The 57,671-nt window shown below is 66.9% G+C and carries 51 protein-coding genes (1 of these 51 running past the window's edge); 36 read left to right on the top strand and 15 right to left on the bottom strand.

What is annotated here, in order from left to right; genetic code table 11:
* Positions 1-127: 127 nt before the first annotated feature.
* On the bottom strand, positions 128-1,963 hold the full coding sequence (locus ACQCVD_RS00005; protein ID WP_426821633.1) for a choice-of-anchor I family protein: 1,836 nt from the start codon (positions 1,961-1,963) through the stop codon (positions 128-130).
* 187 nt (positions 1,964-2,150) lie between these two features.
* Between ACQCVD_RS00005 and ilvA the strand changes: the two genes are divergently transcribed.
* Positions 2,151-3,455: a threonine ammonia-lyase IlvA gene (gene ilvA / locus ACQCVD_RS00010; protein WP_426821634.1), complete on the top strand. Its 1,305-nt coding sequence runs from the start codon at positions 2,151-2,153 to the stop codon at positions 3,453-3,455.
* On the opposite strand, the gene ACQCVD_RS00015 is transcribed toward ilvA, so the two are convergent.
* Both ACQCVD_RS00015 and treZ read right to left on the bottom strand, forming a co-directional pair.
* Positions 3,452-3,604, bottom strand: a complete 153-nt coding sequence (locus tag ACQCVD_RS00015; RefSeq protein ID WP_426821635.1) for a hypothetical protein — start codon at positions 3,602-3,604, stop codon at positions 3,452-3,454. The two genes, ilvA and ACQCVD_RS00015, sit on opposite strands and share 4 nt — an antisense overlap.
* Positions 3,605-3,698: 94 nt before the next feature.
* A complete protein-coding gene (gene treZ, locus ACQCVD_RS00020) occupies positions 3,699-5,471 on the bottom strand; it encodes a malto-oligosyltrehalose trehalohydrolase (protein WP_426821636.1) in 1,773 nt (590 codons plus the stop codon).
* Positions 5,472-5,524: 53 nt separating this feature from the next.
* On the opposite strand from treZ, the gene ACQCVD_RS00025 reads away from it, so the two are divergent.
* Genes ACQCVD_RS00025 through ACQCVD_RS00035 form a run of 3 tightly spaced genes read left to right on the top strand, consistent with a single transcriptional unit; the run spans position 5,525 to position 6,786 of the window.
* Positions 5,525-6,157: an IMPACT family protein gene (locus ACQCVD_RS00025; RefSeq protein WP_426821637.1), complete on the top strand. Its 633-nt coding sequence runs from the start codon at positions 5,525-5,527 to the stop codon at positions 6,155-6,157.
* Between the two features lie 14 nt (positions 6,158-6,171).
* Positions 6,172-6,405: a hypothetical protein gene (locus ACQCVD_RS00030; protein WP_426821638.1), complete on the top strand. Its 234-nt coding sequence runs from the start codon at positions 6,172-6,174 to the stop codon at positions 6,403-6,405.
* Complete coding sequence (locus tag ACQCVD_RS00035) at positions 6,406-6,786, top strand: RNA-binding S4 domain-containing protein (RefSeq protein ID WP_426821639.1); 381 nt, start codon at positions 6,406-6,408, stop codon at positions 6,784-6,786.
* 13 nt (positions 6,787-6,799) lie between these two features.
* On the opposite strand, the gene ACQCVD_RS00040 is transcribed toward ACQCVD_RS00035, so the two are convergent.
* The 6 genes from ACQCVD_RS00040 to ACQCVD_RS00065 form a co-directional block, all read right to left on the bottom strand.
* Positions 6,800-6,931 (bottom strand): hypothetical protein, encoded by a 132-nt coding sequence (locus ACQCVD_RS00040; protein ID WP_426821641.1) that lies wholly within the window; start codon positions 6,929-6,931, stop codon positions 6,800-6,802.
* 46 nt (positions 6,932-6,977) lie between these two features.
* Positions 6,978-7,985 (bottom strand): GTP pyrophosphokinase, encoded by a 1,008-nt coding sequence (locus ACQCVD_RS00045; protein WP_426821642.1) that lies wholly within the window; start codon positions 7,983-7,985, stop codon positions 6,978-6,980.
* Between the two features lie 13 nt (positions 7,986-7,998).
* Positions 7,999-10,542 carry a malto-oligosyltrehalose synthase gene (gene treY, locus ACQCVD_RS00050; RefSeq protein ID WP_426821643.1) on the bottom strand — a complete coding sequence of 848 codons (2,544 nt, stop codon included), beginning with the start codon at positions 10,540-10,542 and terminating at the stop codon, positions 7,999-8,001.
* 68 nt (positions 10,543-10,610) lie between these two features.
* Positions 10,611-11,045: a hypothetical protein gene (locus ACQCVD_RS00055; protein WP_426821644.1), complete on the bottom strand. Its 435-nt coding sequence runs from the start codon at positions 11,043-11,045 to the stop codon at positions 10,611-10,613.
* Positions 11,046-11,359: 314 nt separating this feature from the next.
* A complete protein-coding gene (locus tag ACQCVD_RS00060) occupies positions 11,360-12,772 on the bottom strand; it encodes an exonuclease domain-containing protein (RefSeq protein ID WP_426821645.1) in 1,413 nt (470 codons plus the stop codon).
* A gap of 151 nt (positions 12,773-12,923) precedes the next feature.
* A complete protein-coding gene (locus tag ACQCVD_RS00065; protein WP_426821646.1) occupies positions 12,924-13,547 on the bottom strand; it encodes an NAD(P)-dependent oxidoreductase in 624 nt (207 codons plus the stop codon).
* Between the two features lie 101 nt (positions 13,548-13,648).
* Here ACQCVD_RS00065 and ACQCVD_RS00070 point away from each other — a divergent pair, with 101 nt between their 5' ends.
* Both ACQCVD_RS00070 and ACQCVD_RS00075 read left to right on the top strand, forming a co-directional pair.
* Entirely contained in the window at positions 13,649-14,065 is a 417-nt protein-coding gene (locus ACQCVD_RS00070) for a winged helix-turn-helix transcriptional regulator (protein WP_426821647.1), read from the top strand.
* Between the two features lie 113 nt (positions 14,066-14,178).
* Positions 14,179-14,385, top strand: coding sequence for a hypothetical protein (locus tag ACQCVD_RS00075; protein WP_426821648.1), 207 nt, complete (start codon positions 14,179-14,181; stop codon positions 14,383-14,385).
* Positions 14,386-14,467: 82 nt separating this feature from the next.
* Here the strand turns inward: ACQCVD_RS00075 and glgX are convergent, their stop codons facing one another.
* A complete protein-coding gene (glgX, locus tag ACQCVD_RS00080; RefSeq protein ID WP_426821649.1) occupies positions 14,468-16,834 on the bottom strand; it encodes a glycogen debranching protein GlgX in 2,367 nt (788 codons plus the stop codon).
* Positions 16,835-17,127: 293 nt separating this feature from the next.
* Here glgX and nadC point away from each other — a divergent pair, with 293 nt between their 5' ends.
* Positions 17,128-17,994 carry a carboxylating nicotinate-nucleotide diphosphorylase gene (gene nadC / locus ACQCVD_RS00085; RefSeq protein ID WP_426821650.1) on the top strand — a complete coding sequence of 289 codons (867 nt, stop codon included), beginning with the start codon at positions 17,128-17,130 and terminating at the stop codon, positions 17,992-17,994.
* Between the two features lie 27 nt (positions 17,995-18,021).
* Here the strand turns inward: nadC and ACQCVD_RS00090 are convergent, their stop codons facing one another.
* On the bottom strand, positions 18,022-18,645 hold the full coding sequence (locus tag ACQCVD_RS00090) for a TetR/AcrR family transcriptional regulator (protein ID WP_426821651.1): 624 nt from the start codon (positions 18,643-18,645) through the stop codon (positions 18,022-18,024).
* A gap of 197 nt (positions 18,646-18,842) precedes the next feature.
* On the opposite strand from ACQCVD_RS00090, the gene ACQCVD_RS00095 reads away from it, so the two are divergent.
* Both ACQCVD_RS00095 and ACQCVD_RS00100 read left to right on the top strand, forming a co-directional pair.
* Positions 18,843-19,532 (top strand): hypothetical protein, encoded by a 690-nt coding sequence (locus ACQCVD_RS00095; protein WP_426821652.1) that lies wholly within the window; start codon positions 18,843-18,845, stop codon positions 19,530-19,532.
* Between the two features lie 26 nt (positions 19,533-19,558).
* Positions 19,559-20,122 carry a hypothetical protein gene (locus ACQCVD_RS00100; protein WP_426821653.1) on the top strand — a complete coding sequence of 188 codons (564 nt, stop codon included), beginning with the start codon at positions 19,559-19,561 and terminating at the stop codon, positions 20,120-20,122.
* Between the two features lie 37 nt (positions 20,123-20,159).
* Here ACQCVD_RS00100 and ACQCVD_RS00105 read toward each other — a convergent pair whose 3' ends face one another.
* Positions 20,160-21,377 carry a YbjN domain-containing protein gene (locus ACQCVD_RS00105; RefSeq protein WP_426821654.1) on the bottom strand — a complete coding sequence of 406 codons (1,218 nt, stop codon included), beginning with the start codon at positions 21,375-21,377 and terminating at the stop codon, positions 20,160-20,162.
* A 355-nt stretch (positions 21,378-21,732) separates the two neighbouring features.
* Between ACQCVD_RS00105 and hisD the strand changes: the two genes are divergently transcribed.
* The 15 genes from hisD to glgP all read left to right on the top strand — a co-directional run bounded on the left by hisD (position 21,733) and on the right by glgP (position 36,939).
* On the top strand, positions 21,733-23,061 hold the full coding sequence (gene hisD / locus ACQCVD_RS00110) for a histidinol dehydrogenase (protein WP_426821655.1): 1,329 nt from the start codon (positions 21,733-21,735) through the stop codon (positions 23,059-23,061).
* A gap of 3 nt (positions 23,062-23,064) precedes the next feature.
* Positions 23,065-24,186, top strand: a complete 1,122-nt coding sequence (locus ACQCVD_RS00115) for a histidinol-phosphate transaminase (RefSeq protein WP_426821656.1) — start codon at positions 23,065-23,067, stop codon at positions 24,184-24,186.
* Between the two features lie 11 nt (positions 24,187-24,197).
* On the top strand, positions 24,198-24,809 hold the full coding sequence (gene hisB / locus ACQCVD_RS00120; RefSeq protein WP_426821657.1) for an imidazoleglycerol-phosphate dehydratase HisB: 612 nt from the start codon (positions 24,198-24,200) through the stop codon (positions 24,807-24,809).
* A 3-nt stretch (positions 24,810-24,812) separates the two neighbouring features.
* Positions 24,813-25,022, top strand: coding sequence for a hypothetical protein (locus ACQCVD_RS00125; protein WP_426821658.1), 210 nt, complete (start codon positions 24,813-24,815; stop codon positions 25,020-25,022).
* On the top strand, positions 25,023-26,477 hold the full coding sequence (locus tag ACQCVD_RS00130) for an MFS transporter (protein WP_426821659.1): 1,455 nt from the start codon (positions 25,023-25,025) through the stop codon (positions 26,475-26,477).
* Positions 26,478-26,487: 10 nt separating this feature from the next.
* Positions 26,488-27,123 carry an imidazole glycerol phosphate synthase subunit HisH gene (hisH, locus tag ACQCVD_RS00135; protein WP_426821660.1) on the top strand — a complete coding sequence of 212 codons (636 nt, stop codon included), beginning with the start codon at positions 26,488-26,490 and terminating at the stop codon, positions 27,121-27,123.
* Positions 27,124-27,176: 53 nt separating this feature from the next.
* On the top strand, positions 27,177-27,917 hold the full coding sequence (gene priA, locus ACQCVD_RS00140) for a bifunctional 1-(5-phosphoribosyl)-5-((5-phosphoribosylamino)methylideneamino)imidazole-4-carboxamide isomerase/phosphoribosylanthranilate isomerase PriA (RefSeq protein WP_426821661.1): 741 nt from the start codon (positions 27,177-27,179) through the stop codon (positions 27,915-27,917).
* 52 nt (positions 27,918-27,969) lie between these two features.
* Positions 27,970-28,758 carry an inositol monophosphatase family protein gene (locus ACQCVD_RS00145; protein ID WP_426822067.1) on the top strand — a complete coding sequence of 263 codons (789 nt, stop codon included), beginning with the start codon at positions 27,970-27,972 and terminating at the stop codon, positions 28,756-28,758.
* 53 nt (positions 28,759-28,811) lie between these two features.
* Positions 28,812-29,588 (top strand): imidazole glycerol phosphate synthase subunit HisF, encoded by a 777-nt coding sequence (hisF, locus tag ACQCVD_RS00150; RefSeq protein ID WP_426821662.1) that lies wholly within the window; start codon positions 28,812-28,814, stop codon positions 29,586-29,588.
* On the top strand, positions 29,585-29,950 hold the full coding sequence (gene hisI / locus ACQCVD_RS00155; RefSeq protein ID WP_426821663.1) for a phosphoribosyl-AMP cyclohydrolase: 366 nt from the start codon (positions 29,585-29,587) through the stop codon (positions 29,948-29,950). The genes hisF and hisI overlap by 4 nt, the downstream gene beginning before the upstream one ends.
* Before the next feature lie 29 nt (positions 29,951-29,979).
* Positions 29,980-30,678 (top strand): TIGR02234 family membrane protein, encoded by a 699-nt coding sequence (locus ACQCVD_RS00160; RefSeq protein ID WP_426821664.1) that lies wholly within the window; start codon positions 29,980-29,982, stop codon positions 30,676-30,678.
* Between the two features lie 102 nt (positions 30,679-30,780).
* The gene (locus ACQCVD_RS00165; protein WP_426821665.1) at positions 30,781-31,605 is read left to right on the top strand and encodes an indole-3-glycerol phosphate synthase TrpC; all 825 of its coding nucleotides are present in this window, start codon (positions 30,781-30,783) and stop codon (positions 31,603-31,605) included.
* Positions 31,606-31,667: 62 nt separating this feature from the next.
* The gene (gene lgt, locus ACQCVD_RS00170) at positions 31,668-32,654 is read left to right on the top strand and encodes a prolipoprotein diacylglyceryl transferase (RefSeq protein WP_426822068.1); all 987 of its coding nucleotides are present in this window, start codon (positions 31,668-31,670) and stop codon (positions 32,652-32,654) included.
* Between the two features lie 145 nt (positions 32,655-32,799).
* Positions 32,800-34,227 carry a pyruvate kinase gene (pyk, locus tag ACQCVD_RS00175; RefSeq protein ID WP_426821666.1) on the top strand — a complete coding sequence of 476 codons (1,428 nt, stop codon included), beginning with the start codon at positions 32,800-32,802 and terminating at the stop codon, positions 34,225-34,227.
* 162 nt (positions 34,228-34,389) lie between these two features.
* Positions 34,390-36,939 (top strand): alpha-glucan family phosphorylase, encoded by a 2,550-nt coding sequence (gene glgP / locus ACQCVD_RS00180; protein ID WP_426821667.1) that lies wholly within the window; start codon positions 34,390-34,392, stop codon positions 36,937-36,939.
* Between the two features lie 57 nt (positions 36,940-36,996).
* Here the strand turns inward: glgP and ACQCVD_RS00185 are convergent, their stop codons facing one another.
* Positions 36,997-38,388, bottom strand: coding sequence for an amidohydrolase (locus ACQCVD_RS00185; RefSeq protein WP_426821668.1), 1,392 nt, complete (start codon positions 38,386-38,388; stop codon positions 36,997-36,999).
* An 81-nt stretch (positions 38,389-38,469) separates the two neighbouring features.
* Positions 38,470-39,795 (bottom strand): DUF4921 family protein, encoded by a 1,326-nt coding sequence (locus ACQCVD_RS00190; protein ID WP_426821669.1) that lies wholly within the window; start codon positions 39,793-39,795, stop codon positions 38,470-38,472.
* A 30-nt stretch (positions 39,796-39,825) separates the two neighbouring features.
* Between ACQCVD_RS00190 and ACQCVD_RS00195 the strand changes: the two genes are divergently transcribed.
* A complete protein-coding gene (locus ACQCVD_RS00195; RefSeq protein WP_426821671.1) occupies positions 39,826-40,224 on the top strand; it encodes a hypothetical protein in 399 nt (132 codons plus the stop codon).
* On the opposite strand, the gene ACQCVD_RS00200 is transcribed toward ACQCVD_RS00195, so the two are convergent.
* Complete coding sequence (locus ACQCVD_RS00200) at positions 40,194-41,321, bottom strand: glycerate kinase (RefSeq protein ID WP_426821672.1); 1,128 nt, start codon at positions 41,319-41,321, stop codon at positions 40,194-40,196. The genes ACQCVD_RS00195 and ACQCVD_RS00200 overlap by 31 nt on opposite strands.
* Before the next feature lie 551 nt (positions 41,322-41,872).
* Between ACQCVD_RS00200 and gdhA the strand changes: the two genes are divergently transcribed.
* The 11 genes from gdhA to ftsY form a co-directional block, all read left to right on the top strand.
* Positions 41,873-43,216 (top strand): NADP-specific glutamate dehydrogenase, encoded by a 1,344-nt coding sequence (gene gdhA, locus ACQCVD_RS00205; protein WP_426821673.1) that lies wholly within the window; start codon positions 41,873-41,875, stop codon positions 43,214-43,216.
* A gap of 226 nt (positions 43,217-43,442) precedes the next feature.
* A complete protein-coding gene (locus ACQCVD_RS00210) occupies positions 43,443-44,228 on the top strand; it encodes a DivIVA domain-containing protein (RefSeq protein WP_426821674.1) in 786 nt (261 codons plus the stop codon).
* 50 nt (positions 44,229-44,278) lie between these two features.
* Complete coding sequence (locus ACQCVD_RS00215) at positions 44,279-44,800, top strand: YceD family protein (RefSeq protein ID WP_426821675.1); 522 nt, start codon at positions 44,279-44,281, stop codon at positions 44,798-44,800.
* Entirely contained in the window at positions 44,797-45,540 is a 744-nt protein-coding gene (gene rnc, locus ACQCVD_RS00220) for a ribonuclease III (protein ID WP_426821676.1), read from the top strand. Before ACQCVD_RS00215 ends, rnc begins: the two co-directional genes overlap by 4 nt.
* Before the next feature lies 1 nt (position 45,541).
* On the top strand, positions 45,542-46,402 hold the full coding sequence (mutM, locus tag ACQCVD_RS00225) for a bifunctional DNA-formamidopyrimidine glycosylase/DNA-(apurinic or apyrimidinic site) lyase (RefSeq protein WP_426821677.1): 861 nt from the start codon (positions 45,542-45,544) through the stop codon (positions 46,400-46,402).
* 89 nt (positions 46,403-46,491) lie between these two features.
* Complete coding sequence (locus ACQCVD_RS00230) at positions 46,492-47,982, top strand: alanine/glycine:cation symporter family protein (protein ID WP_426821678.1); 1,491 nt, start codon at positions 46,492-46,494, stop codon at positions 47,980-47,982.
* Positions 47,975-48,262, top strand: coding sequence for an acylphosphatase (locus ACQCVD_RS00235; protein ID WP_426821679.1), 288 nt, complete (start codon positions 47,975-47,977; stop codon positions 48,260-48,262). The genes ACQCVD_RS00230 and ACQCVD_RS00235 overlap by 8 nt, the downstream gene beginning before the upstream one ends.
* Positions 48,249-48,815 carry an NUDIX domain-containing protein gene (locus tag ACQCVD_RS00240; RefSeq protein ID WP_426821680.1) on the top strand — a complete coding sequence of 189 codons (567 nt, stop codon included), beginning with the start codon at positions 48,249-48,251 and terminating at the stop codon, positions 48,813-48,815. The genes ACQCVD_RS00235 and ACQCVD_RS00240 overlap by 14 nt, the downstream gene beginning before the upstream one ends.
* 88 nt (positions 48,816-48,903) lie before the next feature.
* On the top strand, positions 48,904-52,497 hold the full coding sequence (smc, locus tag ACQCVD_RS00245; RefSeq protein WP_426821681.1) for a chromosome segregation protein SMC: 3,594 nt from the start codon (positions 48,904-48,906) through the stop codon (positions 52,495-52,497).
* A gap of 227 nt (positions 52,498-52,724) precedes the next feature.
* On the top strand, positions 52,725-56,321 hold the full coding sequence (locus ACQCVD_RS00250; protein ID WP_426821682.1) for a hypothetical protein: 3,597 nt from the start codon (positions 52,725-52,727) through the stop codon (positions 56,319-56,321).
* Between the two features lie 247 nt (positions 56,322-56,568).
* Positions 56,569-57,671, top strand: partial view of a signal recognition particle-docking protein FtsY gene (gene ftsY / locus ACQCVD_RS00255; protein ID WP_426821683.1) — the 5' portion only. It continues 1,072 nt past the right edge of the window; only the first 1,103 of its 2,175 coding nucleotides appear in the window; its start codon is at positions 56,569-56,571; its stop codon lies off the right edge, out of view.

Below are 57,671 nucleotides of genomic sequence, written 5' to 3' on the forward strand. Positions count from 1 at the left end.
GGTCAGGGAGGCGAAAACCTCGGTGATGAAGTCCGCGAGGTCATCATGAGTGGCGGTGGTATTGTTCCTGCTCATGATATGAATTTACGCCTCAGCTCACCTGCCCACAAGAGCTAACAAAGCACTACTAGCGGGTGAACAATTTCTGAATTTGGGGGAGGAAGTTTCCCAGCGCCGCCATTCCGGCACCGAGTGCGGCGATCAGTCCGGCCAGGACACCCCCGGTTGCGGAGCCGGAGGACGTCTGCGGCCGCTCGGCCCGGGCGTCGATCTGGAAGATGGTGGTGGAACCGGAGACCTCGTTGCCGACGGCCAGGAGGTCCCTGCCGTTCGGGGAGTCGGCGGCCGGGATGAAGACCAGCCCTTCGGCGCCCAGATCGCCGCCCTCGGCCCAGGCCGGGTTGACCTCCTCGGTCTCCTCGTCGATGGCGCTGACCGAGAAGTCGCGGTTGTTGACGTAGGTGGCGTACTCCGCGTTGGCCGGATCGGTCACGTCGTAGACGAACGCCCCGCCGATGCGCTCCAGGCCGATGAAGGCATAGGTGCGGCCGCTGATTTCGCCCAGGGCGACGCCCTCCGGCTCCGGGCCCTTGTTGTCCGAGCGGTTGTCGAACCAGGCCTCGTCGTGGCTGGCGTTGAAGATCAGCTCGCCGGCCTCATGCAGCTCCGCGAGCTTTCGCTCGAACTCGGCGCCCGAGGTGAAGACCTGGTTGCCCTCGGTGTCGAAGATGGAGAAGCCCCGGGCACCGAAGGAGTAGAGCTCGGTGAACTCGCCCTGCTCCTCGTCGAATCCCAGGGACGTGGTGATCCGCAGACGGCCGAGATTCTCGTCCTCCTGCAGCTCCTCGACGCTCATCCCGGCCTGCGCCGCGACGTTCTCCGCGACGGGCATGTCACCCAGGTCCTCCTCCGGGTCGCCGAGGTCCTTCACACGCACCTCCTCGGAGTAACCTTCCCAGTCGCGGGAGTCGCCCTCATTCGCCATGACCAGATAGTTCTGCCCGTTCGACTCATAGGCTTCGATGGCGTCCGGCAGCGGGACACCCTTGACCGGCCAGTGGGCGATGTTCACCGCTTCGTCCCGGTCCGAGGCGTCCAACGGGACCTCCAGGTGGTCGACGAAGCCCAGCGGCCAGATCTCCTCCACCGTGGCGGTGGCCAGGTCGATCACGGCCACCGCGTTGTTCTCCTGCAACGTCGCGTAGGCCTTGCCGTCTGCCTCGGTGATGTACTCCGGCTCCAGGTTCTGGGCGATGGTGGTGGAGTCGCCGACCTGGCCGAAGATGCGGACATCCGCATGCAGCTCGCGGTCGCCGTCCTCGTTCCAGGCCCGGAAGCCGGCGACGCGGACGTCGGACTGTGCCGGAGCCGCGACGGTGCCGGGCTCCGGCAGGGTGACCACGGAGACCGAGCCCTCCGGGTCGTAGGAGTAGTCCTCGGCGGGCTCGCCTTCGTTGGCGGAGTAGGCGTAGCGGCCATCGGCGCTGATGCCGACCATGTCCGGTAGCGACCCTCCCAGGTTGACCCGGCCCAGTTCCTCCCCGTTGGCTGCGTCGAAGAAGAGCATGCTGCCCTCGGCGGTCTTGTCCGCGGGCTCGACGTTGGCCACAGCCAGGCCGTCGGACCGCACGGTGACGGAGTTGATGCTGTTGCCGGCGCCCGATTCAATGATGCCGGCTGGGGCCGGGTTCGCCGGATCACTGATGTCGAGCAGGTCGATGTTACCGGATTCCGCGTTCACCACCAGCAGTTGCTCAGTCCCCGGGTGGTAGGCCACGATCTCCGCCGCGGACTCGTCGAACTGGCCCGTGTCGTGGGAACCGATCGGGATCAACGAGATTGCCGCATCCGGGGCGGTATCACTGACGGGATTGTCGACGACGAGGGCGTGGGCGGGGGCAACCAGGCTGAGGCTGGTGACAAGGGCGGCGCACAGGGCGGTGGCGCTGCGACGGATGGTCACGGGCGGGATCTCCTTTGAAACTGGCACCGGGGACGTGCCGGGTGGGTGGTTCACGTCAGCAACCATGACCGGGAAAGGTGATGCAGGGGCTACTCTCAGGAGCGTTTCAGGTGTCGGGCCGATGAATAGTGCGTAAACGGGGTCGTGGGTGTTCTCGTGTCCGGGACAGGGGCTAAACTTCTTCAGCATGAGCGATACCCGTACCCACGACGTTGCCCAGTCCTCGGCGAAGGTCGAGCCGATCCGTGCCGCTGATGTCCAGCTGGCGCAGGCACGAATTTCGTCGGTCATCGCGCCCACTCCGCTGCAGTACTGCCCACGTCTGTCGGAGGAACACGGGGTGGAGGTCTACCTCAAACGGGAGGATCTGCAGGATGTGCGTTCCTACAAGATCCGGGGCGCCTACAACTCAGTCAGTCAGCTGACCCCGGAGGAACGGGCCGCCGGTGTGGTCGCGGCGTCGGCGGGCAACCACGCCCAGGGGGTGGCCTACGCCTGCAAGCAGCTCGACATTCAGGGCCGGATCTACGTGCCCTCCAAAACCCCGAAGCAGAAGCGCGACCGCATCAAGGTTCACGGTGGTGACAATGTCGAACTGATGGTCATCGGCGCGAACTTCGACGAGGCAGCCGCCGCCGCGCGCGCCGACGCCGCCGAATCCGGCGCCACCGTTGTCGAACCCTTCGACAACCGCAACACGATCATCGGTCAGGGCACCGTGGCCGCGGAGATCCTCAGCCAGTTGACGTCGCTGGGCAAGTCCGCGGACTCTGTGGTGGTGCCGGTCGGCGGTGGCGGGCTGCTCGCCGGTGTCACCAGTTATTTCGCGGACATGGCGCCGCGGACCGCCATCATCGGGGTCGAACCCTCCGGCGCAGCCTCCCTGCAGGCGGCTCTGGCCAATGACGGGCCGATCACCCTGGATGACGTGGACCCCTTCGTGGACGGCGCCGCAGTCAAGCGGCTGGGCGCGCTGCCCTACGAGATCATCGAGAAGAACCTCGGGCGACTCCATATCCTGGACGTGTCTGAGGGAGCCGTGTGCACCGAGATGCTCGAGCTCTACCAGAACGAGGGCATCATCGCCGAGCCCGCCGGCGCGCTGTCGGTGGCCGGGCTCCACGACCTGAACTTCGCGGCCGGGGAGGTGGTGGTCTGCATCATCTCCGGCGGCAACAATGATGTCCTGCGCTACGGCGAGGTCATGGAGCGTTCCCTGGTGCACCGCGGACTCAAGCACTACTTCCTGGTCAACTTCCCGCAGGAGCCCGGTCAGCTGCGCCACTTCCTGGAGAAGATCCTCGGCCCAGACGATGACATCACCCGCTTCGAATACCTCAAGCGCAACAACCGGGAGACCGGGGCCGCGCTGGTGGGCCTGGAGCTGGGCACCGCCGCCGACCTGGACCCGCTGCTGGAACGCATGGCAAACTCCCGCATCGATTGCCAGCAGCTGCACCCGGGAACCCCGGAGTACTCCTTCCTGATCTAGGACCGGTCGATCAGGAGCTGTCCCATCGCGCCGACCGGATCCTCCTGACCGAAGATGTGCTCCGCGAGGGTTTCCGCCGTCCAGTGCGGTTCGATCGACCGGAGTTCATCTCCTTCAAGGATGCCCAGCCGGACCCGGGGATCCGCCATGATGGCGCTGAGGACGATGCGCAGATCCCTCCGGGCCTACTCCATTGGCCTGAACCGCGTCGATCACGGAATCCCAGTCATTGATCTCGGGCGGCTAGGCGCTCAACCCGGGGTGGCCGAAGACGGGGCTCTTCACGACCGCGAACCCCCAGGCATCGAGCTGGATCTGTGCTCCGCTGATGCTCGGGGTGGTGAAGCTGTAGATGATCTCCTCCCCGCCGACGGGGACCAGCAGCGGACGGTCCGAGAAATTGGCCACCAGCACCACATCCTCGTGGCCCATGATCAGCCACGGCTCTTCTGTGGAGCCGTGCTCCACTGTCAGCTGGTCCAGCCGGGGCCGGGCCAGGCCCAACTCGCCGCGCAACCGCAACAGGGTGCGGTAGGCGTCGAAGATCTGGCGGGCGTCGTCGGACAGTTCCCAGTCCAGCTTGGCGGACTCGAAGGTCTCTGGCGCAGCCGGATCCGGCACCTCATCCGCGGACCAGCCCGAGCGGGCGAACTCTCGCATCCGCCCTTCCCGGGTCAGCCGGTTCGGCTCCTCATCGGTGTGGGAGACGAAAAAGGGGAAGGGCGTCCGGGCACCGAACTCCTCGCCCATGAACAGCATCGGCGTGTAAGGGGAACAGTAGATCACCGCGGCCTTGAGGACCTGCTGCGCCGGGGTGAGGTTCATTGAGGGGCGATCACCTGCGGCCCGGTTGCCCACCTGGTCATGGGTGGTGGTGTAGGTGACGAACCGGTTCGCCGGGATCAGTTCCCGGTCGATGGGCCGACCGTGGTTGCGGCCGCGGTAACTGGAGTAGCCGCCGGTGAAGAAGTACGCTTCCCGCAGCGTCTTCGCCAACGCGGTCAGGGAGCCGTAGTCGGCGTAGTAGGCGTGGTTTTCCCCGGACACCAGGGTGTGCAGGCTGTGGTGGAGATCATCCAGCCATTGCGCAGCCAGGCCGAAACCGCCGGCCTCCGGGGCAGTGATCACCTTCGGGTCATTCAGATCGGATTCGGCGATCAGACTGCGGGGAATGCCGGTCGTGGCCGCCACTTCGTCGGCGACCTCCTGCATCTGGGCCAGGATTGAGCGGGCGCCCCGGTCATCGAGGGAATGCACGGCATCCAGTCGCAGGCCGTCGATGTGGAACTCCTCGAACCATTGCCGGACGGAGTCCAGGATGAACCGGCGGACCTCATCGGAGTTTTCCCCGTTGATGTTGATCACCTCACCCCAGCCTGTGGAACCGCCGGAGGTGTACGGGCCGAAGAATCCGTTGTAGTTGCCGTCGGGGCCGAAGTGGTTGTAGACCACGTCGAGGTAGACCGCGATGCCCTCATTGTGCGCGGCGTCGACCAGCGCCTTGAGTCCCTGCCGGCCCCCGTAGGATTCCTGGACCGCGTGCCAGGCCACCCCGTCGTAGCCCCAGTTGCGTTCGCCGCCAAAGGGCTGAACGGGCATCAGCTCGATGGCGGTGACCCCGAGCTCGCGGAGGTAGCCGAGCTTGTCGACGACCCCGGCGAAGGTCCCCGCCGCGGAGAAGGTGCCGACGTGCAGTTCATAGAGGACGGAACCGGGCAGGATGCGCCCCGTCCAGTCCTCGTCGGTCCAGGGGTGGTCGCGCGTGTCGACGCGGCTGAGACCGTGCACGCCGTCGGGCAACGACGTGGAACGGGGGTCAGGCAGGGTGGGGGAGAACCCGTCACCCGCATCGACCTGGAAGCCGTAGCGCAGCCCCGGAGTGGCGGTGACGTCGCTGGTCCACCAGTCTCCGTTGGCCCGACGCATCGGGTGGACCTGTTCCCCGCCTTCGTCACGGGTGACAACACGGAGATCGCGCGCGTACGGCGCCCAGACACTCAAAGGCTGACTGTTCATACGGCCAGACTAGGTAAGGTCGCCGGGTGCCGCCATCGCTAGACTCGCAGAACATGTACGAATTACCCGCCCCCGGTGTCACCACGGTCCACGAGTGGGAGGTCAAACGCTCCCGGTTCATCACGCTGATCCGGCGGGCCCGCTCCGAAACTGAGGCGCGGGAGTTCATCGCCGAGGTTCGCGGGCAATATCCGGACGCCCGCCACCACTGCAGCGCCTACCTGCTGCACGTCGACGGCGCGAACCCCGTCGAACGTTCCAGCGATGACGGGGAGCCCGCCGGAACGGCCGGAAAACCCATGCTCGATATGCTGCGTGGATCGGGGATGCTGGATATCGCGGCGGTGGTGGTGCGCTACTTCGGCGGGATCAAACTCGGTGCCGGAGGCCTGGTCCACGCCTACTCCAATTCCGTCGGTGACGCTCTTCCCGGGGTCTCGCGGGTGACCCGCAGTCGTCGGGAACTCTACGCCGTGGAGTTCCCCCACTCGGAGGCCGGACGCTGGGAAGCGGATCTGCGCGCCCGGGGCGTCGACGTCACAGATGTCGAGTACGGCCAGGTGGTGACCTATACCCTCGCCACGGCCCCGGGGAAGTTGGCGGAGCTGGAGTCCCAGTTGGCCGCCGTCACCTCGGGCCGGGTGATGCCGGTGGAAGCAGGTTCCGCATGGGTGGAGTCACGTTGACTAGACTCTAGAACATGAGCATGGAGAAATACCCGCGCAACCCCATTGAGCAACGCAAGGCGGCCGTCCGCAAGCACACCCGCAACGGCGTCATCTGGGTGGGCGGCGGTGTCGTGGGCGGCCTGGCGCTGACCCTGCTGTCCGGCGGCTGGATCTGGATCATCCTCGGTCTGGTCATCGCCGTCGCCGGCGGCCTCAGCTCCTACCGCAAGGTCAACCGCATCATCAACCACAAGGACAACTATTAGATGACTGACACCGCCGGCACTCCGGTGCGGGTGGACGCCTGGATCTGGGCCGTCCGACTGATCAAGACCCGCTCACAGGCAGCCGACGCCTGCCGCGCCGGACACGTCAAGATCAACGGCTCCTCGGTCAAACCGGCGCAGCAGGTCGTACCGGGGGATCGGGTACGGCTGTGGAAGGACCACCGCGAATATGACGTGGAGGTGCTCGACACCCCACGCAAACGTCTCGGCGCTCCCGCAGCCCGGCGCTGCTATGTCGACCACACGCCACCCCCGCCGCCGAAGGAAATGATGCCGTCCGTGCCGAAGCGGGACCGTGGGGCAGGTCGACCAACGAAAAAGGAACGCCGGCAGCTGGATCAGCTGCGCCAACGTCCCTGATTCTGGCTGGTCCCTAGAACAGGCCCCACTCCGGCGGCGGGAAGTTGATGCCGAAATCACGGAAGAAGTCCGCGGTGGACAGTGCCCAGACGTGAATGAAATCGGCGAGGACGGGGAAATCTTCGCGGATGGAAAAACTGCTCATATCGCGTGGTGCTCCTTAGGTTCTGGGCGCTTGTACTACGGGCAGGTTACCCGGAATCCTCCGTGATGTGTGCGCGACGCATCAGTTTCAGGCGATTCTGTAGTCGTTTCGGACGCTGCGACGCCCGATTGCCGGTGTCGCCCGTTCGGTCGATATGGCTCTGACCGAACTGCCGCAGCAGCAGATCGTCGATCAGGCGCACCTGTCCGGGGCGGAAGCGGTAGTCCACGGCACGGGTAACCGCGTCAATGTCCTCCTCGCGCAGTAACTGACGCAGCTCTCGGACGGTGGTCACGCCATTGGCGGCGAGCAGTTCCTCCAGCCATCGGAAATGCTCGGAACGTGGCCGCGGAAACCGGTTTCCCAATACCACCGCCAGCACGCCGGGGAGAGTCTCCGCACTGAGTTCGACGTCGTCGTCCGTGGTGGTCTCCGCATTCTGGATGGAGGCGATCAGGTCGAACTGCTGATCCGCCAGTTCAATCAGGCCCGCAGCCAGGGTGAAGGCCCGGTCCACGGCCGGATCAGGATCCTCTGGTCCCCGCTTGTACCGGATGTCGTGTTCAAACTCTGCCCAGGCGTGCTGCAGCACCGTCCGGATCTGAACCTCGAAGATCAGGCCACGATACTCGGCGAGCTCCTCGATGGAGTCATCGACCTCCAGGATCAGGTGGTGGGAACCGTACCCAAAGGTGCCCGACACCCGCGTCTCAGTGGTCTTGTCCACGTTGCGGCGGACCTTGAAGGAATCGCGCAGCACCGCCAGCGCGGCCGGAATCTCCGTGGAGTGGTAAGTGGTCACCCGGACACCGACGATGTCGTGGATGTCCTGCCACGGATCCGGGTACTGCGGCGACCCGTCAGGATTGAGCTTGCGGGCCTTCGCTTTCAGGGACGGCCAGTCCTTTACCCGTGCCCATACCCGGTCGTACGTGACACCGCCGTCACTGAGCAGGTCCTCCAACGTCTCGGAGAACTCCGCGGCGGCGAAAGGATGGGCGCGCACCCACTCATGGTAGTAACTGCCCAGACGGGCGATGACCTTGTTGTTCATGACGCCCCGTAGTCTACTCCCCGGATTCTTCCGGCAACTTCCGGAGCAGGGCCGTAGGCAGCACCCGGAGCACCTCGGCGACGGGCACCATGCCGGTGAACGTGCGCCCCGACAGTTCCTCCCGCCAGGTTCCCGCCGGCAGCGTCAGGGTGGTTCCGCGCCATCCGCCCTCACGCTGCAGGACCAGGGGACTCCGGGTGGCCACGGCGATCACCTCGAGCCCGTCAGCTCCGGGCTCGAGACCGCGGGCGAGACCGACCAGGTGAGCCTCCGCCGGCCCCTCGGCGAAGACCGCCTGATGATCGCCGCTGGTGAACAGCTCCGGATGGGCCCGTCGCAGCTGCAATGCCGTATGGATGAGCATCTGCTTGGCCCGGTCAGCGTGCGTCCACAGATGCGGGTAGGGGGTGGCGGCATCCAATGCGACAGCGGGCAGATCCCCGACACCGGTGTCACCCTGCGCCACAGTGTCCGCGGCCTGCTTCGCCAGCTCCACCCAGTCCAGACCCGACTGCACCACCGCCAGCGACTGCTCCCGGGCGGTGTAGTCCACGAAGCGGCGGTTGTCCGGATCCACCAACGAGTCCGTGAAGAACTCCGTGCCCTGATAGGTGTCCGGGATGCCGGCACCGATCAGCTGCAGCAGCTTCCGGCCCAGGGAGATCTGCACCGCGCCGCGGTGCAGCGGGGCCACGAAGGTAGTGATGAGATTGGAGACGGGGCCGTCGAAAAGCGCGTCCACCCAGTCGCCGACGGCCTTTTCGAAGGCGGTGTCCGGATCGAACCAGTTGGTGTGCACCCCTGCCTCACGGATGGACTTTTCCGTGTACGCGTGGAAACGCTCCTTCAGCGATTCGGGGACCACGCCGTCCACCGGCCAGACTCCGAGGAGATTCTGCAGGAGAAAATGGCCGGTACCCTCATCGGGCGCGGGGATCACAGCAGTCAGTCGGCGGACGAATTCAGCGAACTCGTCGGGTACCTCGGTCAGCTCCAGGATTCTCGCCCGCACGTCCTCGCCGCGTTTGGCGTCATGGGTGGACAGCGTGGTCATGGTCCGCGGCCACAGGCGGGCACGTTCCTGCTGGAGGAGATGGAACTCCGCGACCGACACCCCGAAGCGGCCGGGGGCGCCACCGACCTCCTGCAGTGCGATCAACCGGGAAGCCCGGTAGAAGGTGGTGTCCTCCACGCCCTTGGCCATCACGGCGCCACACACCTGGGCGAACCGGACCTTCGCCTCGGAATCAGCGAGGAGCCCGGCAGCGAACAGATCCAGGGCGTCGCGGCGGGAGGGGAAACGCCGGCTCATCTCCGCCACGAGGGCGGCGACCATCCGAGACAGGGAGAGATAGTCCGCACGGTAGACCGGCATCGCGGCCACCAGTTCCACGATCGTGGTAGTCAGTTGCTCCTCGGAGACAGAGCTGCCGGCCGTGGAGAAGTTGTCCCGGCGCAGCGCCCGTGCCAGTCGCCGAACTTCGGCGGCCAACTCGTGCCGGGCGACCTCCCGTTTGAGTTCCTGTTCGGCGGCGGTGACCGCGGATTCGTCCCAGGTGGAACCAGACTGCTGGAGCGCCAGCATCGACAGGTGGTCCTCGGCGTCCCGGTTGACGAAGACACCATCGAGTTCCCGGAGGGCGTCATAACCGGTGGTGCCGTCCACCGCGAGGCGGGGATCCAGGGGCTCCTCCACGCCGAGGATCTTCTCGATGATCAACCACCGGTCCGGGCCGATCAGGTCGCGCAGCAGAGACAGGTACTCAAAGGGGTCGGACAGGCCGTCCGGGTGGTCGACGCGGATACCGTCAATGAGGTCCTCCGCGATCAGCTGCCGCAGAATCCGGTGACTGTGCTCGAAGACCCGGGGATCCTCCTGCCGGATCCCGGCGAGACCGTTGACCGAGAAGAACCGGCGATAGCTGATGACACCGTCGCGCCAGAACATCAACCGGTAGCACTGGCGGTCGTAGACCTCCTGCGGATCATCCTCCAGACTGGTACTGGTGCCGGGGCGGACCGGGAAGACGTTGTCGTAATAGGTCAGGACCGGCTGACCGTCGTGCTCCCGCAGCTCCAGTTTGTCTTCGTCGCCGGGGGCGCCGAGGATCGGCAGCCCGAGCTTGCCGCCGGCCCCGTTGTCCTCGTGCCAGTCGATGTCGAAATAGTACTCGTAGTCGGAGTCTCTGCCGTAGGTGAGGACGTCCCACCACCAGGCGTTATCCTCTGGATCATCGATGCCGACGTGGTTGGGGACGATGTCCATGATGAGGCCGAGACCGAGCTCATGGGCCGCGTCGGCGAGTTGCCGCAGACCCTCTATCCCGCCTAATTCAGGATTCACTTCGGTGGGGTCCGTCACATCATAGTTGTGGTTGGATTCCGGAGGGGCCGTCAAGACCGGAGAAAGGTAGAGGTGACTGATCCCCAACTGCGCCAGGTACGGGACGGTTTCCGCGGCCTCGGCGAAGGTGAAGGCACGGCCGGCCCCTTGGGGGTCAGCCTCGGGACCGCGCAGCTGCAGGCGGTAGGTCGCGGTGATCGGGCGGGCAGACATCATGTTCCTCCGGAGGATCGGGACGGGACATCACTTGGGAAATCAATGACGGTTCCACCCTAATGAGATCAGCCTGCCACCGCCGGAAAGCCGCGGACATAGTGGACGATGGCGGACAACAGTGACGCGCCGGGAAGCCGGGGCGTGTGCGTGGTGGTGAGCCGATTCTGCAACGCCGGCAGTTCCGGAGCTCCGGCCGAAGCAGCGATGAGCACATCGGTGGTGGGGGCGAGATAGGCCACCTCCGCCCCGAGCAGGCCGCGGAGGTGGCGGTGCAGGATGGTGAAGGTGTGCGGATGCGCGAGCCAGGCGGTGGCCCGGGCTCCCGGAGTAGCCACCTGGACGGCCGGAACGGGGTGGGGGAGCAGGTCGGTGACCGGCCGGGTGAAGAAGGTCAGTCCCTCCGGGCCGCTGGCACGGTGCAGCAGGTTCTCCGCTGACAAGTCCCAGGCCCGGTGCGTGGACAGGTCCAGTTCTCCGAGACCACGCTGACTGACGGTCACACTCCGTTGCCCACCCACACAGTGCAGTCCCGCGCACAGGTGGCGGGACAGCGCGATACTGGCGAAGCTGTCACAGAAACCGTCATCACTGAGTCCGGGCTGTTTCGCCCATCCCGCGGGATGGAGACCGGGTAACAGATGACTCCGGTGCAACGGCGACTCCGTCACCTGAGAAAGCCCGGGCGGGGCAACGGGGAGAGGGGACAGGGTAGTGGTCACGGTGATTGGCTCCTGGTCGGGCGGGCAGAGGTCCTTTCACCATCGATAGACTCCGCCTGCGCCCTTCCGGTTCCCGGGAGGGGTGTATTTCCCTGCTAGAACGGTGGTTCTTCATCCAGGCCGAGAACCGAGTAGAGCTCCTCGGCTGACCAGATCTTGATGTCCTGACCTTTAGCGATCAGTTCCTCCGCGCGTTTCTGCTTGGAGGTTTTGGTGGCCCAGGTGCCGGCTACCAGGATGGTGGTCTTCTTGGTGACGTTCTTGCCCACGGTGGCCCCGTGGTGGGCGATCCCGGCCCAGAGCTGGCCTTTGTCATAAGGTTCGAAATCACCGGAGAGCGTGACGTTCTGGCCGAAGAGGACCCCCGCGGGGTCGGCGGCCTCATTCGGCTCGGGGATGGTGTCCGGGGTGGCCACCGCCGCCCACGGGGCCGGGCCACGGCGGCCGGCCCCCTTCGGTTTCGACTCCGCCGCGATCTGCTCCTCCGGCACCAGATCGGCGTCGGCGACTTCGGGCCGGTCGGTGGGGTCACCACCGGTGGCGGGCGTGCCCTCCACCAGGGCTCCGGCGGAACTGCCTGCCGCCAACTTGCGTTGTTGGATGGCGATGGACGCACCGGAGCGGTCCCGCAGGACGGGAAACACCCGGCCGTCAGCGAGCGAACCGAGGGTCAACCCCCGGTCATGCGTGAATTCCATGAGGTTGCCCTGGAACCGGTGTCGGCGGGCGAGCGCCACGGTGATGCCGGCACAGGCGCGCGCGTCCTCGGTGGCATCGTGGTGGCGGCGTAGTTCCACCCCGAGATGCTCCGCCACATACGGCAGCGAATGGCTCTTGATCTCGAGTCTTTCTCCCCGGGCAAGAGTCAGACTGCAGCTGAAGAACAGTGCCGGGGCGGGGACGTCGGCCGCCTGGCACGCACGGTGCAGGGCGGTGGCGTCAAACTGGGCATAGTGGGCGACGAAGGGCAGGTCCCCGATGAACTCCACCAGTTGCGGCAGGCGTTCGGCGAAGGTCGGCTGGTCCCTGACGTCCTCAGGAGTGATTCCGTGAATGGCGATATTCGCGGGATCAAAGGTGTCGATCCCGGGTGGTGGCACACAGAGCCAGGATTCGGCGGCCACCTCCACGCCGTCGATGTAGCGGACGACCCCCAGCTGGCAGATCGACCCCCAGTCACCGTTCGCGGTCTCAACGTCAAACCCCACGAAATCCAGGCCGGGAATCAGCGTTGGTTCGGCGGCCTCCCCCCGGCGGGCAGCCTCCACGGCGGCGAGGAAGTCGGCTGCATCGTTCTGCTGGTTCGGGGCGAAGACGACGTCGACGCCGATTCCGTCGAGCCGGACCACTCCGGAGGTGAGCGCGGTGGGCGGGATGGACTCGACCCCGGTGACCTCCTTGACGGCCACCTCGACATCGGAGCTGTAGATGGCGGAGAGGAGATCCGAATAGTGGATCTGGATCGAGTCATTGCTCACTGTCAGTTGCGCACCTTGGGCGGGGATCACGGTACGGGTCCTTCCTGCTGTGGCTCCCGGGGACAGCTGTGGGCACCCGGGTCGGTATTCCTCGGCAAGCTTACCCCCGGGGCAGGACACTACCGTCGACCCCGTCCCACCTCGGGCGGGGCGGGGTCGCTGCGGAGCGTGGGGGCCGGATTCAGGCGTCGGCGACGGTGAAGCGGGTGCGACGGTGGGCAGGCTTCTCGATCTCGTCGAGGACGGCTGCGGCGAACGTGCCGGTGGTCACCTTGTCGCCGGCGGGGCGGTCATCGGAAAGCCGGTAGGAGCCTGCCTTTTCGCCGGGGACGATCTCCGGGGAAGGGGCCAGCATGACCCAGTCGACATCGGCGTCGGCGGCGCGGTAGAGCTCCAGGACCTTGACGAAGCTGCGCGGCTCAGCCGCGTACTCCTGGGGGATCAGGCCAGCGTCCACGAGGGTGGTGCCGTCCTCGGTCTCGAGGCCACCCGCGCCGCCGACGATGAACAGCCGGGCGTCCGGCTTGGCCTCGATGAGCTCCCGGTGGGCCTCGATGACCGGACCGTAGTCGCCGTTCTCGCGGCCCCCGGAGACGGAGATCACCACGACGTCTGATTCCTCGGCGAGGTCAGTGACCGCGGCGGTGTCGGTGAGGTCGCCGGCGCGGTACTCCACGCCCTCCACCGGGGAGGTGGCCTTGCCCGAGCGGTTGACACCGGTGACCTCGTGGCCGCGGGCGGCCGCCTCCCGGGTGATGTCGGTGCCGACGAAGCCAGTGGCGCCGATGACGGTGATATGGATCATGGAAAAATCCTTTCGGTGGTGGAGTGGTTCTACAACTAAGACGATAGCCTTGATACTTACCGAAAGAAAGGGGAATTTTCCGGCGGTGCTATCGTGAACACATGAATGATCGACGTGTGCCCCCGGAGGGTGTGGAATCCGTGCCGTGGAACCCCTTCAGCCGTCACTGTGCCAGCCGGGGACTGCTCGATGCCATCGGTGACAAGTGGTCGATTCTGATCGTGGTGACTCTCGCGGACGGGGAGCTGCGCTACGGGCAGATAGAGAAAGCTGTGGACGGCATCTCCCAGAAGATGCTCTCGCAGCGACTGCACAGCCTGGTCGACGATGGACTGGTCACCCGCACCGCCCACCAGGAGATCCCGCCGAAGGTGGTCTACGGCCTGACCGACCTGGGACAGTCAGCGGTGCCGGTCCTCCGCGGTCTGGTGGACTGGACCGTCGAACACATGAGCCGGGTGCAGGACCACCGTGAGGGGAGCGGCGTCGTGGATCTGGGTGAGACTACCGTGGGCTGACTCCGGGGTGGAAGGCCTTCTCGGTGACAGTGACGGTTTCGTGTTGTCTCGGTAGGAGTTGAATGTGGCGGTATTGCAGCTGCTGGTCGTGCCTGCCCTGTGTTGTCTCGGTAGTGAGGATCGGCGCGGTGATGCAGGAGCGGAGACATTTCCGGGTGATCTACGCGGCGCTGGGGTTGGGCGTGGTCGGTCTCATCGCCGCCAGCCTGATCTGGGGGTTGTTGAGTGACTGGGCCGTCCTCGCAGGTGTGGTCCTGTTGCTGCTGGGAATGATTCCCCTGACGAGTAGGGCCGTCGCTGCAGGGCACCGACATGACTGAACAATAGGCCACACACCCCCTCACCACCGGGGTCAACCGCTGGTGGTGAGGGGGGTGTCAGCGAGGGCCGGAGCAGTCCGGCCTACTCGGTTTCCTGATCGTCGCTGTATTCATCGATCACCGGCTGGTCCTCGGTCCCGGGCTGCCCCTGACCGGTGCCGGCGTCTGCTTCGTCGGTTTCCTCCGGCTCCACCGTCTCGGGGAGGATGTCTTCGGCCAGCTCCGCCTCCGGCTGCGCGGCGGCTGCCATGGCCTCAAAATCCGCGTTGAGCTCAGAAGCGGGACGGTAATTGTCGTAGATCGGCGGTTCGATCTGCTTGAGCACCATGCTTGACCGGGCAGGAACCTCGATGGCACCACCGGCATCGATGACTTCAGCTTCCAACGGGTAGCCGCTGTCCTCGGTGGTATCGACGATCAACTGCCACTTCTGGCCGAAATAGGTCGGCGGTAGGGTGAAGGTGATCGGCTCGTAGTGGGCGTTGAACATCATGATGAAGGAGTCATCCTTGATTTTCTCGCCCCGGGCGTCCGGTTCGGTGATGGCGTCACCGTTGAGGTAGACCATCAGTGCCTTGCCGAAGGCGAAGTCCCAGTCGTCCTGGGTCATCAGCTTTCCGGAAGGCACCAGCCAGGCGATGTCACGTTCCCTCACATCAGCACCCAGAGGGCCGCCGGCAAGGAAACGTCGCCGGCGGAAGACGGGGTGGCGCTTACGGATATTGAGCAGGCGCTTGGTGAAGCCGTGGAGTTCGGCGTTGGTGTCCAGCTGTTCCCAGTCGATCCAGGACAGCTCGTTGTCCTGGCAGTAGACGTTGTTGTTGCCGTTCTGGGTGCGGCCCAGCTCATCACCGTGCGAGATCATGGGGGTGCCCAGGCTCAGCAACAAGGTGGTGAGGAAGTTCCGGACCTGGCGCTTGCGCAGCGCCAGGATCTCCGGGTCCTCCGTCGGTCCCTCCACCCCGTGATTCCAGGAGCGGTTGTGGCTCTCGCCGTCGTTGTTGTCCTCACCGTTGGCCATGTTGTGCTTGTCGTTGTAACTGACCAGGTCATTGAGGGTGAAGCCGTCGTGGGCCGTGATGAAGTTGATCGAGGCCGTCGGACGCCGGTCATTGTTGGCGTAGAGGTCCGAGGAACCGGTCAACCGGGAGGCGAACTCGCCCAGGGTGGCCGGCTCTCCCCGCCAGAAATCACGGACCGTGTCGCGGTACTTACCGTTCCACTCGGTCCACAGCGGCGGAAAGTTGCCCACCTGATAACCGTTCTCGCCGACGTCCCAGGGTTCAGCGATGAGCTTGACCTGGGAGACCACCGGGTCCTGCTGGACCAGGTCGAAGAAGGTGGCCAGCCGGTCCACGTCATTGAACTCGCGGGCCAGGGTGGAAGCCAGATCGAAGCGGAAGCCGTCGATGCGCATCTCGGTGACCCAGTAGCGCAGCGAATCCATGATCAGCTGCAGGGAATGGGGGTCACGTACGTTCAGGGAGTTTCCGGTGCCGGTGTAGTCCATGTAATGGAACGGATCCTCATCCACCAGGCGGTAGTAGGCCTCATTGTCAATGCCCCGGAAGGCGATCGTGGGCCCCATGTGGTTGCCCTCTGCGGTGTGGTTGTAGACCACATCCAAAATGACCTCCATGCCCGCCTCGTGGTAGGCCCGCACCATGCCCTTGAACTCACTGACGGCACTGCCCGGTTTCCGGGCCGCCGCATAATCCTGGTGCGGAGCGAAGAAGCCGAAGGTGTTGTACCCCCAGTAGTTGCGCAGCCCCAGTTCCCGCAAGCGGTCGTCCTGGAGGAACTGGTGGACGGGCATCAGTTCGATGGCGGTGACGCCGAGTTCCTTCAGGTACCCGATGACGGAAGGGTGGGCGAGACCTGCGTAGGTGCCGCGGAGATTCTCCGGCACATCGGGGTGTGTCATCGTCATCCCCCGGACATGGGTCTCGTAGATGACCGTCTCGTTGTAGGGGGTGCGCGGCGCGCGGTCCGAACCCCAGTCGAAGAAGGGGTTGATCACGACAGACTTCATCGTGTGTCCGAGGCTGTCCTCGGTGTTGCGCCCCTCCGGATTGTCTGGGTCGGTGATGTCGTAGCTGAAGAGGGAGGGGTGACCGTCGAACTCGCCGTCGAAGGCCCGGGCGTAGGGATCCACCAGCAGTTTGTTGGGGTCGCACCGTTTGCCGTTCGCCGGGTCGTAGGGGCCGTGCACCCGGTAGCCATAACGCTGGCCGGGTTGGACGCCGGGCAGGTAACAGTGCCAGATATGCGCGTCCACCTCCTCCAGGTTGACGCGTACCTCGTTCTCATCGCGGTCGATCAGGCACAACTCGACCTTCTCGGCGACATCCGAGAAGATTGCGAAGTTCGTGCCCGCACCGTCGTACGTCGAGCCCAACGGGTACGCGTCGCCCGGCCAGACCGGGAAGGGGACTGCAGATGATGTCATGTTTTCCAAGCATACTGACGCACGGGGTCTAATACCCGACGGGCGGCGGCGCGGCGGGAATCGCCACCGGGCTTTGCATGTGACCGCAAGTTGCGGGATCCGCGGGTGAGGGCGCCGGGGTGCGCAGAATCTCGGCGAATCCCCTTCGGCGCCCGCGCCTGGCGGATAAGGTGGGGCCACGCCATCTCCGCAGCCGGGGTACGTCTCTCGCGGGCCCGGGCGGGACCGCGGCGCCGCCTCACCGGGCGTCGATGAGCGCGACCGTACCGGCAGCTTGCAATGGGGAGACCTGTATGACACCGAAGTTGGCCCAGATGAGCCTGGACCTGGAGGTTGCGGACCGGATTATCGCGGCCGCGCTCCAGGAGGACCTGGCCTACGGCCCTGACCTGGCCGCCCGGGCGACCGTCGCGCCGGGACAGCTCTCCACCGCGGCGATCCGGGCTCATCGGCCAGGCACCGTCGCGGGACTTGACCTGGTCGCCAGGGTGCTCACGCAGGTAGCAACCGGCGAGTTCCGGGTGAACGCGCTGCTCCGCGACGGCGATCGCGCCAGCGTGGGCCAGGAGATCCTGCGGATTGATGCGATGACCCGTGACATCCTCACCGCCGAGCAGACGATCCTGAACCTCCTCACCCACATGTCCGGTATCGCGACTGGGACGGCGGCGTGGGTGGATGCGCTTGCCGGGACGAGCACCAGGGTCCGCGACTCCCGGCGTACCCTGCCCGGACTCCGCATGCTGCAGAAGTACTCGGTGCGGGTCGGCGGCGGAGTCAACCACCGGCTGGGGCTGGGTGACCGCATCATGATCAAGGGGAACCATGCGGTTGCCGCCGGGGGAGTGGTTCCGGCGCTGCGCGCGGTGCGGGAACGCCACCCAGACATGTGGTGCGAGGTCGAGGTCAGTTCGCTGTCCCAGCTCGACGAGGTGCTCGCAGAGCGCCCTGAGGAGATCAAGCTGAAGAACCTGGAGCCTTGGGCCACCCAGATTGCGGTGCAACGCCGGGCGAAGCTCTCCCCGGAAACTCGTCTGGAATCGGCCGGTCAGCTCACGATGGAACTGGCGCTCGCCCACGCCCGTTGCGGTGTGGACTTCCTCTCGGTGGGCGCCCTGACCCACTCAGTGGTGCCGTTGCACCTCTCCCTGGATTTCTGAGTACACCGCGGGGAGGGTCTTTTCGGGTCAGTTCCCGCTGGTGCCGGCGCCGGACAGTCCCGTCAGAATGATCTCGATACCACGATCGAATTCCGTGGTCGCGGGAGAGGGTTGACCAGTCTCACCCACGGTATCCGCGGGTGTGGTGCCAGTGGCGGCTGCCGCCTGCCGGGCCGACTGCTCCAGCACAGTGGAACCGAGCACGAAGTGGAGGAGCGTGGCTGCTCCCACGCTCCGGTCGGTGTCCGCGGCGAGGCGTGTTTCCAGTTCGGTCAGCAGCTCGCCGTGCAGGGAAGTCATCGCCACCGCCGCCCCGACAAGTTCCGCCCCGTCCCGGCGTCGCAGCAGCGCGGCACGCAGCCGGGTGCACCAGTGGGCCGCGCTCTCCGGGGCGCCGGGGGTGGCCTCCCGGTCGCCGTGGGAGGCTTCCGGCCAGTCCCGGGTAGAGGAATCCCCCTCCGGAAGCATAGGATCGAGGATGCGGCGGGCAATCGACTCGATCAGTGTCTGTTTGTTGGCGAAGTGCCAGTAGAGGGCTCCCGGTGCCACCCCCAATCGGGTTGCCAGGCGGCGCATGGTCAGGTCTGCCAAGCCGTAGGAATCGAGAATCTCAAGGCCAGCATCCAGTATCTTTGTCCTGCTCAATTGCACCCCTTCAGCTTAGCCCGTGTGAAGGTCACGGGTTGCGCTACAATTCTCAGGAAAAGGTAAGTTAAAACTTTGTTTGTCTTGCTAACCTCGGGTCTTACGTGCGCATTAAGCGCTTGGGAGATTCTGGTTCCGCCGGGAAATCCCCCGTGCTCCCGGTTCGGACAGTGACCCACCACAGATTTCAGGAGACCATTTCAGTGCCGACTCTTTCCCCGCTCAAGAAGACCCTGCTCGCCTCTGCGTTCATCGCTCCGCTCGTTCTCGGTGCCTGCAGCTCCGGATCTGAGGAGAGCACTGAGGCCCAGGATGTCGCAGCGACCGCCACCACTGAGGTCGTTGCCGCGAAGCAGGGTGACACCGTGGACGGTGACAAGGCGGACTCCAAGGACGTCGAGGTTGAGGGCGGCGCTGCGGTAGAGGGCGACGTGACCCCGACCGATGCCACCGACGGCGAGGACATTGACCCCGCCGCCGGCGTGGTGGATCCGCTCAGCGGCAACCAGCTGACCTTCGAGAAGCTCGCGCCGGTGGAGGGTGGCCAGCCGGCTGACGAAGCTGACCGCGCTGAGATCGAGTCCTTGATCACCGGCATGTACGACGCCGAGACCCTGCACGACATCCTGGGCTACCTGCCCGCGAACACCTGTCATGAGGTCATCCAGGAGGCCGGTGGACCCGCGGCCTTCGATCTGGCGAATGTTCCGGATCTGCCGCTGAGTGCGGTTCCGGAGTACGCCAACTCCAATCCCGGCGTCGATGCCGTGGAGGACGTCCAGGTTGACGGTGGCACGGCCTCCGCCAGCGTCACCGTGACGTCGGACGGCCAGTCCCAGACTGAGGTGCAGCGCTTCCGCCACGAGGACGGCGTCTGGAAGTTCTGTAACTAGTACGCGCAGGGGTAGCCTGGGAAGCTATGACCGGAGCTACCGCCACTGCAACCTACCCGCGGAAGAACCGTCGGCGCCCCAGCCGGGGTATCGGTTCCACCGCGGGTTTTCTCGCACTCAGCCTCAGTGTCTACGCCGTTGTGGGAGTGCTCTGGGGATTGCTGCGTCCGGGGTACGAGGCCACCGTTGATGACGCCGGGGCTGTCAGCCTCGTGCCCGCGTTCAATGTCGAATTCACTGCCTTCATCACGTTTGTCGTGGCCACCGGGCTGTTGGGTGCTCTCCTGGCGCTGGTGATGTTTGTCAGTTCCCCACATACCCGCGGCTCGCTCATGCTGCTCTGGGTGACGGTGTGCACCTTCTTCGGGGCCGTGGTCTTCTTCTCGGCGGGCAATGTGGTCACCCACCTGATCCATCCGGTCCCGGACCTGGAGAATGTGGAACCGGGCAGCAGCATGACGCTCGTGCCCGGCATCACCGCGGGCATCGGATTGGCGGCAGCGCCTTTCATGGCTTCCCTGGCCTACTGGTGCGCGGTGCTGGTGTCTCCGCCGGAGACTGGTACCGATCAGTCGCCCGCCATGTTCTGACGCGGCCAGGGGAGGTGGCCGGCCCCAGCCGGTCGGGTCAGTTGTCGTCCCGCGGTGGCCAGTGCACCACGGATTCACCGGTGGCATCGGCACTGATCGAATCCAGGGCGTGCAGCACCTGGTTGATGGCTACCGCCGTGTTGTGGCCGAGCTGCGCGTCATTGAGACCTTCGCCCACCGGGGCGGTGAACTCCACCCGGACCTGTAGACCGTCGGCGTCGGCATGGCAGAAGGCCTTGGTGTTGACCGAGCCCTCGTTCCAGTCGTTGCACAGCAGGAACACCCGCATGAAGTCCCGGTCCGGATCAAGGTTGGGGTCCCAGTGGCCCTTGACCAGGTAGCTCGGCCCGTTGTCCAGGAAGAAGCCGAAGAGCACGTCGTTGACCCAGGCGACGATGACCTCGTCATCACCTCTGGTGCGGGACACACCGAGGTCCGTCAGGGCCGCCCGAACCCGGTCCAGGGTGACGGGATAAGGGAACTCGCCGGTGTTGTCGTCGGAGTTCTCCGGCTCGGGCTCACGGTGTCGGGGGCTCACGGTGGGTTGTTCACCTCCGGGATGGGGAAAAAGCGGGGGAGTACCGGTGTCGTCGTCCGGCTGGTCGAGATACTCGAACAGATCACGGAATTCGGCGAGCCGGCCGGTGTCAGCCTCCTCGGCACCCGGTTCCGCATCGACCGCGGGGCGGGGCGAGGAGCCGGTCCCGGCATCCGGGATGGCGCCGGGGAGCGGAGTCTTCAGAGCTGCCTGGTCGGCCCGGAACCGGGGATCGGAGGTGTCTTCGTCCGCTGCCGCGATCCCGTCCCCGGAGTGGTATTCAGGCACCAACTCCTCCGGATAGCCGAGCTGGGGAAAGTCATCCACCAGCGTCATCACCGCGAGACGGGTGGTCTCCATGGCCTGGTTCACCGCATCAGCGAGTTGTTCTTCACTCAGTCCGACACGGATCTGCACCGAGGAACGGGCCCGCACGGAAATCCTGCCCTCATCGGTCAACCGGAAGGAAAGCACCGGTCCGAGCCGCTCCTGGTTCCAGGTGTTGAGCGTGACGGCGAGCTCATTGGCCTGGGCCAGGTCGAGGTCACGGCGGAGCTCACCCTCCAGGACAAGCGTGGCAGGGGTGTCTGCAAGTACCCCGTATCCGCCGAGGACGTAGGCGGTCACCCGGTGGTCCTGCCAGGGAAACACCAGCCGGTCGGGGGCGGGATAGCAGCCGTAGCCGAAGCTCTCCCCGGCGATCCGGACGGCAGCCAAGGTGACATCGACAGGAAGACGTGGTGAAACCCTGTCTTGACCGCCCGTGTGTTCACTCAAGGTGATGGCATTCCTTCTTGCGTGTTGTGGGGACTGTTCTCCATGGTTTTCAGTCGCCGCCACGACGGCGGCGTGTCGTCCCAGTGTATCTGCTTTGCGGGGGCAAAGGGTGGGTTTCGGCGACCTGAACGGCTAGGCCTACAATGGTCGGTACGTGGCCTGAGCTTCGTTTTCCACGGTCTCAACCCCGGACCCCGCGGAGCCGGGAGCCGGGGTGGGGCTTCCCGGAGCATCACCGGAGTCTCCGGCCAACGCCCCGCCCACCGCTTCGAGACACCTCAGAAAGCTGCCACCCATGCTGAACATCATCGACCTGCGTGGTCGAACCCCTTCCGTGAGTGAACTCCGCCGTACCCTGCCGCGGGGTGGAACCGACGTTAATTCGGTTCTGCCCACCGTGGCTCCGCTGGTCGAGGATGTTCGCCATCGTGGTGCAGTGGCGGCCCTGGAGTACGGCGAGAAGTTCGACCGCGTTCGTCCCGGTTCGGTGCGGGTACCCGCCCAGGCCCTCAGGACGGCCCTGACGGAGCTGGAGCCGCAGGTCCGGGATGCCCTCGAGGAAGCTATTTCCCGCGTACGCAAGGTCCACACCGAGCAGGTTCCCGCCGGCCACACCACTGAACTGGCACCCGGCGCCACGGTCACCGAGGTGTTCCTCCCGGTTTCCCGCGTCGGTCTCTACGTACCCGGTGGGAATGCCGTGTACCCGTCGAGCGTGATCATGAACGTCGTGCCCGCTCAGGCGGCCGGAGTGGAGTCCCTGGTCGTGGCGTCCCCACCTCAGGAGCAGTTCGGCGGCCTGCCGCACCCGACTATCCTGGCAGCCTGTGCGTTGTTGGGGATTGATGAGGTGTGGGCCGTCGGCGGTGGCCAGGCCATCGCGTTGCTGGCCTACGGCGACGAGGACGCGGGACTGATCCCGGTGGACAAGGTCACCGGCCCCGGCAATATCTTCGTCACGGCTGCCAAGCGACTGGTCAACGGCGTCGTCGGCATTGATTCAGAAGCCGGTCCCACCGAGATCGCCATTCTGGCCGATAACTCCGCTGACCCGGTGTCGGTGGCCTATGACCTGATCAGCCAGGCCGAGCACGACGTCATGGCGGCCTCGGTGCTGATCACCGACTCCGAGGAACTGGCTGTCCGCGTCAACGAGGAGATCAGCGCGCGTTACACGGTCACCCGGAACGCGGATCGGGTGGCGGAGGCCCTGCGGGGCCAGCAGTCCGGTACCGTGCTGGTGGACGATCTCGCCGCCGGCATCCGGACGGCCGACGCCTACGCCGCCGAGCACCTGGAGATCCACACCCGCCACGCCCGGCAGGTGGCGGAACAGATCAGGAACGCGGGCGCCATCTTCGTGGGCAACTACGCCCCGGTCCCGTTGGGGGACTACGCCGCCGGTTCCAACCACGTGCTGCCCACCTCCGGCACCGCCCGGTTCAGCTCCGGGCTGACCACCCACACCTTCCTGCGTCCGGTCAACCTCATCGAGTACGACGAGTCGGCCCTGCAGGACATCAGTGCGACCGTGGTGGCGCTCGCTGACGCCGAGGATCTGCCCGCTCACGGCGAGGCCATCCGTGCCCGTTTTGAGAATCTGGCCACGCAGGAGGACAACTGACCTATGACTGAAAACACCACTGTCGCCGCTGACGTGACTCTGGATACCCTGCCGCTGCGCGAGGAATTGCGTGGCAAATCCGCATACGGGGCACCGCAGCTGGATGTCCCGGTCCGGCTCAACACCAACGAGAACCCCTATCCGCCGTCGCCCGCGCTGGTTCAGGATCTGGTGGCCACCGTGGACAAGGTGGCCACCGAGCTGAATCGCTACCCGGAACGAGACTCCGTGGAACTGCGGACCGCCCTCGCCGGGTACGTGAGCACCCAGACCGGAGTGACGGTCTCTGCGGAGAACCTCTGGGCAGCCAACGGCTCCAATGAGGTTCTCCAACAACTGCTCCAGGCTTTCGGCGGGCCGGGGCGGAAGGTCCTCGGCTTCCAACCGAGCTATTCGATGCACCCGATCCTGTCCGCCGGCACGCAGACGGAATTCATCAACTGTCCGCGAGGCGCAGACTTCCGTATCGACATCGATGCCGCTCTGGCCGCCATCGCGGAACACCGGCCCGACGTCATCTTCGTCACCACCCCGAACAACCCCACCGGTGACGTCACCCCGCTCCCCGTCATCCGCCGCATCCTGGATGCGGCACCGGGAATCGTCATCGTCGACGAGGCCTACGCCGAGTTCTCTGACTCCCCCTCGGCGGTGTCCCTGATCGCCGAGTACCCGTCCAAGGTCGTGGTTTCGCGGACGATGTCCAAAGCCTTCGACTTCGCCGGCGGACGTCTCGGTTACTTCGTGGCCGCGCCGGCGTTCATTGAGGCGGTGATGCTGGTGCGCCTGCCGTACCACCTGTCTGTGCTCTCCCAGGCGGCTGCCACGGTGGCGCTGCGGCACAGCGAAGACACCCTGTCCACCGTGGCAAAGCTTGCCACGGAACGGGACCGGGTGGTCAGCCGTCTCACCGACCTCGGTTTTGACCTGGTGCCCAGCGAATCGAACTTCGTCTTCTTCGGCCGCTTCGCGGACCAGCACGCCGCCTGGCAGGCTTTCCTGGGGCACGACGTGCTCATCCGCGATGTCGGGGTGGCCGGCTGGCTGCGCACCACTATCGGTCTCCCCGGTGAAAACGACGCTTTCCTCGCCGCCGCCGAACAGATCGCCGGCCTGAAGCTTTAAGGAGCCTTTCCGTGACCATTTCTGACCCCCGCATCGGACGGGCCAGCCGCACCACCTCCGAATCCGACATCTCCGTCGAGATCAACCTCGACGGCAGCGGCCAGGTTGACGTCTCAACCGGTCTGCCCTTCTTCGACCACATGCTCACCGCCTTCGGGGTGCACGGCAGTTTCGACCTCAAGGTCCAGGCCACCGGCGACGTCGAAATCGATGCCCACCACACCGTCGAGGACACGGCTATCGTGCTCGGCCAGGCACTTTTGGCCGCGGTGGGGGACAAGAAGGGCATTCGCCGCTTCGGCTCCCAGCAGCTGCCGATGGATGAGGCGCTGGTGGAGGCCGTGGCCGATATTTCCGGACGACCCTATTTCGTGATGACCGGCGAGCCGGAGCACATGGTTCACCAGATCATCGGCGGGCACTATGCCACGGTGATCAACGAGCATTTCTTCGAGACCCTGGCGCTGAACTCCCGGATCACGCTGCACGTGATCTGCCACTACGGCCGCGATCCACACCACATCACCGAAGCCGAGTACAAGGCGGTGGCCCGTGCCCTGCGTGCCGCTGTGGAGCGGGATTCCCGCGTCACTGGGGTGCCCTCCACGAAGGGGGCCCTGTAACTGATGATCCAGCTTGCTACAGTTGCTCAGGAACAGTCCGGTGACAACAATAATTGGATGATCTACCTGTTGTTCATTGTCGCCGGTCTCCTCGTGGGAGGAACCTGGTCGGCCTATCAGAACGGCAGCAAGTTCCTCACCGGGATCATGGCGGTTTTGGCCGCCCTCGCTGTTCTGGGGGCGGTCATGTGGTTGATTGGAGCGATGACTTAAGTGGCGACCCGGGCTCTTTCACGCGAACAGATCGAGCAACTCGACAGCATCTGGAAGAGCCCCGGATTCGTCGCCACCCTGGTCGCCGTGGCCGCCGCCTTCGGCAGCTGGTCGATGCTGCTGCCCGTCATTCCGCTGGCGGTGATCGACTCCGGCGGCAGTGACGCCCTGGCTGGCGCCACCACGGGCCTCTTCATGGCCGCGACCGTGCTCACGCAGATCGGGACGCCTGCCGCGCTCCGGAAATTCGGCTACAACCCGGTGATGGTCTTCGCCGCCATCATGCTGGGTGTCCCCACTCTGGGCTACCTGCTGGGCATGGACGCCGTGCCGGTGCTGCTCTTCTCGGCCCTGCGCGGCATCGGCTTCGGTGCCATCACCGTGGCCGAGTCGGCCCTGATCGCCGAGCTGGTGCCGGTGCGTTTCCTGGGCAAGGGCTCCGGGATGCTCGGTGTGTTCATCGGACTGTCCCAGATGGTGTTCCTCCCCATGGGACTGGCGATCGGTCAGACCACCAGCTTCGCCGTCGTCTACGTCATCTCCACCGCAGTGGCCCTCGTCGCGGCGCTGATGTGTCTGCGGATCCCGCGTCTCAAGGCCGCCCCGAAGCGCGCGGCCTCCCACTATGAGCACCCGGAGGAGGGGCAGCGTCCGCCGGTGCCCACCTGGCGCCTGGTCACCGTCCCCGCGCTGGCGGTGACCACGCTGTCCATGAGTTTTGGTGCGGTGTCGGCGTTTCTCCCGGCGGCTGTCCGCGAGCTCGACCCCGTCGCTGGCGCCGTGATCGGTGGCGTGATGCTCTCGATCACCGGTGGTGCGGCAATGGTCTTCCGCTACGGTTCCGGCGTGATCGCCGACCGTCGGGGCATGCCCGGCCTGACGATGCTTCCGGGCCAGCTGATGGGGCTGCTGGGAGTGGGGTTGATGGCCGTGACCATCATGACCGGTGGTTCTGTCTGGTGGCTGGTGCTCGCGGCGGTCCTGTTCGGCGGCGGCTTCGGCGTCGTGCAGAACGAGGCGCTGCTGTCGATGTTCTTCCGGCTGCCGCGCTCGCGGGTCTCGGAGGCGTCTGCGTTGTGGAACATCTCCTATGACGCCGGCACCGGACTCGGATCCTTCGTGCTCGGGGCCGTGGCGGCGCGCCTGGCCTATGAGGGCGCCTTCGGGGTCGGTGCCCTGATCGTGGTGTTCGGACTTGCATTGACGGTGGCAGACCGTCTCGTGGGCAGGCACCGCATCGCCGAACGCGACAACACCCGCGCCCGGCTGCGCCAGGTCCCCGTGGCCCGCCGGGCGGTGCGGGGCGTGCGCCGGGTCGCCGTACGGCCGGTGCCGCTGCAGCGGCTGCTCACCCGACGCCCGCCGACGCCCGGCTGGAAGCAGCGGGGGACCGGGGACGTTGCCGACGTCGACAGTGAGGAACCTGATAGCGACATGGGCCGGGATGTGCCATAAACTTTCCCCCATGACTAAGACCGTCGCACTACTCGACTACGGATCCGGCAACCTGCGTTCGGCCCAGCGGGCCCTGGAACGCGTGGGAGCCGATGTCACCGTGACCGCGGACCCGCAGACGGTGCTCGCCGCCGACGGCCTCGCCGTTCCCGGTGTGGGTGCCTTCGCCTCCTGCATGCGCGGGCTGCGCGCGGTCCACGGTCCCCGGCTGATCGGCGAGCGGCTGGCTGGGTCGCGGCCGGTCCTGGGGATCTGCGTGGGCATGCAGATCCTCTTCGATTCCGGTGATGAGCACGGGGTGAGCACCACCGGCTGCGGGGAGTGGCCGGGTACGGTGACCCGCCTGCAGGCGCCGGTGCTGCCGCACATGGGCTGGAATACCGTGGAGCAGGTCGCCGGATCGACGATGTTCGCCGGCATCGGGGCGCAGGAGCGGTTTTACTTCGTCCACTCCTACGGGGTGCGTACCTGGGAGTTCGTGGGCGATGACCTGACCACCCCGCCGCAGGTGAGCTGGGCGGAGCACGGCGGCGACCGCTTCGTCGCGGCGGTGGAGAACGGGCCGCTGTGGGCCACCCAGTTCCACCCGGAGAAGTCGGGGGACATCGGGGCGCTCCTGCTGCGCAACTGGATCGACACCCTGTAGAAGACGGGTGGAGAAGCGGGGGTGGCCAGGCACAGACGCTACACTGAGAAACCATGAGCTTCACACTTCTTCCCGCGGTTGACGTGGTCGATGGACAGGCGGTCCGCCTCGACCAGGGCGAGGCCGGCACTGAAAAGTCATATGGTTCACCCATCGAGGCGGCCCTGAACTGGCAGGAACAGGGAGCGGAGTGGCTGCACTTCGTCGATCTGGACGCCGCCTTCAACCGCGGCTCCAACCTGGAGATGATGACCGAGGTCATCAACCAGCTCGACATCAAGGTCGAACTGACCGGCGGAATCCGGGACGACGCCTCCCTGGAACGCGCCCTGGCCACCGGTGCCACCCGCGTCAACATCGGCACCGCAGCCCTGGAGAACCCGGAGTGGATCGGCAAGGTGCTCGCCTCCCACGGTGAGCAGATCGCGGTTGATGTGGCGGTCCGGCAGATTGACGGCGAGTGGCGTACCCGGGGCAACGGCTGGGTCTCCGACGGTGGGGACCTCTGGGAGGTGCTGGAGCGGCTGGACTCCCAGGGCTGCTCCCGTTTCGTGGTCACCGACGTGTCCAAGGACGGCACCCTGACGGGACCGAACATCGAACTGCTCCGCGAGGTCTCCGCCGCCACGGATGCGAAGGTGATCGCCTCCGGCGGGATCTCCACTCTCGAGGACGTGCTGGAACTGGCCCGCCATGAGGAGGAGGGGATCGACTCCGCGATCATCGGCAAGGCTCTGTATGAGAAGCGGTTCACTCTCCGGGAGGCACTGAACGCGGTGGCGGCCCTGCACTGAAGCGTGGGGTAACGGCGGCAGTGGTGAGAGTGGAGGGACGACGGTGACGGAGATCGATTCCGGCGAGCTGCTGAAGGTGGCGGAGACCGTCGTGGCCGAAGCCGAGCGGATGTTCATCGGTGGCCTGGGCGCGGACCCCTTCGAGCTCAAGGCCGAGGGTGACTTCGCCACCGAGGTCGATCTCAAGATCGAGACCCACCTGCGTCGCCGGTTGACGGAGCTCACCGCGATCCCCGTGTTCGGGGAAGAGGCCGGGGGGCAGAAGCGGCAGCCGATGGTCTGGGTCGTCGACCCCATCGACGGCACCGCGAACTATGCCGCCGGAAACCCGATGTGCTCCATTCTGGTGAGCCTGCTGGTCGACGGCCAGCCGGTAGTGGCGGTCACCGCGATCCCGCTGCTGGGGCGTCGGCTCTCCGCGCACGAAGGGTCCCCGCTGTTCCTCAACGGCCAACCGGCGACCCCGCTGCGGGACCGGGACAAACGGGTCGCCCAGATCGGGTTCTCCTCGGTCGGTTCACCGCTGAACTCGCAGTTTCCGTCCCTGGTGCGGCAGGGCCTGCTCTCCAGGCTGGCAGAGACCTACCTGCGGCCCCGGATCACCGGGTCAGTGGGAGTCGATCTGGCGTTCACCGCCCAGGGCATCTTTGGTGGGGCGGTGTCCTTTTCGCCGCACGTCTGGGACAATGCCGCCGGAGTGATGCTGGTGCGTGCCGCCGGCGGGGTGGTCACGGATACCGAGGGGCGCCCCTGGACCCCCGAGTCCGCCGGCGTGGTGGCGGGCAATGCGCAGGCGCACGCCGACATACTGAGTACGATGGATGAGATTCTGAATCAGTAGTGACATGCTGGTGAACTGTTAACCGAAAATTCTGCGAAAGGGGAGCGGCGAGCATGGCAGTCGCAGTCCGCGTGATCCCGTGTCTCGACGTCGACAACGGCCGGGTGGTCAAGGGCGTCAACTTTGAAAACCTCCGGGACGCCGGTGATCCGGTGGAACTGGCCAAGCGCTATGACGCCGAAGGCGCCGACGAGCTGACCTTCCTGGACGTCACCGCCTCCAAGCACGGGCGCGGAACCATGCTCGAGGTGGTCCGGAAGACCGCCGAGCAGGTATTCATCCCGCTGACCGTCGGGGGTGGAGTACGCAGTGAGGAGGACGTGGACCAGCTGTTGCGCGCCGGCGCGGACAAGGTTTCCGTCAACACTTCCGCCATCGCCCGCCCGGAGCTGCTCCGGGAGCTCTCCCACCGCTTCGGCGCACAGTGCATCGTACTCAGTGTCGATGCCCGACGCGTCCCCGAGGGCGGGCAGCCGCAGCCCTCCGGTTTCGAGGTCACCACCCACGGTGGTTCCCGCTCCTCGGGTATCGACGCCGTGGAGTGGGCCCGGCGGGGCGAGGAGCTCGGCGTCGGCGAGATCCTGCTGAATTCCATGGACGGCGACGGCACGAAGGCGGGTTTCGACCTCGAACTGCTGCGCGCCGTCCGCGAAGCCGTCACGGTCCCGGTGATCGCCTCCGGCGGTGCGGGCAAGGCCGAGCACTTCCCGCCGGCCGTTGCAGCGGGTGCCGACGCCGTGCTGGCGGCCAGCATCTTCCACTTCGGCGACGTCGCCATCGCAGAGGTGAAGGACTCGCTCGTCGAGGCCGGCTGCGAGGTCCGCCGGTGAGCGGCGGACCGGAGGACCCGGCCGTCTACGAGCTGGATCCCGCCATCGGGCAGCGATTGAAGCTCAACGACTCGGGCCTGGTGCCGGCGATCGTCCAGGCGGAGGGGAGCGGCGAGGTCCTCATGATGGCGTGGATGGATTCACATGCGCTGGCCTACACCCTGGCCACCCGCCGGGGCACCTACTACTCCCGGTCGCGCGGGCAGTACTGGATCAAGGGGCTCACCTCCGGGCACACCCAGGAGGTCACCGAGGTCCGGCTCGACTGCGACGGCGACACTGTGCTACTCAAGGTGCGCCAGACCGGTGGGGCCTGCCACACCGGAGACCGCACCTGCTTCGACGCCGACCAACTTCTCTAGACCTGACCGCACCCGGAAGGACCATTCACGTGACCACCCCCGCCTCACCCCGCCGCACCTCCCGTATCGCAGCGTTGCTGCTGGGGATCGGTGCCGCGGTGCTGTGGGCCGGCTCCCGGGCGACCTGGTTGTCCGTGGAGGCCTATGACGACAAGTCCGGCACCGTCCAGGAGAACCTGGTGGGAGCCACCTGGTCCACCGAGGTGACCGCGGTGACCCTGCTGCTGGCTGCCGCCTGCATCGCCGGTTTCGCACTCCGCCGGGTCGGCCGTCGGGCGGTGGGTGTGGTGGGGGCCCTCGCCGCGGTCGGGGCGAGCTGGTCGCCGCTGAACCTGCTCATGGGGGAACCTGAGGGGGAGCGGGTCCGCACCCTGTTGACCTCGGGCCTCGCCTCCCAGCGCGAGAGCGATCCGGTCGCCCTGTCAGAGTGGGCCCAGGTGGTCGACGTCCAGATCAACTACCCTGGCCCGGTCATCGCCATCATCGGCTGCGCACTCGCCCTCTTCGGCGGCGTGCTGCTGGCCACCCGGCCCGGCCCGGACTCCGCGAAGCTGAACAAGTACGAGCGGAAGAAGAACCGTGAGGCCCGCATCGTGGACGACCTGCAGTCCACCCCGGATTCCGGCCGGGTGATGTGGGACGCTCTCGATGCGGACATCGACCCCACCGACGATCTGCCGGGAGCCGGGAAGGGGGAGGACCCGGGCGCCGGTACCTCCACCCGGTGACCCCCGATTTCCGCCTCTCGTGGCCTTCGGGTTAGCCTTATTGCATAAGCCCATGAGTGGCATGAGTCACTCGGGGGACCGGCTAGATGGGGCGGGGTGGAGATGAGCACACCTGTTGATGTGGATCAGATTCTCGCCGCGGTGTCCGCGAAAGTCGCGGTGCGCGAGGATTTGGTCCCCTTCAAGGAGATCAAGGCCATGTCCCGCAGCGTCGATCCGGCGCGGGACGCCGCTTCCGCGCTCCTGCAGCGCGGTTGCGGGGTCATCGCCGAGATCAAGAAGGCGGTGCCGGGTCGGGGTCCGATCGCGGAGGTCGCCTCCATTCCCGACCTGGCCCGGGAATTCGAGAAGGGCGGGGCGACACTGATCGCGTGTCACACCGACCAGCAGCGCTTCGCCGGCTCCCTGTCGGACATGGCGGCGGCCCGCGGGGCAGTGGACGTGCCCATCATGTGCCGCGACATCATCGTCGATCCGTATCAGATCCACGAAGCCCGCTATCACGGTGCGGACGTCGTTCCGCTGCAGGTCGGCCTGCTGGACCGGGCCCGCCTGGAGTCGCTGCTGGACCGCATCGAGTCGCTCGGCATGGTGGCCATGGCAGAGGTCCGCAACCGGGCGGAAGCGGAACTCGCCAGCGCGATCGGCGCCCGGGCCGTCGGCGTCAACGCCAGGGCGTTGGGGAGCGAGGAACTGCACCGCGAGGTGTTCTCCGAGGTGGTTCCACTGCTCCCGGAGGCGACGATCCGTATCGCGATGTCCGGGGTCCGCAGCCCCGGCGAGCTGCTGGCCTACGCCGGCGCCGGCGCGGATGCCGTGATCATCGGCGAACGCCTCATGACCGCTGACACCCCGGGGAGCCTGACCCGCGTGCTGGTGGCGGCGGGACAGCACCCGTCCTGCCCCTCCCGTCGCCAGGCCAGCTGAACGCGTCGGTGGCGGGACACCCCCTCGTCGCGGTGCGCGCGTCCATCAGGCACACTGAGGGGGTGCACGTCGACTATCTCGCAAATATTCCGTCCCCGCCCCAGGGTGTCTGGTACCTGGGCCCCATTCCACTGCGTGCGTATGCGCTGTGCATCATCGTGGGCATCCTGGTGGCGCTGTGGCTGACCCACCGGCGTTATGTGGCCCGGGGCGGTAACGGGGACGTGGTGTGGGACGCGGCCATCGTGGCGATCCCCGCCGGTATCATCGGCGGCCGGTTGTATCATGTCATCACCGACTACGACAAGTACTTCTGTGATGGCTGTAATCCGGTCAATGCGCTGAACATCACGGCCGGGGGACTCGGGATCTGGGGCGCGGTGGCCCTCGGCGGTGCCGCAGTGTGGGTGCTCTTCCGCATCCGGAAGATCCCGTTGGGGCCCTTCGCCGACGCGATCGCCCCGGGGATCATCCTCGCGCAAGCCATCGGGCGTCTGGGGAACTGGTTCAACCAGGAAATCTACGGGCGGGAAACCACGGTGCCCTGGGCGCTGGAGATCTACTACCGGGTCGATGAAAACGGCGACTATGCCCCGTTGGACGGTATCTCGACCGGGGAGACATTGACCACGGTGCACCCGACCTTCCTCTACGAGCTGCTGTGGAACGTGCTGATTTTCCTCCTGCTGCTGTGGGCGGACCGCCGCTTCCGGTTGGGCCACGGCAAGGTCTTCGCCCTGTACGTCGCTGGTTACACACTCGGCCGCTTCTGGATCGAACTGATGCGCGCGGATGACGCGACGATGATCTTCGGCATGCGGGTCAACACCATTGTCTCGGCGGTCGTGTTCCTCGCTGCGGTCATCGTCTTCCTCCTCCTGTCGAAGGGACGCGAGACCCCGGCGGAGGTGGCCGGCCCCGGGGGTGCCCCCGGGGAAGAACGCGACGACGATGACGGTGCCGGCCGTTCGGCCGCTGGAGCCGACGGAGGAAGCTCCGTCCCCGGAGCGGGGCCGTCTGGCGGAGGAACAGCCAAGCGCCCGGAGTAGGAGTATCTTGGGGATGGGTGCCCGCGGTCGGCGCAGAGCTGAGCATTCCGCCACTGTCTTCCGAACGGGCACGAGATCCTGGAATCGGGCAGGAAATTGTGCCCGAACACAATGACCCACAACGATTAGGACTAGGTTGGAGACCGTGGATAGAAGAACGAAGATCGTATGTACCCTCGGCCCCGCCGTCGCCAGCAAGGAAGCCATCCTCGGACTGGTCAATGACGGCATGAACGTCGCCCGTCTGAACTTCTCGCACGGCGACCACGCCGATCATGAACAGAACTACAAGTGGGTCCGTGAGGCCGGTGACGAAACCGGCAACGCCGTCGGCATCCTCGCTGATCTCCAGGGCCCGAAGATCCGGCTCGGCCGCTTCACCGACGGCTCGACCGTCTGGGAGAACGGCGAGACCGTCCGCATCACCACCGACGACATCGAGGGCACCCACGACCGGGTCTCCACCACGTACAAGAACCTGGCCGCCGACGCCAAGCCGGGCGACCGCCTGCTGGTCGACGACGGCAAGGTCGGACTGGTGTGTCTCGAGGTCGACGGCAATGACGTCGTCTGCGAGGTCACCGAGGGCGGCCCCGTCTCCAACAACAAGGGTGTCTCGCTGCCGGGAATGGACATCTCCGTGCCTGCGCTGTCCGAGAAGGACATCGCCGACCTGCGCTTCGCCCTCAAGCTGGGCGTGGACTTCATCGCCCTGTCCTTCGTCCGTTCGCCCGCGGACGTGGAACTGGTCCGGGAGATCATGGACGAGGAGAACCGCCGCGTCCCGGTCATCGCCAAGCTGGAGAAGCCGGAGGCGGTGGACGCCCTGGAGTCCATCGTCCTGGCCTTCGACGCCATCATGGTCGCCCGTGGTGACCTGGGCGTGGAGGTGCCGCTGGAGCAGGTGCCGCTGGTGCAGAAGCGCGCGATCCAGATCGCCCGTGAGAACGCCAAGCCGGTGATCGTGGCCACCCAGATGCTGGATTCGATGATTGAGAACTCCCGCCCCACCCGCGCGGAGGCCTCGGACGTGGCCAACGCCGTCCTCGACGGCGCCGACGCCGTGATGCTCTCCGGTGAGACCTCCATCGGCGTCGATCCGGGCAATGTCGTGCGCACCATGTCGCGTATTGTCCAGCACGCCGAAACTGACGGGCAGGTGCCGCAGCTGATGCACATTCCGCGCACCAAGCGCGGCGTCATCTCCTACTCGGCCCGCGATATCGCCGAGCGGCTCAACGCCAAGGCTCTGGTGGCGTTCACCACCTCCGGCGATACCGCCCGCCGCGTCGCCCGGCTGCACTCGCCGTTGCCGCTCCTCGTGTTCACCCCCGATCCGGCCGTGCGTTCCCAGCTGGCCCTCACCTGGGGCGCGGAAACCTTCCTGTGTCCGGAGGTGCAGGACACCGACGGGATGATGAACGAGGTCGACCGGTCCCTGCTGTCGATGCCGAACTATGAGACCGACGACATGATGGTCGTCGTCGCCGGCACACCGCCCGGTGTCTCCGGCAACACCAACATGATCCACGTGCACCTGCTGGGCGAGGACGTCACCGTCCCGAAGCCTTAGCACCACGGGGGAACCAGGGCCCGCCCGCCACACACCGCTGTGGCCGGCGGGCCCTGTGCGTGGTCACAGCAGCGTGTTCACTGGAGGGATGTGCCATTCTCCATGGGTGGACCAGGGGGTTTCCCGGTAGCGGAAGCCGGAGGGGCGGGCTAGCTTTAACGTGTGAACTACTCTGGAAGCGTCAACGTCCGTACCAACCTGCCGACCGAACTCGCTGATCTTGAGCGCTTGGCCATGAACCTGCGGTGGTCCTGGCGGGCCGAGACCCGGGAATTGTTCCGGGAGATCGACCCGGACCGCTGGATCGCGGCCGAGGAATCCCCGAAGAAGCTGCTGGCCACCGTTCCCGCTTCCCGCCTCCACGAGCTGGCGGAGGACCCGGAGTACCTCTCCCGCGTGCAGCGTGAGATCCACGAGCTGGAGGACCACCTGAGCACCGGCCTCTGGTACCAGCAGACCCTGGACACCGAGGGGGAACTCGGGCCGACCGATCCCGCCGTGGCGTACTTCTCCATGGAGTTCGGCATTCATCCGTCCCTGCCGATCTATTCCGGCGGTCTGGGAGTGTTGGCGGGTGACCACCTGAAGTCCGCCTCGGACCTGGGGCTGCCGCTGATCGGCGTGGGCCTGCTCTACACGCACGGCTACTTCACGCAGTCCCTGACCGGGGACGGCTGGCAGGAGGAGACCTACTCCTACCACGATCCGGCGGAGCTGCCGGTGGCACCCGTCCGTGATGCGGCGGGGGAACAGCTCACGGTGACGATCGAATTCCCCGAGGAGCGGCAGGTCACCGTCGCGCTCTGGGAGGCCGCCGTGGGCCGGGTACCGCTGCTGCTGCTCGACACCAACATCGAGGCCAACCCGCACGAACTCCGCTCCGTGACCGACCGCCTCTATGGCGGTGACAGTGAACACCGCATCAAACAGGAGCTGGTACTCGGGGTCGGCGGTGTCCGCGCCGTCAACGCCTACTGCGATAACGCCGCCATCCCGCGCCCGGTGGTGGCCCACCTCAATGAAGGCCACGCCGGCTTCCTCAGCCTCGAGCGGATCCGGGAGCGGATGGACGCCGGCGCCGACTTCGACGCCGCTCTGGCGCAGGTGCGTGCCTCGAACCTGTTCACCACCCACACCCCGGTCCCGGCCGGCATCGACCGTTTCGAGGTCGACCTCGTGCGCCGCTACGTCACCGACCGGCTGGTACCGCAGGTTCCCCTCGACCGGGCCCTGGATCTGGGCCGGGAGTCGGACCCCAACCTCTTCAACATGGCCCACCTGGGGCTGCGTACGGCGCAGCGCGCCAACGGCGTAGCGAAGTTGCACGGCAGCGTCTCCCGCCACATGTTCGCCGGCCTGTACCCCGGCTACGAGCCCGACGAGGTGCCGATCGGTTCCGTGACCAACGGCGTCCACCTTCCCACCTGGGTCAAGCCGGAGATGAAACAGGTCATTGAACGGATGGCGGGCCGGGTGGACCTGGCCAGCAGCGATACCTGGGAGAACGCGGGCGCCGTCACTGACACCGAACTCTGGGCGGTGCGTAATAAGCTGCGCGGTGACCTCGTGGAGATAGCCCGGGAATGCACCCACGAATCCTGGCTCAAGCGGGGACACACCGAGGCCCAACTGGGCTGGACCCGGCGCGTGCTGGACCGGGACATCCTCACCGTCGGTTTCGCCCGCCGGGTGTCCACCTACAAGCGGCTGACGCTGATGCTGCGGGACCCGGAGCGGCTGCGGTCGATCCTGCTCAACCCGGAGCGCCCCGTGCAGTTCGTGATCGCCGGCAAGGCCCATCCGAACGACATGGGCGGCAAGAAACTGATGCAGGAGATCGTGCACTTCGCGGATCAGGCAGGTCTGCGGGACCGGTTCCTCTTCCTGCCGGACTATGATCTGAACCTGGCCAGTTACCTGGTCTCCGGTGCCGATGTCTGGCTGAACAACCCGATCCGGCCGCAGGAGGCCTCCGGCACCTCCGGCATGAAGGCCGTGATGAACGGCGGCATGACGCTGTCCGTCTCTGACGGCTGGTGGGATGAGATGCCGCAGGAGCACCACGGGTGGACCATTCCTACCGTGGATAACCCGGACCCGGGCTACCGCGACGGACTGGAGGCCCACGCGCTCTATGACCTGCTCGAGAACGTCGTCGCCCCGCTGTTCTACGGTCGGGACGCCGACGGGGTGCCGCACCGTTGGCTGGAGTGGGTGCGCCGCTCGCTGACCGAACTGTCGCCGAAGGTGACCTCCACGCGGATGGTGCGTGATTACGTCACCGACTACTACCGGCCGATCACCGTCGGTTCCGAGTCCATCCACGCTGCCCCGAACGTCGCCGCCGGGTACGTGGACTGGATCCGACGGGCGCGGGACGCCTGGCCTGCGATCCAGCTGTCCAATCTGCGCTGCAACGGCACTGCGGCGCCGGAGCCTGCTGAGGCCGATGCCGGGGAACAGCTGGTGTTCACCCTGGACGTTGAACTGGGGGAGCTCAGCGACGCGGATGTGACGGTCCAGGTGGTCATCGCCGATGACGCCGGCACCCGCCGGGTGGTCGATCTCTTCCCGGAGGACAACGGCAATTACGCCGTCACCGTCGCAGTGGATGTGCCCGGCACCTTCCGGTACACCGCCCGCGTCGTGCCCTGTCACCCGATGCTGGTCAACCCCGCCGAGCTGGGGCTCATCACCTACGTCGGCAACTAGACTGCCTTTCCCGCCAGCGGCAGCGGAGCTCCCGCCACCGCTGGGGGTGCGCCCGTTTCAGATATTGAAGTCCGGGGTGCCACCCGCCGACTGCCGCCCGGTCGGCGCTGAACGCTTCCCGGTGACCCGTTGATTGTCCGGCGGCGTGGGTCGGTGGGCACCGTGTCCCACCGGCGCCTGCCGTGGTTTGGGGGTGTCCACCCCCAGGTAGGTCAGCACAGCGGTGGCGCCGGCTTTGGTGGCGGCGTCGACCGTGGGTTCGTACTCCGGCAGGAAGGTGGACATGTGGTTGACCGGGACATCGAGTTCGACGCGGTTTTCCGCGACCGCCCGGTCCCATTGTTCCTGCGGAGTACAGCCGACGACCCAGAACAGGTAGGGACTGCCGAAGGCCCGGGCCAGGTTGGAGAAGTCCTCCGAGACGGTCGTGCGGCGGGCGTCGACAGAGTCGGCGCCGAAGACCCGGTCGAAATTCGGCCGGATGGCGTCGAACATGTCCGGATCGTTGTCGATCAGGTCGCCGTGCGCGAAGAACTCCATCTCCGGTTCGCGCGGCGCCCCGGAGGCCGCGGACTCTGCGAAGACGACCCGTTTGATGGCTGCGTAGACGCGGCGTTTCAGGTTGTTGTCGTAGAATCTGCAGTTCAGGACGAGCTCGGCAGTGTCCGGAATGATGTTGTTGGTGGAACCGGAGCGCAGTGTGCCCACCGAGATCACCGCGAAGTCATCGGGGCTGACCTCGCGGGCCACCAGCCCCTGGAGACGGACGATGATCATGGCGGCCATGTAGGTGGGGTCGACCGACTTGTGCGGCATGGACCCGTGGGCGCTACGGCCGTAGAGCCGGATCCGGATGGAGTCACACGCGGCGAACTGGGCGCCCGGCATCGTCTGCACTTCGCCGGCCCGTCCCGGCATGACGTGCTGACCGAGACAGATGTCGGGGCGCGGCACCCGGTTGACCAGTCCGTCCGCGACCATCGCGTTCGCTCCCTGGGCGTTTTCCTCGGAGGGCTGGAACAGGGCCAGGAAGGTTCCGCTCCAGGCCTCCCGGTGGGCGTCGAGGATGGCGCAGACTCCCATCAGTGCCGTGGTGTGCATGTCATGCCCACAGGCGTGCATGATTCCCGTCATCGTGCCGTCGGCACCCGGTCGGATCCGGGTGGAGGCGAACGGAACCCCCGTCTCCTCCTTGATGGGCAGGGCGTCAAAGTCTGCGCGCATCAGGGCGGTGGGTCCCTCCCCGTTGCGGAAGACCGCCACCGCGCCGAAGCCGCCGATCGGTGAGACGATCTCGCAGTCGAAACGTTGCAGCTCCTTCAGGATGCGCTGGGACGTTTCCTGTTCGTGCCCCGAGAGCTCGGGGTGCTCGTGCAGATCCTCATAGAACTCCCGCTGCCAGCTCAGATCCGCCTGGTGGCTGCGCAGCAATTGAGCAATGTCGCTCATCGGGGAAAACTCTCCTTCTGGAAATCGGTTGTCAGCCAATATAGCCAGGTCCGGGCGAGGGGGGAGGGAGAGGGCCGACGATCATCCCGTAATCAGGTGGTAGGCCAGGGCGTTGGGCGGAAGGTCACACTCGGCCCCGATACGCAGGTCAGCAGAGATTTTTCCGCTTTCCCGCAGCCGGGTCAGGGCAGCCACCATCCGGCTGCGGATATTTCCGGGCGAGAGAGTGTTGACGTAGATCCGGGTGCTGCCTTCGAAGCCGGCCAGAGTGGACACCCGCCACTTGAGGTTGATCCGCCAGGGCATCTCCAGGTCCAGTCCGGGCGGCCGGTGGTGCCACTCTTCATTGCAGGGCACGGCGGCCCCGGTGGCGGCGTGACAGGCATGGAGCAGATCACTCATGTCGGCGATCTCTGCGGGCGACTGCTCCCAGGGCCGTCCAGAGCCGGAGCGGGAGTAGATCTCCAGGGTGGGGTAGCGGTGCCCGAACCCGGCGAAACAGACCGCATGGTCATTGGCGGCCACGACCAGGTTGTGCCGGTGCGCATAGTCCACGCCCCACTCGTTGTACATGTTGGGGTTCACTCGTAGCCGCATGATCTCCTGTTCGACCTGGGTGCCGTATTCATCGATCGCGACCAGCTGCTTGTGCAGGTGGTCGAAGGAGGCTCCGGCGGGAGCCAGCCAGTTCTGGAAGGCGACCACGTACCGGGCGTAGCGGTTGCGGGCGTAGAGGTCGTGCATCGCCGCCACCGTGAAGGAGGTGAAACCGCGGTGTTCCTCCTGCGTCAACGTGCCGGCGGAGGCGAGCTGGGAGGTGTCGGTGGCCTGGTCCGTGTAGTGCCGGCGGGCGATCACGACGTCGTGGCCACCGGCGAAATAGCGGTCGGAACAGGCCAGCAGTTCCCGCTCTGGCAGCCCGGTGTCCTGTCCGGAGGCGGCGAGCCAGGTCCGCACGATGTCGGCGACGTGCGCCCGGCCGGCAGGATCCGCCAGGTAACGGGCCTGCCGGTCGCGGGTGTCTCGGTCCATACGGAAGCCGTAGTTGAGCGACCAGTACTCATAGGAGACGATCTCGAAGAGGTTGGGCACCCGGCGAAATTCCGCCCGGGACTCCTCCAGCTGACCCGGGAGGAGATCGGTGAGCAGTTCCCAGCCTCGCTTTCCGCCCACCAGCCGGGCCTTCTCCGGCGGGGTGGCCAAGGGGGTGGATTCGCAGAAGGCACAGCTGGCGGTGCGGTCTGCGGCGGTGAGTGGGCGAGGGAGCGGGGACGGTGTGGTCAGCGGCCGGTTGCCCCGTCCGGGGACCGTCCACACCTCGGTGCCGCTGAATGGGTTGAGCTGCTTGATCGTCCCGTCCGCCAGCGTGGTCAGTGGCGGGGGAGGGGCGGAACTGGGAAGGCTCATGGCGCTCACGATATTCGCTAAACTTCAGGTATGCCTGTGATTCAGTTCGACGCCCTGGTCCCCCACTCCGATGCTGAGCAGCTGCGAACCAAATTCGCCGAAGCAGTGGACAAGCTCATCGAAGCCGAGCGGCTCGAGAACGGCTCCGTGATCCTCGACCATTCGCCCCGCGTGCAGGAGGGGGTGGAGAACCAGCTGCGCCAGACGTACCGCGATGAGCACGAGGGACGCGATCTGACGGATTCCGCGGTGTACCGCTATGCCATCTCGGTCGAGGGGCTCCAGGGGTCAGTGAACCAGTTGACGATGGCACTGTCCCGTTTCCTCACACCGCAGGCGGATCTGCCGGCGGACCCGATCCTGCTGGAACGGGAGACCGCGTGGGAGGTCCCGGCGACCTACCCCTGGACCGTCGACATCCTGCGGTAGTCCCGCACCAGCTGGGCCCCCGCCTCCCGCAGCTGCACGGCGACGTCCGCGTGGGCGGGCAGTTCAGCGGTGAGCACCCCGTCGGGCACCGCCGTCGCCACGGCACCAGCTGCGACCCCCAGCACTGCGGGCGTGTCCGCCACGAGGCCGGCGAGCGTTCCCACGACCTTGCCCCGGAACGACTGGGCGTCGAGCCGACCCTCACCGGTGATCACCAGGTCCGCCTGGGGGATCAGTTCCTCCAGGTCCTGGCTCCGCGCGATCAGTGGCGCGCCGGGGAGAAGATGGATGTGGTCGCTGTTGCCGTGCAGCAGGGTGGACAGCCACAGCAGCCCGACCGGCAGGGCGCCGGCGGCACCGGTACCGGGGGTCTGGGGGTCTACCCCCGTGACCTCACACAGCCGGCTGATCCCGGCCTCCAGTTGCCGGACCTGCTCGGCGTCGGCGCCCTTCTGGGGACCGAAGGTCTGAGCTGCGCCCTCCGCGCCGACGGCCGGGGAGGTCACATCGGTGAGCAACAGGAACTCCAGGGCGGCAGCCCGGATGTTCAGGCGTGCGGTGTCGATGCTCCCGAGATTGATCAGCCCACCACCGCCCTTGGGGATGGGCAGACCTTCCGCAGAGAGCGGCTCCGCGCCCAGGGCGACGAGGATGCCTGTCCCGCCGTCGGTGGTAGCCGACCCTCCCAGGCAGAGGACGACGCGCCGCGCGCCGCGGGTCTCCGCGTCAGCGACCAGCACGCCGGTGCCGTAGGTGTCACCGTGGAGAGGGACCGGGTTCTCGGCCACGGCGGGTAGCCCGGAGGCGGCGGCGACGTCGATGTAGGCGGTCGCGGTCTCCGGGTCGAAGACGTAGGTGGCCTCTGTCAGGCGGCCCGCGGCGTCTGTGGTGGGCAACGTGATCCGGTGGCCGGAGAAGGTGTCTGCGGACCCTTCACCGCCGTCAGCCATCGGCGCCAGCGTGATCTCGGCGTCGGGCTCGACGCTGCGCACGCCGTCTGCCAGGTACTCCGCGGCCTGCGGCGAAGTCGCGGTGCCCTTGAAGGAATCGGGAGCGATGAGGATCTTGAGCGGGGTGGGGGATTCGGCGGTGCTCATCGGGGAGTGGCTTGGCCCTTTCATGGGTGGAAAAATAGCGGGGGTCCGTCGCTGTTCTCGGGGTTTTCCAGTCTATCCGGCAACGGGTTCCTCCCCGACCCGGAGGCCCGGTGCGCCGGTGATGGGGCAGAATCTCCGGGAAGTCAGTGAGGCCGGCGGCGCGGAGGTGACTGCGCCAGGTGACCCCCGGGGCTACGGTGGGCCGGGGGTCGTTGCGCTCCCACAGCGGTGTCCGGTTCCGTTTTGCTGCACCGGTGCTCGACCGAGAGCGGACCCGGTCGGAGGAAGCTGCTGCTGCTCAGGGGTTTTGCCGGGGCAGGAACAGGGCAGGGGCCCGGTTTTGTGGCGGGACATGCCAGTACCGCAATTTCTATAGAGTGACTCATATTACAATGGCCCGGCTTGCGTATCCGGGGCAATTAAGAAAAACTATTAAACGTTAGAAAACGGCTTTTGGGTTGTCTTTCGTTTGATCGACAGAAACCGTGCAACGTAAGTTCCCGCCTCTCCGGGTCTCCCGGGGGTGGGACCGAGATGGGAAGAACCGACACATGAACGTAGATGAGCAGGTATCCAACTACTACAATCTGCTTCTCAAGCGTAATGCGGGCGAGCCGGAGTTTCACCAGGCCGTCTCCGAGGTGCTTGACTCTCTGAAGGTCGTGCTCGCCAAGGATCCGCATTACGCTGACTACGGTCTGATACAGCGCCTGTGCGAGCCGGAGCGCCAGCTGATTTTCCGTGTGCCGTGGGTGGATGACAAGGGCACCGTCCAGGTCAACCGTGGTTTCCGGGTCCAGTTCAACTCCGCCCTCGGCCCCTACAAGGGTGGCCTGCGTTTCCACCCCTCGGTCAACCTCGGCATCATCAAGTTCCTCGGCTTCGAGCAGATCTTCAAGAACTCCTTGACCGGCCTGCCCATCGGCGGAGCCAAGGGCGGCTCCGACTTTGACCCGAAGGGTCGGTCCGAGGCCGAGATCATGCGCTTCTGCCAGTCGTTCATGACGGAGCTCTTCCGCCACATCGGTGAGTACCGCGACGTCCCGGCCGGCGACATCGGCGTGGGCGGCCGGGAGATCGGCTTCCTTTTCGGGCAGTACCGTCGCCTGGTCAACCAGCACGAGTCCGGTGTGCTCACGGGTAAGGGATTGACATGGGGTGGGTCGTTGGTGCGCACCGAGGCCACCGGTTACGGCGCCGTGTACCTCACCAACGAGATGATGGCGGCGCACAACGATTCCCTCGACGGCAAGCGCGTCATCGTCTCCGGGTCCGGCAACGTCGCCATCTACGCCACGGCGAAGGCGCAGGAACTGGGTGCTACGGTGATCGGCTTCTCTGACTCCTCCGGATGGGTGCACACCCCGAACGGCGTGGATGTGGCGAAGCTCCGGGAGATCAAGGACCAGCGACGGGAGCGGGTCTCCGTCTACGCCGACGAGATCAAGGACGCCACCTTCCATTCCACGGGCTCGCTCTGGAGTCTGACGGCGGATGTCGCCCTGCCGTGTGCCACCCAGAATGAACTCAACGGCGAACACGCCAACATGCTCGCCGACAACGGGGTCAGGTTCGTCGCGGAGGGTGCGAACATGCCCTCCACCGCGGACGCGATCGAGGTCTTCCGTGAGCGGGGCATCTACTTCGCCCCGGGCAAGGCCGCCAACGCCGGTGGCGTGGCCACCTCCGCGCTGGAGATGCAGCAGAACGCCTCCCGGGATTCCTGGAGCTTCGACTACACCGACAGCCGGTTGCAGACGATCATGTCCAACATCTTCAAGTCCATCGACCGCACCGCCCGCGAGTACGGGCACGAGGGCAACTACGTGGTCGGCGCCAACATCGCCGGCTTCCGGAAGGTCGCCGACGCGATGCTCGCCCAGGGCGTCATCTAAGCTTCGTTCCGGTTCACCCCGTCCGACGGTCTCCCACCGCCGGACGGGGTGTCGTCGTTCAGGGGGGCCACGTGTCCCGGACGCTCGCTGACAGGGCCCTCACGCGGTGCCTCACGCTGGGGCGTCCCCGGCGGCTCCGGAGCGGGGATCCGCGAGGATGCGGCCGCAACATGCCGATGACCGGCACTTCCTGCATCAGTGCAGGTCGGCGGGTATCATTTTCCCCATGTATCGCGTCTTCGAATCCCTCGATGAACTGGTCCGGACCGTGGAGCAGGCATATGGCGTGCCCATGACCTCCAACTGCATGGTTCCGCGCAATGACGTCCTGGCTCTGCTGGACGATCTCCGCAACGCCCTGCCGATGGAAATGGACGATGCCCAGGATGTGCTGGACCGGCAGGATGAGCTGATCCGCGGGGCGGAGGAACGGGCCGCCGACCTGGTCGCGGACGCCGACGCGACCGCCGCCGAGACCGTGAACCGCGCCCACGAAGAGGCGGAGAGCATGATCGCCGACGCCCAGCACCGCGCCGCCACCATCGTGGCTGAGGCGGAGGAGGACGCGGACCGCACCGTCAGCGGTGCCCGTCGGGAGGCGGACGACACCGTCTCCCGGGCCCAGGCGGAGGCGGAGCGCCTCATCGCCGACGGCAATGACGCATACCAGCGCAGCGTGGATGAGGGGCTGGCGGAACAGCAGCGCCTGGTCGACGAGTCCGAGGTGGTCCGCCGGGCCAACGAGGAGGCCCACCGGGTGGTGGATGCCGCTCACGCGGACTCCCGGCGCCTGCGGGCCGAATGCGATGAGTTCGTGGACACCAAGCTCAGTGAGTTCGAGGAGACCATGTCCACGGTGCTGCGCACCGTCTCCCGGGACCGGGCGGCGCTGCGGCGCGGCGCCGGGGCAGCCGGCCTGGAATCGCGCGGTGAGGGCCGGACCGAAACCCGGGGTACCGACCGCGGCTACACCCGCGAGTACCGTCCCCGCAGCCCCCGTGAGGGCCAGTAGCCCACCGGTCTGGCCAGGGCACTGGTGGTGCGGGTAGGCTCCATGGAGTCATGACTTCACCATTTATTTTTGATGTGACCGGACTGCTTCATGGTTCCGGTATGCCGGAGCAACGCCAGAAGACCGGCCCCAGCCCGATCAGGATCGGGCCCGAGATGATCGCGATCCCCGAGGGCGGTGAGGTCACCGTCGACGCCGTGCTCACCCCGCTGGGCGAGGGGATCATGGCGGACGCGCAGGTGCACGCCACCCTGCAGGGCGAGTGCTCCCGGTGTCTGCGCCCCCTCACCCCGGCCCACGATCTGCACGTCAACGCCGTGTTCGCGGCGCACAAGGACTTTGTCACCCGGGATGAATCCGAGGACGACGAGGACGACGAGCTGCCGATGATCGAGGACGACAAGATCGACCTGCTCCAGTCGGTGATCGACGAAGCCGGCCTGTCCCTCCCGTTCAACCCGGTCTGTGAGGGCGGCTGCCCCGAAGACAGCGACGTTCCCGCACCGGACGGGGTGTCCGGCGAAGAGGAGCGCATCGACCCCCGCTGGGCCGGGCTGGAGAAGTTCAAGTGAGCCGACGGAAAAATCGTCTCACCGGCGACGAGGCTCTGGAGCAGGCTTTCACCGCGGTGGATCACGCCCCGCTGATCGAGCGGTTGGGGGTGGCCCTGCGCCCGGAGCTGCTGCGGCTGGCACTGACCCACCGCTCCTTCGCCAATGAAAACGGTCATCTGCCCAACAATGAGCGGCTCGAGTTTCTCGGCGATGCTGTGCTCGGCCTGTCGGTGGCCACCCAGCTGTACGTGCAGTACCCCTCCCGCCCGGAGTCCGACATCTCCAAGATGCGGGCCTCGATCGTCAGCCGCTACGGGTTGGCCGACATCGCCCGCGAGATCGAGCTCGGTCGTCACATCCTGCTGGGCAGGGGCGAGCTGGTGACCGAGGGGCGCAGCAAGGAGTCCATTCTCGCCGATACCACCGAGGCCCTGCTCGGTGCCATCTACCTGGAACACGGGTTTGAGACCGCACGCGATGTGGTGCTGCGCCTGTTCGCGGAGAAGATCGACTCCGCCACCTCCACCGGCCTGCACCAGGACTGGAAGACGACACTGCAGGAGCGTCTCGCCGAGCGCAAGCTCCCGATGCCGGTCTACCAGTCCACGTCCACGGGGCCGGACCATGATCTGCAGTTCACCGCGGAGGTCATGGTGGGGGCGAAGGTCCTCGGTGCCGGCGAGGGCACCAACAAGAAGCTGGCGGAGCAGGAGGCGGCCCGGGTGGCGTACCGGAAGCTGCGTGGGGAGCTGAGGTAGCGTGCCAGAGCTTCCGGAGGTGGAGGTTGTCCGGCGTGGGCTGGCCGACCATCTCCTCGGCGCCCAGTTCGAGAGCACCGAGGTGCTGCACCCACGGGCCAACCGGGGGCAGGAGGGAAGCTTGTCCGTCCTACTCGACGGTGCGGTGATCACCGACATCAGGCGCCGTGGCAAGTATCTCTGGCTGAATCTCGGCAACGGCCGCACCGACGGGCACGCGGACACCGCGCTCTTCGTCCACCTGGGGATGAGCGGTCAGATGCTGGTGGGGGAGCCGGGAATGGTCACCTCCCCACACCTGCGCATCCGAGCCGGGTTGACCTCGGCCACCGGGGCCCGAGTGGAGCTGGCCTTCGTGGATCAGCGCACCTTCGGCCGGTGGCTGCACACCGACACCGATGCTGCAGGCGTGCCCCTGCCGGTGACCCACATCGCTCTGGACCCACTGGAGCCGGGCTTCGACGCCGCGGCCACCGCCCGGAAGATCCGGGGCAGACGTTCGGAGATCAAGCGGGTCCTGCTGGACCAGACGGTGGTCTCCGGCATCGGCAACATCTACGCTGATGAGACACTGTGGGCGGCCGGGGTGAAGCCGATGCGCCGGGCGTCGGCGCTGCTTCAGCGCGATACCGTGGAGCTGCTGGGGGAGGCCAGGACGGTCATGGAACGCGCGCTGGCCGCCGGCGGGACGAGTTTTGACACCCTTTACGTCAACGTCAACGGCGATAGCGGCTATTTCTCCCGCTCTCTGAACGTGTACGGCCAGGAAGGGGAACCCTGCCCCCGCTGCGGTACCCCGATCCGCAGGGTGACCTGGACGAACCGTTCCACCCACTACTGTCCCGGCTGCCAGACCCGCTGACGGCCCGGTGAACCGGGCCCGCGGGGTCCGCGGCAGTTTCCCGCCCCGCCTTCCTGCTTTCGCGGTGTGACATGGGTAGCATCGCCGTCATGCATTCGATCGAGACGTTTGTCACCGACGTCATCAATGATCCGCTCTGGATGATTCTGCCCTTCCTGCTGGTCGCCGCCGGCCTCTACTTCGCGGCCCGCACGCTGCTGGTCCAGGTCCGCATGATCCCGGACATGTTCAAGGCCGTCGTGGAAAAGCCCGGGGAGGCTGACGGAACGGAAGCGGGCGGGAAGTCCCAGGACATTTCCGCCTTCAAGGCCTTCACCATCTCCGCCGCTTCCCGGGTGGGCACCGCCAACGTCGCCGGGGTGGCTCTGGCGATCACCCTCGGCGGGCCCGGGGCGGTGTTCTGGATGTGGATCATCGCCCTGGTGGGCGGCGCGACCTCCTTCATCGAGTCCACGCTCGCGCAGCTGTGGAAGGTCCGGGACGGCGACAGCTACCGGGGCGGCCCGGCCTACTACATGACCCTCGGACTCAACGCCCGGTGGTTGGCCGCGATCTTCGGCGTGGCCATCACCCTGACGTTCGGTTTCGTCTACAACGCCCTGCAGTCCAACGCAGTGGTGGAGGCGATCACCGTGTCCCTGGGCACCCCGTCGACCGGGGCGAAGGCACTGATCGGGCTGGGCATGGCGGCGCTCGCGGCCCTGGTCATCTTCGGGGGCGTCCAGCGCATCGCGAGTGTCACCCAGTGGATGGTGCCGTTCATGGCCGGCGCCTACATCATCGTCGGGGTACTCGTGATCGTGGTCAACTTCGAGATGGTGCCGGCCATGATCACCGACATCATCGCCGGCGCCTTCGGTTTCCGACCGGTGGCCAGCGCCTCCGTCTGGGGCGCGTTCTGGCTGGCGTTCATGAACGGCATGCGCCGCGGCCTGTTCTCCAACGAGGCCGGCGAGGGCTCGGTGCCCAACGCCGCCGCCACCGCCACCGTCTCCCACCCGGTCAAGCAGGGCCTGGTGCAGACCCTCGGCGTCTACTTCGACACCATCATCGTCTGCTCCATCACCGCCTTCATCATCCTGCTCTCCGGCGTGGACTATGCCGCCGGGGACATCCAGTCCTCCTCGCTGACCCAGGAGGCGCTGGCCACGGTCGTCGGCGACTGGGGCATTCACTTCATCACCATCGTGATGTTCTTCCTGGCGTTCTCCTCCGTACTGGGAAACTACTACCTCGCCCAGGCCAACATCCAGTACTTCACGGACTCCAAACTCGTACTCAACGGGTTCCGGATCATCGTGCTGCTCTGCGTCTTCCTGGGCGCCATCAGCTCGGTGCCGTTGATCTGGTCCCTCGGTGACACCTTCGCCGGTCTCATGGTCGTCATCAACCTCTGTGCGATCGTCCCCCTGGGTCATGTCGCGGCGAAGCTGCTGCGCAACTTCACGCGGCAGAAGAAGGTCGGCGTGGACCCGGTCTTCCACCGGGACATGCTCCCCGGGGTCCGGAACATCGTGTGTTGGACCGGCGATGACTCCGCCACGCGCAACTACCGGGAAGCGATGAAAGCCCTTGAGTGAACAGATCCGGTTGACAGCGTGGGTGCACGGGCAGGTCCAGGGCGTGGGGTTTCGCTGGTGGACCCGTTCCCGGGCACTGGAACTGGGGCTTGCCGGCTCGGCGAAGAACCTTCCCGACGGCCGCGTCTGCGTCACCGCGGAAGGCTCCCGCGCCGCTACAGAGAAACTGCTCGGGTTGCTGGAGTGCCAACCCGCCGAACAGGGCCGTCCCGGCACGGTGGGCACCGTCGTGGCGCAGTGGTCCGAACCGAAGGGCGAGAGCGGGTTTGTCGAGCGCTGAGCCCGAGTACTGGGATCTCCTCGATGCCGCCGGGATCCCCGTTCACCGGATCCACCGGCGTGGTGACCCGATGCCGGCCGGGTGTTTCCACCTGGTCTCCACCGTGTGCGTGCACCGCGGTGACGGTCGTGTCCTGCTGACCCGGCGGGCCGCCGGCAAGGACATGGCGCTGGACTGGGAGCTTCCGGGTGGTGCCGTGTTGTCGGGGGAGAGCGGTATCTCGGGGGCGGCACGGGAGTTGCGGGAGGAGACCGGGTTGACGGTGCCGCCGGGAGCGCTGACGTGGGTGGGCCGCCACCGGGAAAACAGTCCCGGACTGGACCGGTATGAGCCCTGCCTGGTGGATCTCTACACCGTGTCCTTGTCCGAGGTGGCCCCGCCGGGGCGGGTCCGGCCCGATCCGGCGGAGGTGGCGGATGCGGAGTGGGTGTCGCTCACGGAGCTGGCGCGCCGCTTGGCCGTGGGCGAGCTGGCCTGGCCCTGGCGGGGGAGGCTGCATCATCTGGGTCCGGAGTTGTTCCGCCGGCTCGGCACCCCTCCGTCCCCGGGCTGAGCGGGAGCCGAACGTCGTCGGTGAGCGCCGTGGCTGAACAGGCTTTTCGCTACCGTGTTCCCACGACCGGCAATGTTAGGATCACCCGGTGCATTTAAAATCGTTGACGCTCAAGGGGTTCAAGTCCTTCGCCTCGTCGACGTCCCTGAAGTTCGAGCCGGGTATCTGCGCGGTCGTCGGTCCCAACGGCTCCGGGAAGTCCAATGTCGTCGACGCGCTGGCGTGGGTGATGGGCGAACACAGCGCGAAGACGTTGCGCGGCGGCAAGATGGAGGACGTCATCTTCGCCGGCGCCGGGGAGCGTCGGCCGCTCGGCCGCGCCGAGGTCACGCTGACCATCGACAACGCCGACCAGGCATTGCCGGTCGACTACGCCGAGGTCTCCATCACCCGGCGGATGTTCCGGGACGGTGCCAGCGAATACGAGATCAATGGCACCAAGGCCCGACTGATGGACATCCAGGAACTGCTCTCCGACACCGGCATCGGCCGCGAGATGCACGTGATCGTCGGACAGGGCAGGCTCTCCCAGATCCTGGAGTCCCGGCCAGAGGACCGTCGGGCCTTCATCGAGGAGGCTGCCGGGGTACTCAAGCACCGTCGCCGAAAGGAGAAGGCCCAGCGCAAGCTGACCGGCATGCAGACGAACCTGGACCGGCTCTCCGACCTGACCGGCGAATTGTCCCGCCAGCTCAAACCCCTGGCCCGACAGGCGGAGGCCGCCCAGCGGGCCGCCACCGTCCAGGCAGATCTCCGCGACGCCCGCCTGCGGCTCGCCGGGGACCGGGTGATCGGGCTCCGGAGGACACTGGAGTCTGCCGATCACCAGGCAGAGCTGCTCCGGGAACAGGTGCAGACCGTCGCCGAGACCTTGGAGGCGGCCACCGGTGTGCAGTTGGGCCTGGAGGATGAGCTCTCGGAGCTCAGCCCCCGGGTCGAGGCCGCCCAGCAACTCTGGTTCGACCTGTCCACCCTGGCGGAGCGGGTATCCGCCACGCTGCGGATCGCCACCGACCGGGCGGACAACACCGGCGCCGTCTTCGAGTACACGGGTCCGGATCCCGAGGACCTGGATCGCCGCGCCACCGCCGCTGACGAGGAGCGTGAGACCCTGCTGGAGGAAGTCGACGTCGCGCGCGAACGACTGGAATCCATCCGGGAGGAGGCCGAGGAGCGGGAGGCCGCGGCCCGGGCGGCGGAGCAGGAGCACCTGGCGCAGGTGCGCGCGATCGCCGACCGCCGCGAAGGGGTGGTCCGGCTGCTGGCTGCCGAAGAATCGCAGCGCAGTCAGGTCGACACCGCGCGGGAGACTATCGAGCGCCTCAGTGAGACCCGCGCGGAGACCCTGGAGCGGGCCACCTCCGCGGAGGCCGAGTCCCGCCGGGTGGCCGGGCAGGTCGCGGAGTACCACTCCGAGCGCGAACCCCTGGCGGCGGCACACCTCCGCGCCACCAGCGAGGCAACGGCCGCGGAGCAGCGCCTGGAACAACTGCGCAGCCAGCAGAAGGAACACGAGAAGACCGTCTACACCCTGCAGTCGCGCATCGAGACGCTGCAGCAGACCGCGCCCGTCGCCGACGCCGCAGCCCAGCTCGACGAGGCCGACTGGGCCCCGCTCGGCACACTGCTGCGCGCGGAACCCGGGGTGGAACGAGCCCTCGCGGCGGCGTTGGGCGGGCACGCCGAGGCACTGGCCGGCGAGCTGGACGACGGGGTCGTCGACAAGCTGCGAGTCGCCGAAACCAGCCGCACCGTGCTGCTCGCCGCCGGGGAGCCCGGCGGGGACTGGCGACTGTCCGCGGAACTACCCGCCGGCGTGAGCTGGCTGTTGGACCACATCAGCATCGCCGCCACCGTGGCGGACCCCGTGACCCGCCTGCTCGCGGACGTCGCGTACTGCCCCGACCTAGCGCTCGCCCGCACCCTGGTCGCCGAGGACCCACGGCTGCGAGCCGTCACCGCAGAGGGGTTGTTGCTCGGCTCCGGCTGGGTCGAACTGGGCCAGGGCCCGGGCAGCACCGTGGAGGTCACCGCCCGGATCGAGGCCGCCCGGAGCGAACTGGCCGCGGCCCAGCGGGAACTGGATGAGCTCTCCGGCACGCTGGAGGGGGCGCGGCTGGCCGCCGCGGAAACCCGTGTCAACGCCGCCGGGTGTCAGGCCCAGCTGCGCGACCATGACACCGAGCTCGCCGCCCTGGAGCGGGAGGCCGGCCGCCTGGACAAGCAGGCCACAGCCAACCGGACCGAACACGACCGCGCCGCACAGCGCGTCACCCAGGCGGAGGCCCGGTTACGGGAGCTGACGGAACAGTTGACCGAGACCCGTGACCGGCTCGCACGGGTGGAAGATGACGGGGACGGCACCGAGGAACCTTCCACACAGGCCCGCGACGAGGCCTCGTCGGCCCTCAACCAGATCAAGGCGATGGAGGTGGAGGCCCGGCTGGCGCTGCGCACCGCGGAGGAGCGCGCCGGGCAGGTCGCCGGCAAGGGCGATAACCTGCGCCGCCAGGCCGCCCAGGAACGCCAGGCCCGCGCGCGCCATGACGCCGCGATGCAGCAGCGCCGCAACCAGACGGAGCTGGCCCGCACCGTGGCGGCCGGCGCCCGCGACGTCCAGGCCCGGGTACAGGACGCCACCGCCCGGGCGGCGGCCCGCCGCGATGAGCTGATCAACCAGAAGAACCAGTTGAACGTGCAGCGGGCGAAGGCCAAGGACGAGGTCAGCGCCGCCCGCGCCCAGCTGAACCGGCTGAGCGGCTCCGCGCATGACTCGGAGATCGCCCGGACCCAGGCCCAGGTGCGCATCGACGAGGCCGAGAAGAAGACCACCGAGCAGCTCGGTATCGCGATCCCGGATCTGCTGGCCGAGTACACCCCGGACGGGGACTTCGACCGGCAGGCTGAGCAGCAGCGGCTGAAGCAGGCGGAGAAGGACCTCAACGCCCTGGGTAAGGTCAACCCGCTGGCACTGGAGGAATTCCGGGCGCTGGAGGAGCGCTACGAGTTCCTGTCCACCCAACTCGCTGACGTTACGCAGGCCCGGCAGGACCTGATCAACGTGATCGAGGACGTGGACACCCAGATCCTGCAGCTGTTCACCGACGCCTGGCACGATGTATCCGAGCAGTTCCCGCGGGTGTTCGCCACGCTGTTCCCGGGCGGCGAGGGCCGGCTGGTGCTCACCGATCCGGACGACATGCTCACCACCGGCATCGAGGTGGAGGCCCGGCCCCCGGGCAAGAAGGTCAAGCGGCTCTCACTGCTCTCCGGCGGCGAGAAGTCCCTGACGGCGCTGGCGATGCTGGTGGCCATCTTCAGGGCCCGGCCCAGCCCCTTCTACGTGATGGACGAGGTGGAGGCGGCCCTGGACGATGTGAACCTCCGCCGCCTGATCGCCCTGTTCGAGGAACTGCGCAAGGACTCCCAGCTGATCGTCATCACCCATCAAAAGCCCACGATGGACGTGGCCAACGTGCTCTACGGCGTGACCATGCGCGGCGACGGTGTCACCCGGGTGATCAGCCAACGGATGACCCCGGCCGGCCAGGCCCCGAATTCGGGCGCCGCAACCCGGGCCCTGCCCCGGGACGCCGCTGTTGCGGAAGCTCCGGAGAACGTCCCCTCCGAGGACGCCGCGCAGGAGCTCGGCAGCGCCGCCGAGCCGACGCCCGTGCGGTGAGCCGTCGGAATTGCGGCGCGTAGGCGGAGTCGCGGCGGGCGGGCGTCAGTCGAGGAAGGGTGCCCGGCGTCCTCTGCCGCCGCTGTCGCCGACACCTTTCCGGCGACGTAGGCTGAACCAGTACACTGAACCCTTCTGAACAATCGCAGTCAGAGACACGGGGATCCGGCTCTGGCGGCGTCACCACCGGACCTGAAAGCGTGGATGTGACCACCCCATTTGCGGATATGACAGATTCCCTGCTCGGCTGGGCCTCCCAGACCGAGCTCAAGCTGGCCCAGGAGCTGGCGGAGTACCCCTATTTCCCGGACACCGGTTATGACACGGATGAGCTGGAGCGGCTGGACCGCCTGTTCGGCACTTTCCTGAGCCGGCAGGTCTCCGCAGGGGCGAACCTGGGGGAGCTGCTGGAGATCACGCCGGCGATGACCGTGACCACCCTGATCTCCCGGGCCACCCGCATGCTGGACCGCAACGCCTTCTTCCAGGAGTACCTGGTGGGGCTGGGGCTCTCCGCGCGTGAGGACTGGGCCGCGGAGGTGGACGAGCGGGTACCCGGTCTGCTGGCGAAGACCGGGTTGGCGCAGCCGGCGGGCGGCGACGCCGTGACCGTGCTGGCCGCGCACGCCGGCGTCACCGGCTCCGAGGTCGCCGGCCTACTGGGCCTGCTGGACCAACTTCCCGCGGACACCGACGGTGCCACCGTGGTCGCCCAGCTGGCGGACGGTTCCTATCTGTCCCAGCTGCCGGTCGACGAGGAGGATGAGGAAGAACCGGTCGGACTGCCGGTCACCGCCGCCGTCGCCCAGCTGGCACCGCACCGGTTGGCGACGGTGCTCGACGGTGTGCAGGAGCTGCGCCGGTTCTCCACCATCCACCCGACCTCCTGGTTGGACCGCAACCGCAGCGGTCTGCAGCCGGCACTGCCGAAACTCGTGGCGGAGGCCGTGGAGGCCGAGCTGCGGGAACGTCCCGTCGGCACCCCGGACCGCGACTACGCCGTGGGCGTGGCACCGCGCGAACTGCGCCCCCGGCTGATCCTGGACACCGAACGCCGCAAGGTCTGTCTCCGGTTGCCGGAGCAGCGCGTCGCCGGTGCCGCCGAAGGCGACGGCGGAGAGGTGTCCTGGCGGGTCTCGCTGGAGGGCACCACCCGCATCTTCCGCACCGGTCGGCCCTGGGGCGAACCCACCTACGCGGCCGCGCTGGACGTCACCGTGGAACACCAGGTGCGCGAGGCCACCGTGCAGGACACCACCAACGGGATCACCTGGGTCGTGCCCCTGGTCGACTCCGAGGACCCGGTGCTGATCTTCGCCGCCAACGGCCAGAACCTCTCGGACAAGGCCTCCCTCCACCACTCCGAGATCTACGTGGTCACCCCCGAGGACGCGCAACTGATCGACGTGGTCACCGGTGACGAGATCCCGGTGCTGGATTCCTTTGCGGTGCAGGGCTGGAATTCCTGGCTCTGCCGGCGCCTCGACACCTCGCACGTGGCCTCGCTGCAGGTCGTGCGTCCCGGACAGGCGCCGTCGGCGATGCACCAGCTCCGCTGTGTTGACCCCCGCCAGCGCGTCCGCTTCCGGCACCCTGCCCCGGCGGTGCGCAACGTCCGTTCGGGCGCCGGGTTGTCGGTCTATCCGGAATCCCTTATCGCCGAGTTCCCTCCCACGCTCTCCGGCACCGACGAGATCTGGTACCTGTCGATCTCCGCCTACTCCGGCATCGGGGAGGCCGGCGAGGCCGTGGCTGACCCGGAGCCGTTGGCAGTGCCCGCCGAGGGCGGCATCTTCCACATCTTCGATCCGGAGGCCTATGACTCGCCCTGGGTGGGGGAGTACCTGATCCGCCTGCGGGGACCGCGCAACGAATCCTTCCGGCACCGTTACGCCATCGTCGAGGGGATGATCGCCGAAACCGATATCGCGGGCCTGTGCCACTCCGTGCGCATCCCGGCCCAGGGCGGCCTCAGCGAGGCCCAGCTGAGCGTGGGTCGCGGCGCGAAGTCCTTCGAGGTCACCCCGCGGGCCATCAGTGTCGCGCCCGACGCGGCCGGGGCGAACTTTGCGGTCAGCACCGAGGAAGGGGACCAGCTCCCGCTGCGCTTCACCCCGCCGCGCCTGGCCTTTGAGGTGCCGCTGACCAGCTATCCGCCGATGTGGCGCACCACCCGCCTCGAGTTGGAGCCGCGACAGATCGACGCGGCCGGCACGCTGCGGATCCGGGGCACCGGCAACATGGGCACCCCGCGGGTGTCCATCATCAATCACCACGGGTCCCCGCTGCGCTCCATCAAACTGAGCAGCGCCGACGGGGGGATCACCTGGACCGCGCCGATGTCCCAGATCGCCGCGGCCACCGCGGTGCTGCCGTCCGGGCGGCTGCAGTTCGAGTGGACCTGCCTGCTCTCGGATAAGCGGGTGACAGTGAACCTGGCGCAGATCAACGCCACCCAGCACGCCTCCGGCATCACGGTGGAGGAGGGCAACCTGATCCTCGCCGATCCGGCCCGCGACCGCCGGCTCGCCGCCTGGATCTGGCCCGAGACCGCCCCGTGGGCACCGGCCCAAACCCTCCGGATCACCGGATCCGCGACGCCGCTTCCCGACGCCCTCGTGGACGCCGGCCCGCTGCTGGTCCAGCTGCACACCGAAGACCCCTTCATGAATCTTCGGGCGCCGCTCAAGCCCACCGTCGGGGCGCAGCGTGCCGAACAGGCCGGTCATTTTGCGGGGCAGACCGCACCGCTGACAGAGCTCTCCGCCTTCCTGTCCGGAGAAAGCGAACAGCCGCCGACCGATCCGCAGGTCCTACCGGTCCTGTGGGATCACGTGGCCAGCTGGGCCACCGGCGATTTCGACGGCGGCGAGAGAGTGATCAACCGGTCCAGCATTCAGGCGGTCCTCGAGGCTCACCCGCATGAGGCTCTGGCCGCCCTGTCCGCTTCGCTCGTGCCCGCTGATCAACAGCCGGGACGGGTCATCGCCTCCGGCCTGGTCAACGTGCCGTTCTCCCCGGCAGCGGAGTCCACTGAGGCGGATGGCACGGAGGCATCCGAGGAGGAGGTGTCAGCAGCTGCCCGGGACTCCCACCGGGCAGCGTGGATCGGAGCGCTGGAGATGCTCGGGGAACTGCCGGGTCTCTTCGAGCAGCTGGAGAACGCGGAAGGCGAAGCGGCGGCGATCGCGCCCAGGGAGGCCAAGGCCGAGGTCCGGGAACAGCTTCGCCTGCTGGAGAAGATCGCTGGCAAGACGCTCCTGGACACCCTCGCCACGGGCCGGGACTCCACCCTGGACACCGCCTGCATCGACCAGTCCACGGTGATGATCGCCAAGATGGAACCCGCCCAGCAGGAGACCCTGCTGCAGATGTTCTTCGCCAACGCCGACATCGTGCCGGGCCCCATCATGTCGGACAGCCCCCGACTGCTGGCCGTGTTCGAGACCTTCCGCAAGCGTGAACAGCTGGTGGAGCTGTTGACCAGCGAAGGCCTGATCAAACCTGCTGTGTCTCTGCTGCGCGCCCTGCGCAGTTCGGACCGGAGCCTGTACTCCTCAGCGCGTATCCGCTTCGACAAGCTCGACGGCGTGAACACCGAGGACCGGGACAACGCCTGGGCACTCGCTCCCGTGGTCTCCCTGGTCTTCGCGCTCTCCGCGCGGATGCACGCGCATGGCCTCATGGGTAAATCCCGTACCCTTGACAAGGCAGCGCGAGGGTGGGCACAACTAGCCGACCTCGTTCCCGATCTGGTCACCGGTGACCTGATCTCCGCCGAGGCCATGGTGTTGGCGGCGAAGTATCCGGGCATCGTCTCCTGACCTGGGACGGCGGATGCCGGCGGGATGCTGACTGTTTCCGGCCAGGCCCCGGTGGGCCCTCGGACTGCGACGCTGGGACGGGGTGGGTCGGTCTGCCGGCGTGCACCGCAGATCACCCGGGGGGTGCGGCTGACGGAGGTGCAACGGACTCCACTGTGCGACTCCACCGGAGGAAACGGGTGTCTCCCGGGGCCCTCTGGCCGTGTCCCGGGTGAGAATTCGGGTGCACGGTGCCACTATGGAGGGCATGATATCCAACACAGCCCTGATTATCGGCATTGTCGTTGTTGTACTGCTCCTGCTCATCATTCTCGTGGTGGTGGGCCTGATGCGGCGCAAGTCGAAGACGGTGAGCTTTGAAAAGCCGAAAGACGAAGAGCCCAAGGAACTAACCCAGCAGGAGAAGTCCGGCAACTACCAGGCCCAGGGCGGTTTCAACTTCGCGCCCGCCAAACCGGCGGAGAAGGAGCCGGAGCTGCGTGTCGACCAGACTCTGAAGCCGGATCAGCCCCCGAAGCAGGCGCCCTCGGTACCCCCGGTCACGCCGGCCCAGCCGGCGACACCCTCCGTGGCCGCCGACACATCCGGCAAGGACTCTGAGCAACTGCAGCGGGACACCGCACCGCCGAAGCGTGGTGAGGGCACCCCCTCGCAGGGGAATGCAGCGGATGCGGCCGCCGCAGTTAAGGGCGACGAGCTCGCCGAGGGGACGGGAACGGCACAGTCCCCGGCAGATTCCACCGGTGATGTCGCTGCCCCTGCCGCCGGTGCGGCGAGGGGAACCGGAGAGCCGGATGCCCGCGGGCAGGACGTCGCCCAGACTCCGGACGAGACCGGTGACACCTCCCTTGAGTCTGAGGCGTTGGAGGGGGATTACGCCGCTGCGGAGAAGACCGCCAGCCAGGACCATTACCGCGTGGTCGAGGAGACTGCGCCGGGCGCCCCGACGGAGCAGGCGCCGGATGAGCTGGATGACGCCGCTGAGCAGCCAGGTGGTCCGCAGCCGGAAGCCACCGCAAACTACCAGGTGGTGGAGGACACCGAGGATGAGAAGCCACAGGAGCAAAGCGCCGCACCTGCCGGGGCCGCAGTGGAGGAGACGCCGGCCGCAGGGCAGCCTTCCGCCGATCAGGCACAGCCGGCGGACACCGCTGCTGAGCTGACTGAACCGGTCGAGCACACCGCGCCGGATGCCGGTACCGCCGCGACCGCGGGGACGGCTGCCGCCGCAGCATCCGCCGCGCGGGAAACCGGCACGGAACCGGAGCTGGCCGAGGGCGAACACGACACCCGGGCGGAGACTCCGGACGTACCTGCCCAGGAGGAGGCGACCGGAGAACCGGATGTCGA

This window comes from Corynebacterium halotolerans, from assembly GCF_050107895.1.
Lineage (GTDB): Bacteria > Actinomycetota > Actinomycetes > Mycobacteriales > Mycobacteriaceae > Corynebacterium > Corynebacterium halotolerans_B.

What these genes read in the sequence shown, in the direction of transcription:
- ilvA (WP_426821634.1), top strand. Translation starts at nt 2,151, where the DNA reads ATGAGCGATACCCGTACCCACGACGTTGCCCAGTCCTCGGCGAAGGTC.
- ACQCVD_RS00015 (WP_426821635.1), bottom strand. Translation starts at nt 3,604, where the DNA reads ATGGCGGATCCCCGGGTCCGGCTGGGCATCCTTGAAGGAGATGAACTC.
- treZ (WP_426821636.1), bottom strand. Translation starts at nt 5,471, where the DNA reads ATGAACAGTCAGCCTTTGAGTGTCTGGGCGCCGTACGCGCGCGATCTC.
- ACQCVD_RS00025 (WP_426821637.1), top strand. Translation starts at nt 5,525, where the DNA reads ATGTACGAATTACCCGCCCCCGGTGTCACCACGGTCCACGAGTGGGAG.
- ACQCVD_RS00030 (WP_426821638.1), top strand. Translation starts at nt 6,172, where the DNA reads ATGAGCATGGAGAAATACCCGCGCAACCCCATTGAGCAACGCAAGGCG.
- ACQCVD_RS00035 (WP_426821639.1), top strand. Translation starts at nt 6,406, where the DNA reads ATGACTGACACCGCCGGCACTCCGGTGCGGGTGGACGCCTGGATCTGG.
- ACQCVD_RS00040 (WP_426821641.1), bottom strand. Translation starts at nt 6,931, where the DNA reads ATGAGCAGTTTTTCCATCCGCGAAGATTTCCCCGTCCTCGCCGATTTC.
- ACQCVD_RS00045 (WP_426821642.1), bottom strand. Translation starts at nt 7,985, where the DNA reads ATGAACAACAAGGTCATCGCCCGTCTGGGCAGTTACTACCATGAGTGG.
- treY (WP_426821643.1), bottom strand. Translation starts at nt 10,542, where the DNA reads ATGTCTGCCCGCCCGATCACCGCGACCTACCGCCTGCAGCTGCGCGGT.
- ACQCVD_RS00065 (WP_426821646.1), bottom strand. Translation starts at nt 13,547, where the DNA reads ATGATCCATATCACCGTCATCGGCGCCACTGGCTTCGTCGGCACCGAC.
- ACQCVD_RS00070 (WP_426821647.1), top strand. Translation starts at nt 13,649, where the DNA reads ATGAATGATCGACGTGTGCCCCCGGAGGGTGTGGAATCCGTGCCGTGG.
- glgX (WP_426821649.1), bottom strand. Translation starts at nt 16,834, where the DNA reads ATGACATCATCTGCAGTCCCCTTCCCGGTCTGGCCGGGCGACGCGTAC.
- nadC (WP_426821650.1), top strand. Translation starts at nt 17,128, where the DNA reads ATGACACCGAAGTTGGCCCAGATGAGCCTGGACCTGGAGGTTGCGGAC.
- ACQCVD_RS00100 (WP_426821653.1), top strand. Translation starts at nt 19,559, where the DNA reads ATGACCGGAGCTACCGCCACTGCAACCTACCCGCGGAAGAACCGTCGG.
- hisD (WP_426821655.1), top strand. Translation starts at nt 21,733, where the DNA reads ATGCTGAACATCATCGACCTGCGTGGTCGAACCCCTTCCGTGAGTGAA.
- ACQCVD_RS00115 (WP_426821656.1), top strand. Translation starts at nt 23,065, where the DNA reads ATGACTGAAAACACCACTGTCGCCGCTGACGTGACTCTGGATACCCTG.
- ACQCVD_RS00125 (WP_426821658.1), top strand. Translation starts at nt 24,813, where the DNA reads ATGATCCAGCTTGCTACAGTTGCTCAGGAACAGTCCGGTGACAACAAT.
- hisH (WP_426821660.1), top strand. Translation starts at nt 26,488, where the DNA reads ATGACTAAGACCGTCGCACTACTCGACTACGGATCCGGCAACCTGCGT.
- priA (WP_426821661.1), top strand. Translation starts at nt 27,177, where the DNA reads ATGAGCTTCACACTTCTTCCCGCGGTTGACGTGGTCGATGGACAGGCG.
- hisF (WP_426821662.1), top strand. Translation starts at nt 28,812, where the DNA reads ATGGCAGTCGCAGTCCGCGTGATCCCGTGTCTCGACGTCGACAACGGC.
- ACQCVD_RS00165 (WP_426821665.1), top strand. Translation starts at nt 30,781, where the DNA reads ATGAGCACACCTGTTGATGTGGATCAGATTCTCGCCGCGGTGTCCGCG.
- ACQCVD_RS00185 (WP_426821668.1), bottom strand. Translation starts at nt 38,388, where the DNA reads ATGAGCGACATTGCTCAATTGCTGCGCAGCCACCAGGCGGATCTGAGC.
- ACQCVD_RS00190 (WP_426821669.1), bottom strand. Translation starts at nt 39,795, where the DNA reads ATGAGCCTTCCCAGTTCCGCCCCTCCCCCGCCACTGACCACGCTGGCG.
- ACQCVD_RS00195 (WP_426821671.1), top strand. Translation starts at nt 39,826, where the DNA reads ATGCCTGTGATTCAGTTCGACGCCCTGGTCCCCCACTCCGATGCTGAG.
- ACQCVD_RS00200 (WP_426821672.1), bottom strand. Translation starts at nt 41,321, where the DNA reads ATGAGCACCGCCGAATCCCCCACCCCGCTCAAGATCCTCATCGCTCCC.
- gdhA (WP_426821673.1), top strand. Translation starts at nt 41,873, where the DNA reads ATGAACGTAGATGAGCAGGTATCCAACTACTACAATCTGCTTCTCAAG.
- ACQCVD_RS00210 (WP_426821674.1), top strand. Translation starts at nt 43,443, where the DNA reads ATGTATCGCGTCTTCGAATCCCTCGATGAACTGGTCCGGACCGTGGAG.
- ACQCVD_RS00215 (WP_426821675.1), top strand. Translation starts at nt 44,279, where the DNA reads ATGACTTCACCATTTATTTTTGATGTGACCGGACTGCTTCATGGTTCC.
- ACQCVD_RS00230 (WP_426821678.1), top strand. Translation starts at nt 46,492, where the DNA reads ATGCATTCGATCGAGACGTTTGTCACCGACGTCATCAATGATCCGCTC.
- ACQCVD_RS00250 (WP_426821682.1), top strand. Translation starts at nt 52,725, where the DNA reads ATGACAGATTCCCTGCTCGGCTGGGCCTCCCAGACCGAGCTCAAGCTG.